56 protein-coding genes, 4 tRNA genes and 4 pseudogenes (2 of these 64 cut by a window edge) are annotated in these 57,545 nt (G+C 38.7%); 31 read left to right on the top strand and 33 right to left on the bottom strand.

Annotation, left to right across the window (positions count from 1 at the left end):
* Positions 1-721 carry the 5' portion of a formate dehydrogenase accessory sulfurtransferase FdhD gene (gene fdhD, locus ACERCF_RS03050; protein WP_373624579.1) on the bottom strand. 92 nt of this gene lie to the left of the window's left edge, so 721 of the gene's 813 nt are visible here — the first part of the coding sequence; the start codon lies at positions 719-721; its stop codon lies off the left edge, out of view.
* Between the two features lie 236 nt (positions 722-957).
* On the opposite strand from fdhD, the gene fdnG reads away from it, so the two are divergent.
* The 4 genes from fdnG to fdhE all read left to right on the top strand — a co-directional run bounded on the left by fdnG (position 958) and on the right by fdhE (position 6,595).
* Positions 958-4,026 (top strand): formate dehydrogenase-N subunit alpha, encoded by a 3,069-nt coding sequence (gene fdnG, locus ACERCF_RS03045; RefSeq protein ID WP_373624578.1) that lies wholly within the window; start codon positions 958-960, stop codon positions 4,024-4,026.
* A gap of 2 nt (positions 4,027-4,028) precedes the next feature.
* A complete protein-coding gene (gene fdxH, locus ACERCF_RS03040; RefSeq protein WP_373624577.1) occupies positions 4,029-4,940 on the top strand; it encodes a formate dehydrogenase subunit beta in 912 nt (303 codons plus the stop codon).
* Positions 4,933-5,613: a formate dehydrogenase subunit gamma gene (locus tag ACERCF_RS03035; RefSeq protein WP_373610694.1), complete on the top strand. Its 681-nt coding sequence runs from the start codon at positions 4,933-4,935 to the stop codon at positions 5,611-5,613. Before fdxH ends, ACERCF_RS03035 begins: the two co-directional genes overlap by 8 nt.
* Before the next feature lie 64 nt (positions 5,614-5,677).
* The gene (fdhE, locus tag ACERCF_RS03030) at positions 5,678-6,595 is read left to right on the top strand and encodes a formate dehydrogenase accessory protein FdhE (protein ID WP_373624576.1); all 918 of its coding nucleotides are present in this window, start codon (positions 5,678-5,680) and stop codon (positions 6,593-6,595) included.
* Between the two features lie 32 nt (positions 6,596-6,627).
* Here fdhE and ACERCF_RS03025 read toward each other — a convergent pair whose 3' ends face one another.
* The 5 genes from ACERCF_RS03025 to rep all read right to left on the bottom strand — a co-directional run bounded on the left by ACERCF_RS03025 (position 6,628) and on the right by rep (position 11,947).
* Positions 6,628-6,921: a hypothetical protein gene (locus tag ACERCF_RS03025; RefSeq protein ID WP_373610692.1), complete on the bottom strand. Its 294-nt coding sequence runs from the start codon at positions 6,919-6,921 to the stop codon at positions 6,628-6,630.
* A gap of 97 nt (positions 6,922-7,018) precedes the next feature.
* The gene (gorA, locus tag ACERCF_RS03020; RefSeq protein ID WP_373610691.1) at positions 7,019-8,389 is read right to left on the bottom strand and encodes a glutathione-disulfide reductase; all 1,371 of its coding nucleotides are present in this window, start codon (positions 8,387-8,389) and stop codon (positions 7,019-7,021) included.
* Between the two features lie 84 nt (positions 8,390-8,473).
* Positions 8,474-8,998, bottom strand: a complete 525-nt coding sequence (locus ACERCF_RS03015) for a TIGR00645 family protein (protein ID WP_373610690.1) — start codon at positions 8,996-8,998, stop codon at positions 8,474-8,476.
* A gap of 106 nt (positions 8,999-9,104) precedes the next feature.
* A complete protein-coding gene (locus ACERCF_RS03010; protein WP_373610689.1) occupies positions 9,105-9,743 on the bottom strand; it encodes a nitroreductase family protein in 639 nt (212 codons plus the stop codon).
* 185 nt (positions 9,744-9,928) lie between these two features.
* Entirely contained in the window at positions 9,929-11,947 is a 2,019-nt protein-coding gene (gene rep / locus ACERCF_RS03005) for a DNA helicase Rep (protein ID WP_373624575.1), read from the bottom strand.
* 250 nt (positions 11,948-12,197) lie between these two features.
* Between rep and potA the strand changes: the two genes are divergently transcribed.
* The 3 genes from potA to potC are packed head-to-tail and all read left to right on the top strand — an operon-like array spanning position 12,198 to position 14,930.
* Positions 12,198-13,313, top strand: coding sequence for a spermidine/putrescine ABC transporter ATP-binding protein PotA (gene potA, locus ACERCF_RS03000; RefSeq protein ID WP_373610686.1), 1,116 nt, complete (start codon positions 12,198-12,200; stop codon positions 13,311-13,313).
* Complete coding sequence (potB, locus tag ACERCF_RS02995) at positions 13,300-14,163, top strand: spermidine/putrescine ABC transporter permease PotB (RefSeq protein WP_373624574.1); 864 nt, start codon at positions 13,300-13,302, stop codon at positions 14,161-14,163. The genes potA and potB overlap by 14 nt, the downstream gene beginning before the upstream one ends.
* Complete coding sequence (gene potC, locus ACERCF_RS02990) at positions 14,163-14,930, top strand: spermidine/putrescine ABC transporter permease PotC (protein WP_373610683.1); 768 nt, start codon at positions 14,163-14,165, stop codon at positions 14,928-14,930. The genes potB and potC overlap by 1 nt, the downstream gene beginning before the upstream one ends.
* A 181-nt stretch (positions 14,931-15,111) precedes the next feature.
* Here the strand turns inward: potC and ACERCF_RS02985 are convergent, their stop codons facing one another.
* Positions 15,112-15,411, bottom strand: coding sequence for a hypothetical protein (locus tag ACERCF_RS02985; protein WP_373610682.1), 300 nt, complete (start codon positions 15,409-15,411; stop codon positions 15,112-15,114).
* Between the two features lie 98 nt (positions 15,412-15,509).
* Complete coding sequence (gene sodC / locus ACERCF_RS02980; RefSeq protein ID WP_373624573.1) at positions 15,510-16,088, bottom strand: superoxide dismutase [Cu-Zn] SodC; 579 nt, start codon at positions 16,086-16,088, stop codon at positions 15,510-15,512.
* A gap of 120 nt (positions 16,089-16,208) precedes the next feature.
* On the opposite strand from sodC, the gene asd reads away from it, so the two are divergent.
* Together asd and ACERCF_RS02970 are read left to right on the top strand one after the other, a co-directional pair.
* Complete coding sequence (gene asd / locus ACERCF_RS02975; protein WP_373624572.1) at positions 16,209-17,324, top strand: aspartate-semialdehyde dehydrogenase; 1,116 nt, start codon at positions 16,209-16,211, stop codon at positions 17,322-17,324.
* Positions 17,325-17,435: 111 nt separating this feature from the next.
* The gene (locus ACERCF_RS02970; RefSeq protein ID WP_373624571.1) at positions 17,436-18,362 is read left to right on the top strand and encodes a LysR family transcriptional regulator; all 927 of its coding nucleotides are present in this window, start codon (positions 17,436-17,438) and stop codon (positions 18,360-18,362) included.
* 72 nt (positions 18,363-18,434) lie between these two features.
* Here ACERCF_RS02970 and ftsX read toward each other — a convergent pair whose 3' ends face one another.
* From ftsX to ftsY, 3 genes are read right to left on the bottom strand one after another with little or no spacing between them, the layout of a single operon-like run.
* A complete protein-coding gene (gene ftsX / locus ACERCF_RS02965; RefSeq protein WP_373624570.1) occupies positions 18,435-19,367 on the bottom strand; it encodes a permease-like cell division protein FtsX in 933 nt (310 codons plus the stop codon).
* A gap of 9 nt (positions 19,368-19,376) precedes the next feature.
* Positions 19,377-20,030 carry a cell division ATP-binding protein FtsE gene (gene ftsE / locus ACERCF_RS02960; protein WP_373624569.1) on the bottom strand — a complete coding sequence of 218 codons (654 nt, stop codon included), beginning with the start codon at positions 20,028-20,030 and terminating at the stop codon, positions 19,377-19,379.
* Positions 20,027-21,592, bottom strand: a complete 1,566-nt coding sequence (gene ftsY / locus ACERCF_RS02955; protein WP_373624568.1) for a signal recognition particle-docking protein FtsY — start codon at positions 21,590-21,592, stop codon at positions 20,027-20,029. Before ftsY ends, ftsE begins: the two co-directional genes overlap by 4 nt.
* A gap of 78 nt (positions 21,593-21,670) precedes the next feature.
* On the opposite strand from ftsY, the gene rsmD reads away from it, so the two are divergent.
* The 7 genes from rsmD (at position 21,671) to aspA (ending at position 27,280) form a co-directional block, all read left to right on the top strand.
* Positions 21,671-22,261, top strand: a complete 591-nt coding sequence (gene rsmD, locus ACERCF_RS02950; protein WP_373624567.1) for a 16S rRNA (guanine(966)-N(2))-methyltransferase RsmD — start codon at positions 21,671-21,673, stop codon at positions 22,259-22,261.
* A gap of 83 nt (positions 22,262-22,344) precedes the next feature.
* Positions 22,345-22,656, top strand: a complete 312-nt coding sequence (locus ACERCF_RS02945; RefSeq protein ID WP_373624566.1) for an HI1450 family dsDNA-mimic protein — start codon at positions 22,345-22,347, stop codon at positions 22,654-22,656.
* A gap of 11 nt (positions 22,657-22,667) precedes the next feature.
* A complete protein-coding gene (gene hpaC, locus ACERCF_RS02940) occupies positions 22,668-23,180 on the top strand; it encodes a 4-hydroxyphenylacetate 3-monooxygenase, reductase component (protein ID WP_373610673.1) in 513 nt (170 codons plus the stop codon).
* A 118-nt stretch (positions 23,181-23,298) separates the two neighbouring features.
* Positions 23,299-24,171, top strand: coding sequence for an SAM-dependent methyltransferase TehB (tehB, locus tag ACERCF_RS02935; RefSeq protein ID WP_373610672.1), 873 nt, complete (start codon positions 23,299-23,301; stop codon positions 24,169-24,171).
* 143 nt (positions 24,172-24,314) lie between these two features.
* Positions 24,315-25,352, top strand: a complete 1,038-nt coding sequence (gene purM / locus ACERCF_RS02930; protein ID WP_373624565.1) for a phosphoribosylformylglycinamidine cyclo-ligase — start codon at positions 24,315-24,317, stop codon at positions 25,350-25,352.
* A gap of 80 nt (positions 25,353-25,432) precedes the next feature.
* Complete coding sequence (locus ACERCF_RS02925; protein WP_373610670.1) at positions 25,433-25,702, top strand: DUF1294 domain-containing protein; 270 nt, start codon at positions 25,433-25,435, stop codon at positions 25,700-25,702.
* A 150-nt stretch (positions 25,703-25,852) separates the two neighbouring features.
* On the top strand, positions 25,853-27,280 hold the full coding sequence (gene aspA / locus ACERCF_RS02920; RefSeq protein ID WP_373624564.1) for an aspartate ammonia-lyase: 1,428 nt from the start codon (positions 25,853-25,855) through the stop codon (positions 27,278-27,280).
* A gap of 72 nt (positions 27,281-27,352) precedes the next feature.
* Here the strand turns inward: aspA and ACERCF_RS02915 are convergent, their stop codons facing one another.
* From ACERCF_RS02915 to ACERCF_RS02905, 3 genes are all read right to left on the bottom strand, one after another.
* A complete protein-coding gene (locus ACERCF_RS02915) occupies positions 27,353-28,147 on the bottom strand; it encodes a peptide ABC transporter ATP-binding protein (protein WP_373610667.1) in 795 nt (264 codons plus the stop codon).
* Positions 28,148-28,252: 105 nt separating this feature from the next.
* Positions 28,253-29,329 (bottom strand): class II fructose-bisphosphate aldolase, encoded by a 1,077-nt coding sequence (gene fbaA, locus ACERCF_RS02910; RefSeq protein ID WP_373624563.1) that lies wholly within the window; start codon positions 29,327-29,329, stop codon positions 28,253-28,255.
* Positions 29,330-29,413: 84 nt separating this feature from the next.
* The gene (locus ACERCF_RS02905) at positions 29,414-30,589 is read right to left on the bottom strand and encodes a phosphoglycerate kinase (RefSeq protein WP_373610665.1); all 1,176 of its coding nucleotides are present in this window, start codon (positions 30,587-30,589) and stop codon (positions 29,414-29,416) included.
* Positions 30,590-30,807: 218 nt separating this feature from the next.
* Here ACERCF_RS02905 and ACERCF_RS02900 point away from each other — a divergent pair.
* Positions 30,808-32,195: pseudogene (locus tag ACERCF_RS02900) on the top strand (SLC13 family permease).
* Positions 32,196-32,288: 93 nt separating this feature from the next.
* Here ACERCF_RS02900 and ACERCF_RS02895 read toward each other — a convergent pair.
* The 5 genes from ACERCF_RS02895 to ACERCF_RS02875 all read right to left on the bottom strand — a co-directional run bounded on the left by ACERCF_RS02895 (position 32,289) and on the right by ACERCF_RS02875 (position 38,990).
* Entirely contained in the window at positions 32,289-33,647 is a 1,359-nt protein-coding gene (locus ACERCF_RS02895; protein WP_373624562.1) for a sodium-dependent transporter, read from the bottom strand.
* A gap of 85 nt (positions 33,648-33,732) precedes the next feature.
* Positions 33,733-34,560, bottom strand: coding sequence for a Dam family site-specific DNA-(adenine-N6)-methyltransferase (locus ACERCF_RS02890; RefSeq protein WP_373624561.1), 828 nt, complete (start codon positions 34,558-34,560; stop codon positions 33,733-33,735).
* Positions 34,561-34,568: 8 nt separating this feature from the next.
* Positions 34,569-35,657 (bottom strand): 3-dehydroquinate synthase, encoded by a 1,089-nt coding sequence (aroB, locus tag ACERCF_RS02885; protein WP_373624560.1) that lies wholly within the window; start codon positions 35,655-35,657, stop codon positions 34,569-34,571.
* 25 nt (positions 35,658-35,682) lie between these two features.
* The gene (aroK, locus tag ACERCF_RS02880) at positions 35,683-36,207 is read right to left on the bottom strand and encodes a shikimate kinase AroK (RefSeq protein ID WP_373610661.1); all 525 of its coding nucleotides are present in this window, start codon (positions 36,205-36,207) and stop codon (positions 35,683-35,685) included.
* 230 nt (positions 36,208-36,437) lie between these two features.
* A complete protein-coding gene (locus ACERCF_RS02875; protein ID WP_373624559.1) occupies positions 36,438-38,990 on the bottom strand; it encodes a penicillin-binding protein 1A in 2,553 nt (850 codons plus the stop codon).
* Between the two features lie 124 nt (positions 38,991-39,114).
* Between ACERCF_RS02875 and ACERCF_RS02870 the strand changes: the two genes are divergently transcribed.
* The 11 genes from ACERCF_RS02870 (at position 39,115) to ruvB (ending at position 46,951) form a co-directional block, all read left to right on the top strand.
* Positions 39,115-39,813, top strand: a complete 699-nt coding sequence (locus ACERCF_RS02870) for a competence protein ComA (protein ID WP_373624558.1) — start codon at positions 39,115-39,117, stop codon at positions 39,811-39,813.
* Positions 39,789-40,310, top strand: coding sequence for a hypothetical protein (locus ACERCF_RS02865; RefSeq protein WP_373624557.1), 522 nt, complete (start codon positions 39,789-39,791; stop codon positions 40,308-40,310). The genes ACERCF_RS02870 and ACERCF_RS02865 overlap by 25 nt, the downstream gene beginning before the upstream one ends.
* Position 40,311: 1 nt before the next feature.
* A complete protein-coding gene (locus ACERCF_RS02860; RefSeq protein WP_373624556.1) occupies positions 40,312-40,845 on the top strand; it encodes a hypothetical protein in 534 nt (177 codons plus the stop codon).
* A 1-nt stretch (position 40,846) separates the two neighbouring features.
* On the top strand, positions 40,847-41,260 hold the full coding sequence (locus tag ACERCF_RS02855) for a hypothetical protein (RefSeq protein WP_373624555.1): 414 nt from the start codon (positions 40,847-40,849) through the stop codon (positions 41,258-41,260).
* 8 nt (positions 41,261-41,268) lie between these two features.
* Positions 41,269-42,570: a type IV pilus secretin PilQ gene (gene pilQ, locus ACERCF_RS02850; RefSeq protein ID WP_373624554.1), complete on the top strand. Its 1,302-nt coding sequence runs from the start codon at positions 41,269-41,271 to the stop codon at positions 42,568-42,570.
* Between the two features lie 86 nt (positions 42,571-42,656).
* The gene (gene nusB / locus ACERCF_RS02845) at positions 42,657-43,070 is read left to right on the top strand and encodes a transcription antitermination factor NusB (RefSeq protein WP_373610654.1); all 414 of its coding nucleotides are present in this window, start codon (positions 42,657-42,659) and stop codon (positions 43,068-43,070) included.
* A gap of 58 nt (positions 43,071-43,128) precedes the next feature.
* A complete protein-coding gene (gene thiL / locus ACERCF_RS02840) occupies positions 43,129-44,109 on the top strand; it encodes a thiamine-phosphate kinase (protein ID WP_373610653.1) in 981 nt (326 codons plus the stop codon).
* 5 nt (positions 44,110-44,114) lie between these two features.
* Positions 44,115-44,588 carry a phosphatidylglycerophosphatase A family protein gene (locus ACERCF_RS02835; RefSeq protein ID WP_373624553.1) on the top strand — a complete coding sequence of 158 codons (474 nt, stop codon included), beginning with the start codon at positions 44,115-44,117 and terminating at the stop codon, positions 44,586-44,588.
* Between the two features lie 7 nt (positions 44,589-44,595).
* On the top strand, positions 44,596-45,222 hold the full coding sequence (locus ACERCF_RS02830; RefSeq protein WP_373624552.1) for a LysE family transporter: 627 nt from the start codon (positions 44,596-44,598) through the stop codon (positions 45,220-45,222).
* Between the two features lie 108 nt (positions 45,223-45,330).
* Complete coding sequence (ruvA, locus tag ACERCF_RS02825; protein ID WP_373624551.1) at positions 45,331-45,936, top strand: Holliday junction branch migration protein RuvA; 606 nt, start codon at positions 45,331-45,333, stop codon at positions 45,934-45,936.
* A gap of 10 nt (positions 45,937-45,946) precedes the next feature.
* Positions 45,947-46,951 (top strand): Holliday junction branch migration DNA helicase RuvB, encoded by a 1,005-nt coding sequence (ruvB, locus tag ACERCF_RS02820; protein ID WP_373624550.1) that lies wholly within the window; start codon positions 45,947-45,949, stop codon positions 46,949-46,951.
* Between the two features lie 71 nt (positions 46,952-47,022).
* Here ruvB and ACERCF_RS02815 read toward each other — a convergent pair whose 3' ends face one another.
* Genes ACERCF_RS02815 through ACERCF_RS02805 form a run of 3 tightly spaced genes read right to left on the bottom strand, consistent with a single transcriptional unit; the run spans position 47,023 to position 49,216 of the window.
* Positions 47,023-47,946: a phosphatidate cytidylyltransferase gene (locus ACERCF_RS02815; protein ID WP_373624549.1), complete on the bottom strand. Its 924-nt coding sequence runs from the start codon at positions 47,944-47,946 to the stop codon at positions 47,023-47,025.
* 3 nt (positions 47,947-47,949) lie between these two features.
* Positions 47,950-48,576 (bottom strand): lysophospholipid acyltransferase family protein, encoded by a 627-nt coding sequence (locus ACERCF_RS02810; RefSeq protein WP_373624548.1) that lies wholly within the window; start codon positions 48,574-48,576, stop codon positions 47,950-47,952.
* Positions 48,557-49,216 (bottom strand): CDP-alcohol phosphatidyltransferase family protein, encoded by a 660-nt coding sequence (locus ACERCF_RS02805; protein ID WP_373610645.1) that lies wholly within the window; start codon positions 49,214-49,216, stop codon positions 48,557-48,559. Before ACERCF_RS02805 ends, ACERCF_RS02810 begins: the two co-directional genes overlap by 20 nt.
* Before the next feature lie 186 nt (positions 49,217-49,402).
* On the opposite strand from ACERCF_RS02805, the pseudogene oppB reads away from it, so the two are divergent.
* The 3 pseudogenes from oppB to ACERCF_RS02790 all read left to right on the top strand — a co-directional run bounded on the left by oppB (position 49,403) and on the right by ACERCF_RS02790 (position 52,842).
* A pseudogene (oppB, locus tag ACERCF_RS02800) lies at positions 49,403-50,326 on the top strand (oligopeptide ABC transporter permease OppB).
* A gap of 12 nt (positions 50,327-50,338) precedes the next feature.
* A pseudogene (gene oppC, locus ACERCF_RS02795) lies at positions 50,339-51,237 on the top strand (oligopeptide ABC transporter permease OppC).
* A 9-nt stretch (positions 51,238-51,246) separates the two neighbouring features.
* A pseudogene (locus ACERCF_RS02790) lies at positions 51,247-52,842 on the top strand (ABC transporter ATP-binding protein).
* Between the two features lie 56 nt (positions 52,843-52,898).
* Here ACERCF_RS02790 and purN read toward each other — a convergent pair.
* From purN to recA, 11 genes are all read right to left on the bottom strand, one after another.
* Positions 52,899-53,537 (bottom strand): phosphoribosylglycinamide formyltransferase, encoded by a 639-nt coding sequence (gene purN / locus ACERCF_RS02785; protein ID WP_373624547.1) that lies wholly within the window; start codon positions 53,535-53,537, stop codon positions 52,899-52,901.
* Positions 53,538-53,625: 88 nt separating this feature from the next.
* Positions 53,626-53,700, bottom strand: a tRNA-Gln gene (locus ACERCF_RS02780).
* A gap of 55 nt (positions 53,701-53,755) precedes the next feature.
* A tRNA-Gln gene (locus tag ACERCF_RS02775) sits at positions 53,756-53,830 on the bottom strand.
* Positions 53,831-53,855: 25 nt separating this feature from the next.
* A tRNA-Leu gene (locus ACERCF_RS02770) sits at positions 53,856-53,940 on the bottom strand.
* A gap of 2 nt (positions 53,941-53,942) precedes the next feature.
* Positions 53,943-54,019: transfer RNA gene (locus ACERCF_RS02765), tRNA-Met, on the bottom strand.
* A gap of 164 nt (positions 54,020-54,183) precedes the next feature.
* Positions 54,184-55,008 (bottom strand): shikimate dehydrogenase, encoded by an 825-nt coding sequence (gene aroE, locus ACERCF_RS02760; protein ID WP_373624546.1) that lies wholly within the window; start codon positions 55,006-55,008, stop codon positions 54,184-54,186.
* A gap of 3 nt (positions 55,009-55,011) precedes the next feature.
* Positions 55,012-55,566: an L-threonylcarbamoyladenylate synthase type 1 TsaC gene (tsaC, locus tag ACERCF_RS02755; protein ID WP_373610641.1), complete on the bottom strand. Its 555-nt coding sequence runs from the start codon at positions 55,564-55,566 to the stop codon at positions 55,012-55,014.
* Positions 55,559-56,095, bottom strand: a complete 537-nt coding sequence (locus ACERCF_RS02750) for a DNA topoisomerase family protein (protein ID WP_373624545.1) — start codon at positions 56,093-56,095, stop codon at positions 55,559-55,561. The genes tsaC and ACERCF_RS02750 overlap by 8 nt, the downstream gene beginning before the upstream one ends.
* A gap of 9 nt (positions 56,096-56,104) precedes the next feature.
* Positions 56,105-56,416, bottom strand: a complete 312-nt coding sequence (gene yqfB, locus ACERCF_RS02745) for a N(4)-acetylcytidine aminohydrolase (protein WP_373610638.1) — start codon at positions 56,414-56,416, stop codon at positions 56,105-56,107.
* Positions 56,409-56,888: a recombination regulator RecX gene (recX, locus tag ACERCF_RS02740; RefSeq protein ID WP_373624544.1), complete on the bottom strand. Its 480-nt coding sequence runs from the start codon at positions 56,886-56,888 to the stop codon at positions 56,409-56,411. Before recX ends, yqfB begins: the two co-directional genes overlap by 8 nt.
* Positions 56,889-56,942: 54 nt before the next feature.
* On the bottom strand, positions 56,943-57,545 hold the 3' portion of the coding sequence (gene recA / locus ACERCF_RS02735) for a recombinase RecA (protein WP_373610636.1). It continues 507 nt past the right edge of the window; only the last 603 of its 1,110 coding nucleotides appear in the window; its start codon lies beyond the right edge, outside the window; it ends in the stop codon at positions 56,943-56,945.

Raw genomic sequence — 57,545 nt, 5'->3', positions numbered from 1 at the left:
TTTTGGCTGCCATTTCAGTTGTCGCAGAAATCGCACAGAGCATTTCAATTCCAATTGCTAAACATTTTTGTACCATTTCAAAACTGGCTCGACTGGTGACAAATACAAAACCGTTTGGAAAGCCTGCTTTCGCATACCAGCCAATCAGTTTATCTAATGCAACGTGCCGCCCTACATCTTCTCGAATGGCTAATAACTCGCCTTCAAAGCTAAAAAAAGCAGCAGCGTGGCTTGCACCTGTTTCTTTCGATAATGTTTGTGCGTTTTCTAACTGCTCTAAACAACGTTCTAAAATAAGCGGATTCACATCTTGCAAGCGGTTATTTTTCTTAACAATTTTGCAACTTTGATTGACTTGTTCCAACTGCTCTACGCCACAAATTCCGCACCCTGTTCTGCCTGCCATTGAACGACGTTTATCTTTTAGCTGCACAAATTGTCGGGTAGAAATCTCAAGCTGAATTTCTACGCCATTTTCTTGTTCAAAAATATCCAATCCGTATAACTCTTGCGGAGAGTTTAAAATCCCTTCCGCTAAGGAAAAACCTAATGCAAAATCCTCTAAATCTGAAGGTGTTGTCATCATCACCGTATGAGAAATACCATTATAAACCAGTGCAACAGGCACTTCTGAAATCAAATTATCTTCACAATTTTGCTGTTTTAGCTCAGTTGTTGAGAATAATAATTTTTTGGCATCTATTTTTGTGATCTTATTCACAATTTTCATCTCTTCTATGCTTAAAAAGTAGTTTATTTTGTTAAAAAGTTGTATCATTATGCTCGAAAAAATTTGGTTTAAATCAAACTTTTTTGAGATTTAACCTTTTTACCAAAAAAAGAGTATATCCATTTTCTTTTATTAGGAGGAAAATGATACACCTCTTCGATCAATTTATTAACTTAATTTTTTGATCATTTTACTTTTATTTACCACATTATGTGTTTGGAGTGATTATGCAGATCTCAAGACGTAAGTTCTTTAAGGTCTGTGCAGGTGGTATGGCGGGAACTTCTGCGGCAATGTTGGGCTTTGCTCCAACAGCAGCATTAGCAGCTCCTCGCGAGTATAAGCTCTTAAGAGCGAAAGAAACTCGCCAAACCTGTACTTACTGTGCTGTAGGCTGCGGAATGCTAATGTATTCTTTAGGCGGACAAGCAATGAATAGTAAAGGGAAACTTTTTCATATTGAAGGGGATCCTGACCATCCTGTTAGCCGTGGTGCATTATGTCCTAAAGGAGCAGGCTCGTTAGACTATGTAAATAGTGATCGCCGTGTACATTATCCTGAGGTGCGAGAGCCTGGCTCAAGCGAATGGAAACGAATTTCTTGGCATGAGGCTATTGAACGTATTTCTCGCCACATTAAAGACGACCGTGATGCTAACTTTATTGAAAAAAATATAGAAGGTACACCAGTTAATCACTGGTTAACCGCTGGCTTCTTAGCAGGTTCTGCCTGTAGTAACGAAACTGGTTTATTAACCCAAAAATGGGTTCGCTCTCTCGGTATGGTATTTACCGATAACCAAGCGAGTATCTGACACGGACCAACGGTAGCAAGTCTTGCTCCATCATTTGGTCGCGGTGCGATGACCAACCACTGGGTTGATATTAAAAACTCTGATCTCGTTATTGTTATGGGCGGTAACGCCGCTGAAGCTCACCCTGTAGGTTTCCGCTGGGCAATTGAAGCGAAAAAACAAAATGGTGCTAAGTTAATGGTGGTAGATCCACGCTTTAACCGAAGTGCTGCGGTGGCTGATATCTATATGCCATTACGTTCAGGTACAGATATTACGTTCCTACTAGGTGCGATAAACTATTTGTTGAAAAACGATAAAATTCAACACGAATATGTTAAACACTATACCAATGCAACTTTCTTAATACACGAAGGCTTTAAATTCGAAGACGGTCTATTTACTGGCTATGATGAAGCTACGCGTACCTATAAAGATAGATCTACTTGGACTTACCAAATGGATGAAGAAGGCAATCCGTTAAGAGATATGAGCCTTCAAGATCCTCGTTGCGTACTGAATATGTTACGTGAACACGTTTCTCGCTATACGCTGGAAATGGTTGAGCGTATTACAGGCACACCACAAAAAGATTTCTTGATTTTCTGTGAAGAAATTGCGAAAACCTCTGCTCCAGATAAAGCCGCAACGTTCCTTTATGCGTTAGGTTGGACACAACATACCGTTGGTTCGCAGAATATCCGTTCTATGGCGATGATCCAACTACTGTGTGGTAACATCGGTGTGTCGGGTGGTGGCGTAAACGCATTACGTGGCCACTCAAACGTGCAAGGTATTACTGATTTAGGTTTATTCCCAGCACGGCTTCCCGCTTACTTACCACTGCCTAGCGAAACCGATGTTTCATTAGAAGCATTCTTAACACGTATTACACCAAAAACAATGGGCGCAGGTCAGGTCAACTATTGGGTAAATGCACCGAAATTCTTCATCAGTATGATGAAATCATTTTATGGCGATAATGCAACCGCTGAAAACGAGTTTGGTTTCCACTATCTGCCGAAGTTACAAAAAGGGGGCATCGACCACTTCCGTTTCATTGAGCAAATGTATGAAGGCAAAATCAATGGTTACTTCTGTCAAGGTATGAACCCTGTTGCTTCTTACCCGAACTCACAGAAAATTATCAAAGCGTTAAGTAATTTGAAATATTTAGTCATTTTTGACCCGCTTATTACTGATACGTCTGAATTCTGGAAAAATCACGGCGAGTTCAATAATGTAAACTCTGCAGAAATCCAAACTGAAGTATTCCGTTTACCAACAACTTGCTTCGCAGAAGAAGATGGTTCTATTGCAAACTCTGGTCGTTGGTTACAATGGCATTGGAAAGCGGCAGATGCTCCACACGAAGCAAAACCAGATATTGATATCTTATCTGAAATTCGTGCCGAATTAATCCACCTTTACCATAAAGAAGGCGGTAAAGCACCAGTTGAGCCAATAGAAGCAATGACTTGGAATTATGCAAATCCGCTAGAACCAAAGGCAGAAGAAATTGCGAAAGAGAATAATGGTTATGCTTTAGCTGATGTGAAAGATGCTGATGGTAATATCCTTGTGAAACAAGGCGAATTATTATCAAGCTTCGGTCAAATGCGTGATGATGGTACAACCTCTGGTGCGTGCTGGATTTATACAGGTCAGTGGACACAAAAAGGTAACCAAATGGCTAACCGTGATAACTCAGACCCATCGGGCTTGGGTAACACCTTAGGTTGGGCATTTGCGTGGCCAGCAAACCGTCGTATTCTTTATAACCGTGCATCAGCGGATTTAAGTGGTAAACCGTGGAACCCAAAACGCCAATTAGTAAAATGGAATGGAAAGAACTGGAACTACATTGATGTTGCTGACTTCGGTACTGCACCTCCAAACTCTCCAACAATGCCATTTACTATGCAACCAGAGGGAGTATCTGGTTTATTCGTGCGTGAGCGTATGATTGATGGCCCATTCCCAGAACATTATGAGCCATTAGAAACACCAATCGGCACCAACCCATTACACCCTAATGTAATTTACAGTCCTGTAGCTCGTATTTTACCAACGGATAAAGCAGATTTAGGTACAAGTGATGAGTTTCCTTATGTAGGTACAACTTACCGCTTAACAGAACATTTCCACTATTGGACAAAAAACGTGCTTCTCAATGTAATCGCTCAGCCAGAGCAATTTGTTGAAATTGGAGATAAATTGGCTGAAGAAAAAGGCATTAAAAACGGAGATAAAGTACGTGTTTGGTCTAAACGTGGTGAAATTAAAGCCGTTGCAGTAGTAACAAAACGTATTCGTTCATTAGTGTCTGATGGTAAGCCAATCCATACTATCGGTATTCCGATTCACTGGGGATTTGCAGCAACTACTGGAGCGAAAAAAGGTTATTTTGCTAATAACCTAACAGTACGCTCGGGCGATCCTAGTTCTAATACGCCAGAATCGAAGTGTATGTTGTTAAACATTGAGAAAATTGGAGGCTAAAAATGGGAGCAGTTCAATCTCAAAACATTAGTAAGATCTCCGCTACCTCTGGTTTAACACCTGCACCACAGGCTCGTTCTCACCAAGTGGAAGTGGCAAAATTAATTGATGTAACGACCTGTATTGGCTGTAAGGCTTGTCAGGTAGGTTGTTCAGAGTGGAATGATATCCGCTCTGATATCGACGCTGCTTGTGTTGGTGTTTACGATAATCCTGCCGATCTGAATGCAAAAGCGTGGACGGTAATGAAATTCAACGAAGTTGAGGAAAATGACCGTTTAGAGTGGTTAATTCGTAAAGATGGTTGTATGCACTGTATGGAGCCGGGCTGCTTGAAAGCCTGCCCTGCTCCGGGTGCAATTATTCAATATGCTAACGGTATTGTCGATTTTCAATCTGATAAATGTATCGGTTGTGGTTACTGTATCGCAGGTTGTCCGTTCAACATTCCACGTATGAACCCAGAAGATAACCGTGTTTATAAATGCACATTATGTGTGGATCGTGTAGCGGTAGGTCAAGAGCCGGCTTGTGTGAAAACTTGCCCAACAGGTGCAATTCGCTTCGGTAGTAAAGAGCAAATGAAGTTCTACGCAGAACAACGTATTGCAGACCTTAAAGCTCGTGGTTATGAAAATGCAGGTCTTTACGATCCTGAAGGTGTGGGTGGTACACACGTTATGTATGTATTACATCACGCAGATAAACCAGAACTTTATTCAGGCTTACCGAAAGATCCGAAGATTGACACCACAGTTACACTATGGAAAGACGTCTTAAAACCGGTTGCAGCCGTTGCATTAGGTGGCTTAGCATTAGCAGAAGTTGCACACTATGTAACCGTTGGTCCAAACGTTGAAGAGGATGTTGAAGATCATCACCACAATATTAGAGAAGGAGATAGACATGAGTAAGCCATTTATCGTTACGAATGATACTAAAATTATTCGTCATAAGCCGTTACCTCGTGTTAGTCACTGGTTCCTCGTTATTTCATTCTTTATGACGATGTTTACTGGTGTGGCATTCTTCTTCCCTGATTTTGCGTGGCTCACTGAGATCTTAGGTACACCACAAATTGCTCGTGCAATACACCCTTTCACTGGGATTATTATGTTTATTGCATTTATTATTATGGTGCTAGTTTATTGGCATCATAATATTCCGGAGAAAAACGATATTCGCTGGGCAAAAGGCATTGTTGAGGTGTTAAAAGGTAATGAACACGCGGTTGCCGATAACGGCAAATACAATCTAGGTCAGAAATTACTATTCTGGACATTGATTCTTGCGATGTTTACCCTCTTAATTACAGGGATTATTATGTGGAGGCAATTTTTCTCTCACTATTTCTCAATTCCGGTATTAAGAATTGCGATTTTACTTCACTCATTTAGTGCATTTATGTTATTTACTGGAATTCTAGTACATATCTATATGGCATTCTGGGTAAAAGGCTCAATTAGAGGTATGGTTGAAGGCTGGGTAACAGTTCGCTGGGCAAAAAAACACCACCCAAAATGGTATCGTGAAGAAATCTTACCTGAAATCGAAAAACACGTTAAGAAAGATAACACTATTCAATAATCACCAAAGTGCGGAGAATTCCGCACTTTTATTTTATAACTATGTTATATAACTTAGGAAAGTTATGAGTATCAAAATTTTACCGCAAGATGAAATTCAACAAGTTGCAAGTTCATTTCAACAACCTGAATTACTTTTTGCTAACCCTAAAAACCTCTACTCTCGCCGTGCAAAACGTTTACGCGAATTAGCTAAAGAAAATCCGTTTGGCGATTATATGGAATTCTCCGCTAATTTAGTGGATATTCAGCTTGAATTATTAACCAGCAGACCAATTGCAAATTATTCGGAAAAAATAACTGCTTGTGTAGAATTAACACAAGGAGATAAACCATTAAACAGTAAAAATTTCCAACGTAGTGATGAATGGCGAGAGCTATTATTCGCTATTATTGAGAAATTCAAGCCTTATGCAAATGATCCTATTCTTCCAACACTAGAATGGTTAGAAAAAGCCTCTGCTTCTGAATTAGAAACGCTAGCGGATAATCTTTTAAATGAGCATTATGAACTTGTAGCAGCCGATAAGGCCGTATTTATTTGGGCAGCTCTTTCACTCTACTGGGTGCAACTAGCTCAGCAGTTACCTCGTAATACCCGTGCTGAAGTTGGACATAAACATTTTTGTCCTGTGTGTAATTCCGCACCTGTTACCAGTGTCATTCATTTTGGTGAAGCACAAGGTTTACGCTACCTACACTGTTCTTTATGCGAAAGCGAGTGGCACGTTGTACGGGCAAAATGTACTAACTGTGATGAAACAGGTAAGCTAGATTACTGGAGCTTAGATTCTGTTGAAGCAGCAGTGAAAGCAGAAAGCTGTGGAGATTGCCACTCTTACTTAAAAGTGCTTTATCAAGATAAAGATTTTAACGTTGAGCCTGTAGCAGACGATTTAGCCAGCCTGTTTTTAGATTCTGAAATGGAGCAAAAAGGCTTATCGAGAAGCGGGGTAAATCCATTCTTATTTCAAGGCGAATAGCTAAAATAAAACGGAGCATAAGCTCCGTTTTGTTATCTAGGTCTCGAAACTTTTTTAGTCTCACACCTATTTTCAATAACATCTCTCTCTGACATAAAAGCATAGCGGCATTGAGATTTATAATATTGAATTTCAGCAGCATCTGGAATCCGTTGAGCACCGACACGCAATTCCTCCATAGAAAAACTACTTTCCGAATTGTCCTCTACCGGCTTTTTTAGTATTCTACGTTCTGAAATCTTAAATGTCGGTTTATTATTTTCCTGCTCTTCCAAGTCACTTATATTAGTTTTACTATTAGGCTGTGCATAAACATTCCCAATCATAAACGAACATAAGGTCACTAAGATAAGAGATGTCCTCATATTTTTCCTAAAAATTATTAGAATAATATTCTCTATCCATCGCCATATTCTATTATATTTATCGCATTGTGACAAATTCTTCTGAACCTGTTGGGTGAATTGCGACTGTATTGTCGAAATCCGCCTTTGTTGCTCCCATTTTGATTGCAACTGCAAATCCTTGAATCATCTCATCAACGCCAAAGCCAATGCCGTGTAACCCGACAATTTTTTCTTCTTTGCCTACACACACCAACTTCATTCGACAAGGTTGGCGATGTTGAGTTACCGCTGTGTACATTGCGGTAAAAGAAGATTTATAGACTTTTACATTCTCTTTGCCATATTGCTCAATAGCTTGTGGCTCAGTTAAGCCAATAGCTCCAATTGGAGGGTGACTAAATACTACCGTTGGCACTAAATTATAGTCTAGATGTTCGTTTGGTTTATTGTTGAATAAACGTTCTGATAATCGGCGACCTGCTGCCACCGCTACGGGCGTTAATTCAATACCACCTTCAATAATATCGCCTACTGCGTAAATATTTGGCACATTGGTATTTTGGAATTTATCCACCTTGATAAAACCGCGTTCGTTTGTTTTAACACCTGTTACCTCTAAGTTAATCACATCGGTTGCAGGTTCACGTCCAATTGCCCAAACTAAGGTTTCAATAGTGGTTTCACGCCCATCTTCTAAAGCTAAAGTAAGTGTTCCATCTTGGTTTTTCGTTACTTTTTGCGGAATTGCTTGAGTGTGCAACTCAATGCCATCTTGCTCTAACACCTCTAACAATGTTTCGACAATAAGTGGATCCTGCTGGCGTAAAGGTGCGTGCTGACGCACAAACAAATGCGTTTTTACGCCTAAACTATTAAATACACCTGCTAATTCAACAGCAATATAGCCAGCCCCTATAATTGCCACTGATTTTGGTAATTCATTTAATGCAAATACACCATCTGACGTAATGCCATATTCTGCCCCTTCTAAATTAGGAATAGTTGGGCGACCACCTGTTGCAATTAAAATATGATCAGCCGTTATATCTTCTTTCAATCCATCTTCATAACTCACTTCAATAGTTTTTGTATCTTTAAAGCGAGCAAAACCATTTAACACATCAACATTATTTTTACTCAGTACGTTATTGTATGAAGTGTGAATACGCTCAATATAGGCTTGTCGACTTTCCACCAATTTTGCATAATCAAAATGTTCAACAGAGACATCAAAGCCATAATCAGAGGCATAACGGTGAATTGCTTCTGCAATTTGAGCACCATAAAACATTACTTTTTTCGGCACGCAACCTACATTAACACAAGTACCACCTAGATGTTTTGCTTCAATAATCGCACATTTTTGCCCATAGCTTGCCGCTCGATTGATAGAAGCAATACCGCCACTACCACCACCAATTGCAATATAATCATAATGTTTTGCCATAATTTCGTCCTATCAATTCGTCTAAATAATAATAAAAGCGATTTTATTATAATCGCTTTTAGCCAAAATGTATGCTGCCTAAGATTAATTTTTAATGTGTTGAGCATTCAAAATTTTATCAATATATGCCAACACTAAAGCAGAAACCACAAAAGTAAGATGAATAATTACCTGCCACATCATTTGCTTCTCATCAAGGTTGGAGGCATTAATGAAAGTTTGCAACAAGTGAATAGATGAAATACTGATAATTGCCATCGACAGTTTGACTTTCAGTACCGTCGCATTAACGTGATCAAGCCATTCAGGCTGATCTGGGTGTCCATCAACTCGCAATCTAGACACAAAGGTTTCATAGCCACCTACAATCACCATCACTAAAAGATTAGCAATCATCACCACATCAATCAAATTCAATACAGCAAGCATTACCATATTTGAATCCATTTGGTTGAGATCAACCACCAAATGATATAGCGACTTCATAAACTTGTACGCATAAATCCCCTGCACCACAATTAAACCTAGATAAATAGGCAACTGTAGCCAGCGGCTGGCAAAAATCATTTTGCCGAAAAAGTTCGATTTTGGATCTAATCCTGTATTCATATCAATCCCACATAATTATAAAAACACAATAATAAAAGCGGTCGAATTCTAGCAATTTTTTGCAAAAAAATTAAGAGATTCGACCGCTTGTTGTGAAGATTATTGACTATTTTTTAAATCCTTTGCCGTTATTCCAAGACACCGTGTATTCTAAGCCTAAACGGCAACTTGGTAATGCCGGATTTGCCGCTCGACCAATGGCTAATAACATTACCGGCAGATAACGAGAGCTATCAATTTCGAGTAAATCCATTACAGCACTACGGTTAAATACACCAATTGCGTGGGTATCGTAGCCTCTGTCTTTAGCAATCAGCATCAGCTGCATAGCAGTTAAACTGCTATCGATTAGCACCTGATCACGAATATCCGCATCTGTTAATTGCTGATGGAGACCGAGTAGAAAATCAAATTTACGATCACGAAACTCTTGGTGCAAACAACCTGTTTCAACCGATTGATCAACAATATCACCTAATAATTTGTCATATTGCAAATCGGCAAGCACCACAACCACAGCAGAGGCTGTTTCACAAGGTGGTCCATTAAAAGCAACATTGCCCGACAGCTCTTTTTTGACTGCCTCATCATCAACCACCACAAATCGCCAAGGCTGCAAATTCGCTTTTGAAGGGGCAAATTGTGCTAAGGTTAGCATCTCTTGCAGCTCTTCACGGTTGATTTTCACGGTAGGATTAAAGGCTTTAATAGTTTTGCGTTGCTCAATAACTGTTTTTAATTCCATCTTATTTCTCCTCTACAAACACTTTTTAGTCTATAACGTCGAAACGCTCAATGTAATAATTGAAAATAGGTATTCCGCCAATTTATTGAGATAAGTCAAAAATTATCACATAAACAAGCGGTCAGATTTTGCTGAAAAATTTGCAAATCACTTGCAAAAAATTTCCAAAATTTAACCGCTTGTTGCTATTTCTTATTCGCTTTTAACATCGCCATTAAGTTCGCTATATTAGCGGACGATTTTGCCTCTTTCTGCTCTTCTGTAAGCCTTGGTTTACTGCTTTCCCACACCAAATCGTCTTGCGGTAATTCCATTAAAAAACGGCTTGGCTCGGGTTTGATGATTTCGCCATATTGGCGGCGTTCCTTACAGAGTGAAAAAGTAAGCGTTTGTTGGGCTCGGGTAATGCCCACATAAGCCAAACGGCGTTCCTCTTCCACATTCTCTTCATCAAGGCTGGTTTGGTGTGGCAAAATGCCCTCCTCCATTCCAATTAAGAAAACGTGTGGAAATTCTAAGCCTTTGGAGGCGTGAAGCGTCATTAGCTGTACTTGGTCGGCTTCATCGTCATCTTCGCCACGCTCTAACATATCTCGCAAGGTTAAGCGGTTTACTACTTGTACCAAACTCATCGGCTCTTCTATTTCATCGCCCTCTAACATTCCTTGCACCCATTCAAACAAGGTCTGCACGTTTCGGCTCTGCATTTCCGCCACTTTTGGATTTGCAGCCATTTCATACAAATAGGCTTCGTATTGAATTTTTGCCAACAAATCTTTTACCGCTTCAATCGGGTCAGACCGCTCTGCTTGGTCGGCAATTTCCACAATCCAACGGGCAAAATCTTGCAAGGCTTGGTAAGGTTTTGGCGTTAAGCGTTGAATCAGCTCAAAATCGAAAATCGCCTCAAATAAGCTGACTTGTTTTTCATTCGCCAGTATTCCCAATTTTTCTAATGTTGCAGCCCCAATTTCCCGTTTTGGCGTGTTTACAATCCGCAAAAATGCCGCATCATCATCTTGGTTTACCACCAAACGCAGATACGCCATCATATCTTTAATTTCCGCTCGGGCAAAAAATGATGTGCCGCCCGAAATTTTGTAGGGAATACGGTTCTGCATGAGCAATTTTTCCAACAAACGGGATTGACTATTACCCCGATATAAAATCGCATAATCTTTATACTTTGTTTTGCAAGAAAAACGGTGTGCAATCAGCTCCCCAACAATTCGCTCCGCCTCGTGTTCTTCATTTTTCGCTTCAATTACATTTAGCTTTTCGCCTTCGCCAAGCTCTGAAAACAGGCGTTTAGTAAACAGATGGTCGTTGTTGTCGATCAAAATATTGGCACAATGCAAAATCCGCTGGCTGGAACGGTAATTCTGCTCCAACTTGATCACTTTTAAATCAAAATCTTCACGCAGCCGCTGCATATTTTCTGGCTTCGCTCCACGCCAAGAGTAGATAGATTGGTCATCATCGCCCACCACCGTAAAGTTTGGCTCGTTGCCGACAATCAGCTTAATTAACTCATATTGGCTGGTATTGGTGTCTTGATATTCATCAACCAACAAATAGCGAATTTTGTTCTGCCAACGTTCTTTTGCCTCTGGAAATTGGCGAAACAGCAATACAGGCAGCATAATCAAATCATCAAAATCCAACGCATTATAGGCTTTAAGTTGATTTTGATAGAGCTGATAAAAATGCGAAAAGACTCGCTCACGCTCATCACGCACACGAGAAATGACCATTTCAGGCGAAAGCAGATCATTCTTCCAATTTGAAATGGTGGAAATCAGGGCCTTCAGTAAATCTTTATCTTCCGTAACATTTTCAGGCAATAAATGTTTGAGTAAGGCGATTTGGTCGTGTTCATCAAACAAGGTCATACCTGATTTAAAGCCCAGCAATTTGTATTCACGCTTTAAAATATCAAAACCGAGTGTGTGGAAGGTAGAAATCGTCAGCCCTTTGCTATTTTCCTTACCAATAGAATGAGCCACCCTCTCCCGCATTTCGCGGGCGGCTTTATTGGTAAAAGTAACCGCCGCAATCTGTTTCGGCGAATAGCCACAATTTGCAATTAAATGAGCAATTTTATTAATAATAACCCGAGTTTTACCCGAACCGGCCCCCGCCAGCACAAGGCAAGCCCCGTTTGTATATTCTACGGCTTGTTGTTGTTGAGAATTGAGTTTCATAAGATAGTTTGAAAAGTAATTGTTGGGAAGTATTTTAACGGAAAGAAAACAAGCGGTCGAATTTCTTAAAAACTTTGCAAAAAATTCTAAAATTTAGACCGCTTGTTAATCCAAGAAAAATCCCCAAAATGTAAATTTTTCCTTTCAATCTTGCCCCTTTAGCTATATCATTATAAGTTGATTTTTTGGGGGCGAGAGCCTGATTTTGTGAGTACTTTTCTTTTTTCAATTTAAGGGAAAAAAACAGTAGATGGAAAAATTAGAACAAAAAGCTATCATCGAGCTTAAAAATGTAACGAAAAGCTACGGTAGTAAAACGATTCTTAAAAATTTGAATTTAACCATTAACGATGGTGAATTTTTAACGATTTTAGGCCCTTCAGGTTGTGGTAAAACAACTGCGTTGCGTTTAATTGCCGGCTTTGAAGATTTAACTGAGGGTTCAATTATTCTTGATGGGCAAGATGTTTCTAATGTTCCGGCAGAACAACGCCCTGTGAATACCGTATTCCAGAGCTATGCGCTTTTCCCACATATGACTATTTTTGAAAATGTAGCATTTGGTTTGCGTATGCAGAAAGTGCCAAATTCAGAAATCGAACCTCGTGTAATGGAAGCATTACGTATGGTGCGTTTAGAAGATAGAGCGCAACAAAAACCTGCTCAGCTTTCTGGTGGTCAGCAACAACGTATTGCGATTGCTCGTGCGGTAGTTAATAAGCCAAAAGTATTGTTATTAGATGAATCTCTATCTGCTCTTGACTATAAATTGCGTAAAGAGATGCAAAATGAGTTAAAAGCGTTGCAACGTCAATTGGGTATTACCTTTATTTTCGTAACACACGATCAGGAAGAAGCATTAACAATGTCTGATCGTATTATTGTAATGAATGGCGGTAAAATTGCTCAAGATGGCACACCTCGTGAAATTTACGAAGAGCCAAGCAACTTATTCGTAGCTCGTTTCATCGGCGAAATCAACGTATTTGATGCAACTGTGATTGAGCGTGTTGATGCAACTAACGTGAAAGCGAATGTAGAAGGTCGCATCTGCAACATTAAAATTGAAGATTTAGACGTTCACCCGAACCAAAAACTAAAAGTATTACTACGCCCTGAAGATATCGTGATTGAAGAGTTAGATGAAAACGAAAGCTCTAAAGCGATTATCGGTCATATTATCGACCGTAACTATAAAGGTATGACGTTAGAGTCTAGCGTAAGATTAGATCATAACGGTATGAACGTATTGGTTAGCGAATTCTTCAACGAAGATGACCCGAACATTGACCACGAAGTAGGGCAAAAAGTGGCTCTTACTTGGTATGAAGGCTGGGAGGTTGTGTTAAACGATGAAGGCGAATAACAAATTCCAAAATGGTGCGGTCGCAACTATTTTCGGTTGGTTATTACTTTTCGTATTAGTGCCGAACGTACTCGTTTTAATTATCAGTTTCTTAACGGAAAATCGTCAAAGCCAATACTTTGTTGATTTTGCGTTTAGCTTAGATGCGTATAAAGCATTATTTAATGACACTTACGCAACCGTATTGTGGAACTCGCTCTATATGGCAGGCGTTGCAACAATTATCTGCTTGGTAATTGGTTACCCTTTTGCGTTTTTTATCGCAAAAATGCCTGCAAAATTGCGCCCGTTTTTACTGTTTTTAGTGGTGTTACCATTCTGGACTAACTCGCTAATTCGTATTTACGGTATTAAAATTTTCTTAGGTGTAAAAGGTTTCTTAAATGAAACTTTATTGGCAATAGGCTTGATCAATGAACCTTTACGTTTATTAAACTCAGAAGCGGCAATTATCATCGGTTTAGTTTACATTCTATTACCATTTATGATTTTGCCACTTTATTCATCAATCGAGAAAATTGATAACCGCTTACTAGAAGCTGCAAAAGACTTAGGGGCAAATGCATTCCAACGTTTCATTAAAGTAACTATTCCACTTACAATGCCGGGCGTTGTGGCGGGTTGTTTATTAGTATTACTACCTGCAATGGGTATGTTCTATGTGGCAGACTTATTAGGCGGCGGTAAAACACCATTGGTAGGTAACATTATTAAGAGCTTATTCTTAAATACTAACCAGTTTGCAGTCGGTTCTGCGGTAAGTATTGCTTTAACTATTTTAATGGCGTTAATGCTTTATGTTTACTATCGTGCAAATAAACTATTAAATAAAAAGGTGGAGCTTGAATAATGAAAAAGATGTTTAGAAACCTTTTTATGTTGGCTGTATTTGCCTACCTATATATTCCAATTATTATTTTAGTGGTAAACTCTTTCAATGCAGACCGTTTCGGCTTGAACTGGAAAGGCTTTACTTGGAACTGGTATGAGCGTTTATTCAGCAATGATACGTTAGTACAAGCAACAATGAACTCATTAACCATTGCGTTCTTCGCTGCTACATTCTCTACTATTTTAGGTGCATTAACTTCAATCGCACTTTATCGTTACCGCTTTCGTGGTAAAAAATTAGTAGGCGGAATGTTATTCGTGGTAATGATGTCGCCAGATATCGTGATGGCGGTATCTATGCTTGTATTATTTATGATCTTAGGTATAAAATTAGGCTTTATTTCGCTATTAATTGCTCACATCACTTTCTGTTTACCTTATGTGGTTATCGCTATTTCATCACGCTTAAGCGATTTTGATGGCAAGATGTTAGAAGCGGCGAAAGATTTAGGTGCAAGTGAAGTCACGATTTTACGCAAAATCATTTTACCACTGGCATTACCTTCAATTATTTCAGGCTGGCTACTAAGCTTTACGATTTCATTAGATGACGTTATCGTCTCTTCATTCGTAACAAGCCCAAGCTACGAAGTATTACCATTGAAAATCTTCTCATTGGTTAAAACAGGTGTAACCCCAGAGGTAAATGCACTAGCAACCATTATGATTATCTTCTCATTAACCCTTGTGGTATTAAGCCAGTTAGTGGTGAGAAAAAAGGCATAAATATAGTTAGTTGATAAGTAAAAAACCTGACTAGCAGCTATTTGCAGTCAGGTTTTTTATTTGCTTAATTATAATTTGTAAATTTTTTAGCTATTCAAGTTTATGAATAGCTTATCTATAAAGCAGCTTGAGAATGATTTTTTAATCAGAAAACAGATAGACGTTTTGATGAGTTTTTATTTCATTGCTTATCAATGATATGTAATGAACACTCAAAAATCTTTGTGCCTTGCCCTAAAAGCGGTGTACCAGCAATAACTGTTAATTTGTGACAACCGACTGGCAAACGATTAAATTGAATACGATTACGTTTCACCTTTCCTGAATCACGTTCACCATTTTCAAGTTCTAATTCCCATACTGTTTGTACTCTTGCCTTTTTGTTAGCAAAAAATAGGGGAATATAAACCGGCGAACTCTTAGAAAAAGTTGCTTGTTCTGGAAGTATTTTATGGGGTTCTTTTTTTGCTTTTATAGACATATATTTCTCCTTAATAGGAGGCAATTATATGGTAATGGCTAGAAATAAAAAAGTGTTGGAATGATATTTAAACCAACACTTTTTAACTAGAGCAAATTTTATTTAATTACACCACACGCCATTCGAGGACCACCACCAAGAGGAGCCGGGTGGTCTGAGTGGTTATCGCCGCCTTCGTGGATCATTAATGAACGACCTTTAATTTCATCTAATTTTTTCAAGCGAGGGGCTAATACTGGATTAGTTGATGTACCATCGTGTAAAACGGTTAATGCAGGTAAATCGCCTAAATGAGCATCATCAGACCACGGGAAGCCGTGATGTGGGGCTTTATTAGGGTTCCAGTGTCCTCCTGCGGCTAAGCCTGCTGTGAGCTTGCCACCTTTTTCTTTTGCATCACAGCTTGGGTTTTCGTGAATATGGAAGCCGTGTAAGCCTTCTGTTAAATCTTTTAGATTTGGAGTAAATACTAAGCCGTATTTAGATTCAGTAATTTCTACTGTACCAATATCTTTATTGCCTTTTTCTACATCAAGAAGTTGAATCGGCACGGTAATTTTTCCAGTTCGGCTGCTGTTACCGAAAAGCTGAATAAAGAACCTAATGTAATTGCTAATGCTGTTTTCATTTTCATAAGACTGCCCTTTTTCATAGATAAGCCGTAATTGGCAATTCATTTTAACCATAGCAGTCAAATTTTGTCAAAGTTCTACAAACAAATAAAAAACATTGATTTTTCAATGAAAATCCTGTATTTATTTAAATTTTAAAACAATAACTTTTTAGGAGCAAGCACAATGCAAAATGTAGGTTTTATCGGTTGGCGTGGAATGGTGGGTTCAGTATTAATGGATCGTATGGTAGAAGAAAATAACTTCGCTAACATCAATCCTATTTTCTTTACTACTTCACAAGCTGGTCAAAAAGCCCCAGTATTTGGTGGAAAAGATGCTGGTGAATTAAAAGATGCCTTTGATATCGAAGAATTAAAAAAATTAGACATCATCGTAACCTGTCAAGGTGGCGATTATACCAACGAAGTTTATCCAAAATTAAAAGAAAGCGGCTGGAACGGTTACTGGATTGATGCTGCTTCTGCACTTCGTATGAAAGATGATGCAATCATCGTATTAGACCCAGTAAACCAACACGTTATTTCTGAAGGCTTGAAAAACGGTATTAAAACTTTCGTAGGTGGTAACTGTACGGTAAGTTTAATGCTAATGGCAATCGGTGGCTTATTTGAAAAAGATTTAGTGGAATGGGTTTCTGTTGCTACTTACCAAGCTGCTTCTGGTGCTGGTGCAAAAAATATGCGTGAATTACTTTCACAAATGGGTGAATTAGAAGATAGCGTAAAAGCAGAATTAGCAAATCCTGCTTCTTCAATTTTAGACATTGAACGTAAAGTAACCGCAAAAATGCGTGCGGACGATTTCCCAACTGAGAACTTCGGTGCGGCATTAGGTGGTAGCTTAATTCCTTGGATTGATAAATTATTACCTGAAACAGGACAAACCAAAGAAGAGTGGAAAGGCTATGCGGAAACCAACAAAATCTTAGGTTTAAGCGAAAATCCAATTTCTGTTGATGGTTTATGCGTGCGTATTGGCGCATTACGTTGCCACAGCCAAGCATTCACAATTAAGCTGAAGAAAGATATTCCATTAGCAGAAATTGAGCAAATCATTGCAGCTCACAATGAATGGGTGAAAGTGATTCCAAACGACAAAGAAACCACATTGCGTGAATTAACACCTGCGAAAGTAACCGGCACATTAAGCGTACCAGTTGGGCGTTTACGCAAATTAGCAATGGGTGGTGAATATTTAGCAGCATTCACGGTGGGCGACCAATTATTATGGGGTGCAGCAGAGCCTGTTCGCCGTATTTTAGTTCAATTAACTAAATAACCCTAATAACCAGTCTCTACAAGCGGTCAGAATTTGTAAATTTTTTGCAAAATTTGACCGCTTGTTTGTTATAATTCTTTTCATCTTTTTTCACTTTTAGATGAATAAATTATGAAGCCCATTTTCCTAGAAATCCGTCATTTAAGAACATTAGTTGCGTTAAAAGAAAGCGGCAGCGTTTCTTTAGCAGCAAAACGTGTGCATTTAACCCAATCAGCCCTTTCCCATCAAATCAAACTCTTAGAAGAGCAGTACGCTCTTACACTATTCGAACGTAAAAGCTCGCCCATTCGCTTCACCCAAGCAGGAGAACGCTTAATTAAACTTGCCTATGATATTTTGCCACAAGTGATCGAGGCTGAGCTTGATTTGGCTCGGGTAAAACAAGGTGAAGTGGGCGAAGTGCGGGTTGCGGTGGAATGCCATACTTGTTTTGACTGGTTAATGCCTGCAATGGATACTTTCCGCCAGCATTGGCCATTAGTGGAATTGGATATTGTATCGGGCTTCCATACGGATACAGTGGGCTTATTATTAAGCCATAGGGCAGATTTGGCGATTGTGTCGGAAGTTGAAGATAATTCAAGCATTATTTGTAAACCGCTATTTTCTTATGAAATGGTGGGGATTTGCTCGAAAGATCACCCTCTTGCAACAAAAGAAGTGTGGGAAGCGGAAGATTTTAAAGATGAAACCCTCATTACCTACCCTGTGCCTGATGATATGCTCGATTTACTGCGTAAAGTGCTAAATCCTGCGGGCATTAAAGTTACTCGTCGCAATAGCGAATTAACCATTGCCATTATTCAGCTTGTGGCAAGCCGTCGAGGGGTGGCAGCTCTGCCTTATTGGGCGGTTAAACCTTATTTGGACAGAGGCTATGTGGTAGCTCGCAAAATCACTCAGCAAGGTTTATATAGCAACCTTTATGGGGCAATTCGTGAATCAGATGCTGCCCTTGCCTACCTAGATGATTTCCACGACACCATCAAAGATCAAAGTTTTGCAACGCTGCCGGGCTTAATGGTATTGGAATAGAAACAACAAGCGGTCTATTTTGTTCATTATTTTGCAAATTGAACAACATAGACCGCTTTTATTTAAAAGAAATTATCGACTGCCAATTCTGAAAATATTTCGCATTGTCGCTATTTTTGCCGATAACCAACCTATAAACACACAAAGCACAATTAAGAAAAAGGCCTCGCTAAAATTTAAGCTCTTTAGTTCAAATTGAACCGTGAACATATCGGTTACATACTTCACAATGCCTGTAAAATAGCTAATCGTTACTGCACTAAACAGTACAGCTAACAGGCTGCCGAAAAAGCCGTAAATCATTCCTGTGTAAAGGAACGGACGAGCAATAAAGTGATCGGTTGCGCCTAGAATTTGTTGCACTTCAATCGCTGCTTTGCTATTTGCCACATCGGTACGAACGCTATTACCAATCACTAAAAAGACCGCTAATAACATCAATAATGTACACACAATTGCAATACGTGCAATAAGCCAAGTTAAAGCGGTTAATTTTTCCAACCAGCCGTTATCTAAGCGAACTTCCTGTACGCCTTTGATTTGTTGTAAACCGTTGCGTAACTCAACCATTGCATCACCACTATTGAAATTTGCTTTTGGTTTTAAGGTAACTACCGCCGGCAGTGGATTTTCATCTAAAATATCTAACGCTTCTCCAAAGCCTGTCCAAGAGCGAAATTCCTCTAAACTCTGCTGACGAGAAATATAATTAAAGGAATCAATTTTATCTGATTCATAAGCACGAATACGATCAACCACCGTATTGACATCGTGTTCCGCTAAGTTTTTGTGCAGATAAACCGTAAGTTGTGGTTCTGGATAAAACTGTGTTGCCGCTGTGTGCGTATTTTTCCACAGTAAATAACTTACCGTTGGAATAGTGAGTGAAACCGCAATCACTAATATGGTTAAAAATGTACCTAGTTTGCGTTTCATTAAATCTTGCCAGACCGCTCGTAAAGAGTAGCTGGTTTGAGCACCTAATTTGTTAAATGAACGAATCATAATCTTCCCTTAAAATTTAAGATGCCCTTGTTCCAACACCAAACACGGTTTTGGACATTTTGAGATGATATTGGTATCGTGTGTCGCAATAAGCACCGTAGTGCCAGCCTGATTAAACTCTTCAAATAAACGGAAAATTTCAAACGAGAGCTTTTCATCTAAATTCCCCGTTGGTTCATCTGCTAACAACAAAATTGGGCGATGAACAATGGCTCTGGCAATATCAACACGTTGCTGTTCGCCGCCTGAAAGATGCAATGGTAGATAATTGGCTTTATCCGCAAGCCCTACTCGCTCAAGCGCAATAAGCGCTTCACGCTCTACAATCGCTTGGTTCATACCTAAAATAATGAGCGGGAGGGCAACATTATCTAAAATGGTTCTATCGGTTAATAAACGATAATCTTGGTGTACCATTCCGATTTGACGGCGTAAAAACGGCAATTCGTGATGAGAAAGACGAGTAATATCGTGTCCGTTAAACAAAATTTGCCCACCATTGGCACGCTCAATGCCCATAATTAATTTTAACAGCGTACTTTTACCTGCACCGGAATGCCCTGTAATATACGCCATTCCACCTGCTGGCAAGTGGAAATCAATGCCTTGTAAAGCAGGTTTACCGCCTTTGTAAACCTTATTCACATTAGTAAATTTAATCATTGTTGTTCGTCCTCGTGGCTAAATAAGGCTTCGATAAATTCTTCTGCGTTAAACGGACGTAAATCTTCAATCTTCTCGCCCACCCCGATAAATCGGATAGGAATATTGAATTGATCCGCAATCGCAAAAATCACACCGCCTTTTGCCGTACCGTCTAATTTGGTTAATGTAATGCCCGTTAAGCCCACCGCTTCATTAAATAATTTTGCTTGGCTAATTGCATTCTGCCCCGTGCCTGCATCCAGGGTAAGCATAATTTCGTGCGGTGCGGTTTCGTCATATTTTTTCATCACACGCACGATTTTTTTCAACTCGTCCATCAAGTTGTTTTTGTTTTGTAATCTGCCTGCAGTGTCTGCAATTAGCACATCAATCCCTTTTGCCGCTGCAGATTGCATTGCATCAAAAATCACAGAGGCAGAATCTGAACCCGTGCTTTGTGCCACCACAGGAATGTTATTTCGCTCGCCCCAAACTTGAAGTTGCTCTACTGCTGCTGCACGGAAAGTGTCGCCTGCAGCTAACATCACCGATTTCCCTTCATTTTGGAATTTACGAGCAAGTTTACCAATAGTTGTGGTTTTGCCCACACCATTAACGCCCACCATTAAAATCACATACGGTTTTTTCTCTTCAAGCACTAAAGGCTGAGCCACAGGTTTTAACACTTCGCCCAACTCAATTTTTAATTGCTGGTAAAGCAACTCAGCATCTTTTAACTGCTTTTTCGTGGCGTGCTGCGTTAAATTATTGATGATTTTTTGTGTGGTCGGCATACCTAAATCCGCCACAAGTAGCTGTTCTTCTAGCTCCTCAAATAATTCATCATCAATTTTCTTGCCACTGAAGAAATTGCGGAAACCCGAACCAATGTTTTGCTTGGTTTTAATTAGGCCTTGAATTAAACGGTTAAAGAAACCTCCTTGACTAGGCTTTTCTTGATATTCGTCTTGAATTGTCGGCTCTTCAACAATCTCTTGAGCATCTAAAGGCTCTGGTTCGGTAATGATTGGCTCTACAACATCTTCAACTAAAACCGCCTGAGGTAAATCTTCGCTTACAGCAACTTCCTGAGCTACCGCTTCTTCCACTTGAGCTTCTTCTACTTGATAAGTCACTTGCTCTTGTTCGTTAAGATCTAGCTGCTCAGTTGCAATATTTTGCAGATTTTCGACCGCTTGTTCGCCTTTTTCTTCCTCAAATGTCTGTTCAATTTTGTCTTCAACATCATCAAAGAACTCTTTTACCTCTTCAACTTTTTCTTCAACAAACTCTTTGAACTCTTCGACTTTTTCCTCGAATTTATCCTCAATTTCCTCAAACTTCTGTTCAATTTGATCTTCTTTTTCCTCAAAATAGTCTTCTAGCTGATCTGCCTTTTCTTCGATTCTATCTTCCAGATCATCTAATTTCTCAGAAAACGATTTCTCGGTTTCTGGTTTAATAATCACAGGCTCTTCGGGTTGAATAACCTCTTGTTCTTGCTGAATATCTTCCTGTTTTGTTTCTTCTTTCTTACCAAATCCAAGCCAAGACCAAAAACCTTTTTTCTTCTCTGACATATTTTTCTCTCATTTATACTGAAAATAGACTAAACTTACATAGTTTATCAAAAAATCCTTTATTTTCCTTTAGTGAGTATGAAAAAAAATCGAAATTCTCCGCAATCTAACCAACAAATGGGCGAAGTACGTATTATTGCTGGGCTTTGGCGAGGTAGAAAATTACCCGTATTGAATGCAGAAGGGCTACGCCCCACCACAGATCGAGTGAAAGAAACGCTGTTTAACTGGTTAATGCACGATATTGCTCACGCACGCTGTTTAGATTGCTTTGCAGGCAGTGGCTCTCTGGGGTTTGAGGCACTTTCTCGCCAAGCACAAGCGGTCGTTTTTTTGGAAAAATTTGCAAATGCCGCTAATTTGTTGAAGAAAAATCTGCAAACCTTAAAAACAGAAAATGGCTCTGTTGTTCAAACCGATACGTTACAATATCTATCAAATAAAAATAGCGGTGAGCCATTTGATATTGTGTTTATCGATCCCCCTTTTCATCAAAATCTTGTGCCACAAGTACTAACATTGCTAGTTGAAAATAACTGGTTGGCAGAAAATGCGATTTTGTATGTGGAAACGGAAAAAAATCACGCCCCATTAAATTTGCCTGAAGGCTGGCAACTTTTAAAAGAGAAAACGGCGGGAATGGTAGTAAGCCGTTTAATTCAAGCGTAATATTTTTGTTTTTTATAACTAAAAAGCATAAAATAAAACTTATCTATCTAACACTTTTATGGTAGGACTATTAGAATCAACATATGAAAAAATTAACTCCTGATGAAGCAATAGATATTGCATACGATATTTTCTTAGAAATGGCTGGCGAGAATTTAGACCCTGCCGATATTTTACTGTTTAATCTCCAGTTTGAAGAGTGTGGTGCGGTCGAAATGGTCGAAACCAGTGAAGATTGGGATCAAGAAATCGGCACGCTGATCGACCCAGAAGCCTTTGCGGAGGTTTGGGTTGGCTTAGTAAATGAGAAAGATGAAATGGACGATGTATTCGCCCGTTTCTTAATTTCACACGAAAAAGAAAATCGTGAATATCACGTTGTTTGGAAAGAATAATAAGGAAAAATATGTCGAACATCGATACATCTCAACCTATTAACGCCTCACTAAAATTTCGTGAAGCAATGGCACATTTATCATCAGCGGTAAGCATCGTTACCTCTAACGGAGCAGCTGGCAAAGTTGGGCTTACTGTTTCTTCAGTAAGCTCAGTAACCGATGCTCCCCCAACGGTGCTTTTTTGCGTGAATAAAAACAGCCACGTTCACGATATTATCAAGCACAACGGCAAAGTCTGTATTAATGTGCTAAGCCACGAGCAAGAAGACATCGCCAAACATTTCGCTGCTATTCTTGAAAGCACAATGGAAGAGCGTTTTAGCTGGGATATTTGGGATAATGGCTTTGACGATCAGCCTGTGTTACGCAGTGCCATTTCGGCTTTACAAGGCAATATTGTGGATACTCACGCTGTGGGTACACATACTATTTTTGTGGTGGAAGTTAACCATATTGATGTCGAGCCGAACCACAGTTTAATTTATTTTGCTCGTCAATTTAGAAGTGTAAACATTGACTAACAAAATATATTTCACATAAATTTGATCAAATCCGACTTTTTTAGTCGGATTTTTTGTTTTCAGGCATTTAAACAGTGATAAAATTTTCCCACTCGTTTTTTCACAGAAGGACAGAACAATGGAAAATTTAATCTGCTATAAACAAATGCCAGTGTGGACAAAAGACACCTTGCCACAAATGTTCCAAGAAAAGCACAATACTAAAGTGGGCACTTGGGCGAAACTCACCATTTTAAAAGGCTCGCTAAAATATTACGAATTAACCGAAGATGGCGAAGTGATTAAAGAAGATATTTTCGATGTAAACCGCCAACGCCCAATGGTTGAGCCTCAACTATGGCACAAAGTTGAAGCGTTATCTGATGATCTTGAATGCCAACTTGCCTTTTATTGCAAACCAGAAGATTACTTTGCGAAAAAATACAACCTCACTACAACCCACTCTGAAGTGTTAAATGCGGTTAATTATGTAAAAGGTGGCAAAGCCTTAGATTTAGGCTGCGGACGAGGCCGTAATTCTCTTTACCTAAATTTATTAGGCTTTGATGTAACCGCTGTTGATCAGAATCAGGAAAGCATCGATTTCCTCAACTATATGATCGAAAAAGAACAAGCTCAGAATATTACGGCAGATATTTATGATATTAACGAGGCAACCATCGCCAATCAAAATGGCGAATATGATCTGATTATTTCAACGGTGGTAATGATGTTCTTAAACCGTGAACGCATTCCAGCAATTGTTGAAAATATGCAGAAAAACACCAAAGTGGGTGGCTATAATTTGATTGTGTGTGCAATGAGTACCGATGATTACCCTTGCCCAATGCCATTCTCCTTTACCTTTGCGGAAGGCGAGCTGGCAAATTATTACAAAGATTGGGAACTGGTAAAATATAACGAAGATTTAGGGCATCTCCACAAAACCGATGAGCACGGCAACCGTATTCAGCTTCGTTTTGCAACGATGTTAGCGAAGAGAATGGCTTAACGATGAACTTATAGGGACAAATTGTGATTTGCTCCTACATTCTCTCGTAGAATAATTAGATTTCTTTCAAAATTTACATTTCGCAAACGTTTGCTTATGCTATAATACCCTCGTTTTTTCATTCATTTACTGTTGAGGTTAAAGTGAGCAACACACAACTTAGTTACAAAGATGCCGGCGTTGATATCCACGCAGGAAACGAATTAGTCGAACGAATCAAAGCTGATGTTAAACGTACTCGTCGCCCTGAGGTAATGGGCGGTTTAGGCGGTTTTGGGGCATTATGTGCATTACCAAGCAAATATAAAGAGCCTATTTTAGTATCAGGTACTGATGGTGTGGGTACAAAACTACGTTTAGCCATTGATCTCAACAAACACGATACCATTGGGCAAGATTTAGTCGCAATGTGTGTGAATGATTTAGTCGTACAGGGTGCAGAACCCCTTTTCTTCTTAGACTACTACGCAACAGGCAAATTAGATGTTGATGTTGCGGCAAATGTGGTAAAAGGCATTGCTGATGGCTGTGAAATGTCGGGTTGTGCATTAGTAGGTGGTGAAACCGCTGAAATGCCGGGAATGTACCACGAAGGCGATTACGATTTAGCAGGCTTCTGCGTAGGTATTGTTGAAAAAGCAGGCATTATTGATGGTTCAGCCGTTCAAACAGGAGATGTATTAATTGCTCTCGCTTCAAGTGGCCCACACTCAAACGGCTATTCGTTAATTCGTAAAGTGTTAGAAGTGAGCAATACCAATCCAGCAACGGAATTATTAGAAGATAAACCACTTAGCGAACATTTACTCGCTCCAACCAAAATTTATGTGAAATCGGTGTTAAAATTAGTGGAAGAAGTGAATGTTCACGCTATCGCTCACTTAACAGGAGGCGGTTTCTGGGAAAATATTCCTCGTGTATTGCCAGAATCTGCTAAAGCAGTTATTGATGAATCAAGCTGGCAATGGCCTGCAGTGTTTAAATGGTTACAAGAAAAAGGTAACATCAGCCGTTATGAAATGTACCGTACCTTTAACTGTGGTGTAGGAATGGTCATTGCTCTGCCTATGGCTGACGTTGAAAATGCGTTAAGCGTGCTAAAAGAAGCTGGCGAAAAGGCGTGGGTTATCGGTAAAATTGAAGAGCTAGGCACTGGCTCTGAGCAAGTTGAAATCAACTAATTTGCAAAATAAATCACTTTTTTAACCGCTTGTAGTAAGATCGTTGTTACAAGCGGTTAATTTTTTACAAAGGATTGCAAATGAAACTATTTTGGTTCACCTATTTCGCACTAATGAATATAAGTGCCTTTTACTTAATGTATAGCGATAAACAGAAATCAATCAAAAAAGAATGGCGAGTACCAGAAGTTACACTACTCTCTTTCTGCTTTTTAGGTGGTGCTATTGGCACTTATTTAGCAATGAAATATTTCCGCCATAAAACTAAGCATTGGTATTTTCACATTGCAGTTATCTTCTCCACTTTCACTTGGTTAATTGGCTTGCCCTATTTTTATTTAGCGTTGTAATCACTTTAATTTATCATTAGTTTTTCTAATCCGAAAGCACAATTTATATCCTAGTCCGCTATTTAGAAATTTGATGTAGATCACGTTTTTCATCCCTTAAAATAGGTATTATTTAGCAAAATTTAATTCTATCTACTAAAGGAGATAAAAATGTCAAATGTACGTATTGAACACGATTTACTAGGCGAAAGAGAAGTGCCGAATGAGGCTTATTGGGGAATTCATACATTAAGAGCGATTGAGAATTTTAATATTTCAAATGTAACTATTTCTGACGTACCTGAATTTGTGCGTGGTATGGTAATGGTTAAAAAAGCTACTGCATTAGCAAATGGCGAACTCGGTGCAATTCCGAAAAAAGTAGCAAATGCGATTGTTCAAGCCTGTGATGAAGTATTAGTAAAAGGCAGATGTTTAGACCAATTCCCATCTGATGTTTATCAAGGTGGTGCTGGCACATCGGTAAATATGAACACCAATGAAGTGATTGCCAATCTAGCCCTTGAAATTTTAGGGGAAGAAAAAGGCAAATACGACATCGTCAATCCGATGGATCACGTGAATGCTAGCCAATCAACGAACGATGCCTACCCAACGGGCTTCCGTATTGCAGTGTATAACAGCATTATCAAATTAATTGATAAAATTACTTACCTAAAAACCGCTTTTGAAAATAAAGGAAAAGAATTTGCTGATGTATTAAAAATGGGTCGTACCCAATTACAAGATGCGGTTCCGATGACACTTGGCCAAGAATTCCAAGCCTTTGCCGTGTTATTAGATGAAGAAGTTCGTAACCTAAAACGCACAGCAGAGTTACTACTTGAAGTGAACTTAGGGGCGACTGCAATCGGTACAGGCTTAAATACCCCTGAAGGCTATTCACAACTTGCGGTGAAATATCTGGCTGAAGTTACCCAACTTCCTTGTGTTCTCTCAGAAAACTTAATTGAAGCCACCTCAGACTGCGGTGCTTATGTAATGGTACACGGAGCATTAAAACGCACAGCGGTAAAACTCTCTAAAGTATGTAACGACTTACGCTTGCTCTCATCAGGCCCGCGTGCTGGTTTAAATGAAATCAACTTGCCAGAACTTCAAGCAGGTTCTTCTATTATGCCGGCAAAAGTAAACCCTGTTGTGCCAGAAGTAGTAAACCAAGTTTGCTTTAAAGTGTTCGGTAACGACACCACCGTAACATTCGCTGCAGAAGCAGGTCAATTACAATTAAACGTAATGGAACCTGTTATCGGGCAAGCAATATTTGAGTCTATCGACATTCTTGCCAACGCTTGTGTGAACTTGCGTGATAAATGTATTGATGGCATTACAGCTAACCGTGAAATCTGCCAAAACTATGTGTTTAGCTCAATCGGTATTGTAACCTATCTCAACCCATTTATCGGACACCACAATGGAGACATCGTAGGTAAAATCTGTGCAACCACAGGCAGAAGCGTGCGTGAAGTGGTTCTAGAGCGTGGCTTACTCACAGAAGAACAATTAGATGATATTCTTTCTGTTGAGAACCTAATGAACCCAACTTATAAAGCAAAACGCTTTACAGAGGATGAATAAAATCTTCCTGTAAGAAATAGGGCTGGCAGTTAATCATTCTGCCTGTCCTATTATTTTTAATTTAATTTTTATTTAGCTAAGCCAAGCATTTTCCGTCAGCGGTTTTCCAAAGTGACTTTCAATCAATCTTTTAGTTATTTGATGTTCTGGATTAAGTAACACCTCTCTTGTTTTTCCGTATTCTACTACTTCACCGTTTTGCATTACCATTATTTTATCTGCAATATGTTTAATTAGCCCAATATTTTGTCCAACGTAAATGTAAGCAATTCCTTGTTTTTGTTGCACGTTGAGCATTAAATTAAGCAGTTGCGTTTTAACGGAGAAATCAAGTGAGTTTATTGTGTCATCAGCAATAATAATTTCGGGTTCTAAAATTAAGGCTCTGGCAAAGGCAACTCGTTGTTTTTGTCCGCTTGAGGCTTCAGAAATGGGAATCAGGGCATGTTCAGGGTACATTCCCACTAATTTTAAGGTATTAAAAATACGCTCGTTTCGTTCCTGTTCGCTTAAATCAGTTGCTAATCGCAAAGGAGCATCTAATATCTGCCCGATATTGTAGTTTGGATCAAAGGCATCATTTGGATCTTGAAACATCATTCGAATACGTTTGGCACGGTATTTGTAATCGCCAAAATGCAACGGTGTACCTCTAAAAATAATTTCCCCAGAGGTTGGCTCTACCATACCAGTAATCATTTTGGCTAAAGTAGATTTACCTGCTCCATTTTCGCCGATAATTGCCAATGTTTCTTTCTTATTGAGGGTAAAATAAACCTCTTTAACCGCATAGAAATCTTGCTTATGAAACAATCCTGTTCGCTCAATAAAACGCTTGCTGAGGTTGTGTGCTTCAAGTAATGCCATAATATTTATAAGTTGGGAATAAAGTAATAGTTTACCGCAAAAAATAAATAAAAAAAGACCGCTTGTTTACTCACAAGCGGTCAAATTTGCTAAAAACTTTGCAAATTATAATACGTTCACGCAGTTTAAGTCTTCGAAAGATTGCTCTAAGCGTTTAGACATAGACTCTTCCATTTTGCGTAACCAAACACGTGGATCGTAGTATTTTTTGTTTGGTGCATCAGGACCTTTCGGATTACCTAATTGACCTTGTAAGTATGCTTCATTGGCTTTATAGAATTGAAGAATGCCGTCCCAAGCTGCCCATTGGGTGTCGGTGTCGATGTTCATTTTGATTGCACCGTAGCTGATTGCTTCACGGATCTCTTCACGGCTTGAACCTGAACCACCGTGGAATACGAAGTCTAATGATTTCTCCGGTAAACCACGCTCAGTAGAAACGAATTTTTGTGATTCGCCTAAGATTGATGGTTTTAATTTTACATTACCCGGTTTGTAAACACCGTGTACGTTACCGAATGCCGCCGCAATAGTGAAACGTTTGCTGATTGGGCTTAATTGGTCGTAAACGTATAATACTTCAGACGGTTGAGTGTAAAGTTTAGATTCATCAACATCTGAGTTATCCACGCCATCTTCTTCACCGCCCGTTACGCCGATTTCAATTTCAAGCGTCATACCGATTTTATCCATACGAGCTAAGTATTCACGGCAGATTTCCATATTTTCTTCGATTGGCTCTTCTGATAAATCGATCATATGTGAAGAGAATAATGGGCGACCTGTTTCTGCAAAGTGCTTTTCACCTGCTTCGAGTAAGCCGTCAATCCACGGAAGTAAATTTTTTGCTGCGTGGTCAGTGTGAAGAATAACTGGCACACCGTATTCTTCTGCTAATTGATGAACGTGTTTTGCACCTGCAATCGCACCTAATACATCTGTACGAGCGCCTGATGCAGGTTTCAAACCTTTACCTGCATAGAATTGTGCACCACCGTTAGAGAATTGAACGATAACAGGTGATTTCACACGAGCTGCTGTTTCTAATACTGCGTTTACAGAGTCTGAACCTACACAGTTTACCGCTGGGATTGCGAAATTGTTTTCTTTAGCGTAAGCGAATACTTTTTGTACGTCGTCGCCTGTAACAACACCTGGTTTTACGATGTTTAATAATGACATTTTGCTTTTCCTTATAATAAATAAAATCTATATTTTGATAGAGCAAGCCTGGACGCTTACGCCATCAGTTCAATAAATCAAATATTAACCGTTAGCACGTTTCTCTAAAATTTCAACGGCTGGTAATACTTTGCCTTCTACAAATTCTAAGAATGCACCGCCACCAGTTGAAATGTATGAGATTTTATCTTTAATGCCGAATAAATCGATAGCCGCTAAAGTATCGCCACCACCTGCGATAGAGAATGCACCGTTTGCTGTTGCTTCTGCAATCGCATTTGAAATTACTTCAGTTCCTTTACGGAAGTTCGGGAATTCAAACACACCAACTGGGCCGTTCCAAAGAATGGTTTTTGCTGATTTGATGATATTTGCTAATTCTTCAGCTGATTTATCGCCAATATCAAAAATAGACTCATCTGCTTGAACCTCGTTTACCGATTTTTCGGTTGCCGGTGCAGTTTCAGAGAATTCTGTACCTACACGTACATCAACAGGAACTGGAATATTGGTTGCTTGTGCTAAACGTTTTGCTTCAGGAATTAAATCTTCTTCATATAATGATTTACCAACTGCGTGACCTTCTGCTGCGATAAAGGTATTTGCGATACCGCCACCAACAATTAATTGGTCGGCAATTTTTGAAAGGGAATCAAGAACGGTTAATTTTGTTGAAACTTTTGAACCACCTACAATCGCTAACATTGGACGTTGTGGTTCTTTTAATGCTTTGCCTAATGCATCTAATTCAGCCGCTAATAATGGGCCAGCACAAGCAACAGGTGCATATTCTGCTACGCCGTAAGTTGAACCTTCAGCGCGGTGTGCTGTACCGAATGCGTCCATTACGAAAACATCACAAAGTGCTGCATATTTTTTCGCAAGCTCAGGATCGTTTTTCTTCTCACCTTTATTGATACGCACATTTTCAAGTACAACTACTTCATTTTCGTTTACTTCAACGCCATCTAAGTAATCACGCACTAAACGTACTGGAACACCTAAGTCTGAAGCATTTAAGTAATCAACCACAGGCTGTAATGAGTTTGCCTCTTCAAATACGCCTTCAGTCGGGCGACCTAAGTGAGAAGTTACCATTACCTTAGCCCCTTTTTGTAAAGCTAATTTTAATGTAGGAATGGTTGCCACAATACGAGCATCAGATGTTACTTTACCATCTTTTACCGGCACATTAAGGTCAGCACGAATAAATAAACGTTTACCCGCTAAATCAAGGTCAGTCATTTTAATAACAGACATAGTTTGTTCCTCTTTATGATTTGAATTTAAAAAGTGATAATGACTTGATTATATCAGCTTCTAATCATTTTGGGCTAACCTAGATCAAATAAATTGATAATTTTTATACGTTTCCTGAAAATATTTTCCTTTACAATTTTTTAATCTTTTTAACAAAAATTTTTGGTATAGTGCTAATACCTTCGATTTAATATAACAAAAAGTAATTAGGAGTTTATATGACTAGCACAGCTAAAAATCCTTTAAGAGGGTTAATAATACTTGCAGTTGATATTGTAATTTTCTTTCTATTACTGCAATTTCTCCCGTTCAATGAACAAGAAAATAGGGACTTAGCCCTGCTTGTCTTCATCGGCATTCTTTGGCTGACCGAAGCCTTTAATATTACCGTAACTGCCTTGATGGTGCCGATATTTGCGATTGGGCTTAACGTGCTATCAACCAAAGCCGCTTTTGCTCCATTCTCAGAGCCAATTATTTTTATGTTCTTCGGGGGCTTTGTGATTGCAGCGGTGTTAAATATCCAAAAATCGATCTTTGGATTGCTAATCACGTTATCCGCTTAGCCAAAGGTAATTTAAAACGCACCGTCATTTACCTATTCGCTGTAACCGCCCTACTCTCCCTCTTTATTAATAATACTGCCGTAGCCGCAATGATGTTACCACTCACTCTTGGTATTCTGCACAAAGTTGACCTTAAAACTAACCGCAATCTTTATGTTTTTGTGCTATTAGGTATTGCTTTTAGTTCTAGTATCGGCGGTATTGGCACATTAGTTGGCTCTGCACCAAATGCGTTATTGGCTTCTCAAATTAAAATCTCATTTTCTGAATGGCTTCCATACGGTATGCCTGTTGCAATTTTGCTAATGATTGCAATGGTTATCAGCTTACTCGTTATGCTAAAGCCAAACTTTAACGTGCCGTTTAATATTGAAATTGAAGATTCAAAACTCAATGGAAAACAGCTTGCGACTCTCATCATTTTTATCGTTACTGCGATTTTATTGGCTTTTAGTAGCTATATTGAGCCTTTTATTCGCAATGGCTTAGCATTAAAAGAATCCATTAAAAATTTTGATGCTGTCATTGCGATGATCGCAGTTGTGGCTCTTTGTATCTGTAATACTGCAACTTGGTCTGAAATTCAAGAACGTACCGAATGGGGAGTGCTAATGCTATTTGGTGGTGGGTTAGTGCTAAGTATTGTGTTACGTGAGACAGGTGCAAGTAAAATTTTGGCAGATACTATTGTAAATTACATCGGTACAAAGCATTGGCTGATTATGACCTTAGTAATGACAGGCTTTATTGTATTTTTAACTGAGTTTACATCAAATACGGCAAGTTCAGCCTTGATGCTACCCATCTTTATTACGGTTGCAAATTCGCTCGGTTTACCACCAATTTCATTAGCAGCAATCATTGCTTGTGGTGCTTCTTGTGCCTTTATGTTGCCTATTGCAACCCCTCCAAATGCAATTGTATTTGCAACAGGTTACATCAAACAAAGTGAGATGGTTAAAGTCGGTCTTATCCTCAATATTTTCTGTATAACCATTATTGGTTGCTTGTCTTATTTCTTCTGGATGACCTGGCATTAATTGCAAAGAAATTAATTTTTTTGACCGCTTATAAATGTAAAAAAGCTGTTTGAATACACTTTCAAACAGCTTTATTTATACACGTCACTCTATCTATAGCGAATTAAAGAAAATCACTAAAATAATGATAGGAATCACAAAACGAACATAATTAAACCAAATAGCAGTCAATGTTTTACCTGCTCTAAGCTCTTCTTTTGCTTCATCTTTTAATACAAATCCAACAAAAATTGCACTACCCAATGCAGTTAAGATAAATAGGATATTGCCACTAATATAATCGAAAGCATCAAAAATGCTTTTACCCATAATTTGCACATCTTTTAGCACATTATCACTTAATGCAGATGGGATATTCCCTAATACAAAAATGGTTGCTAAGGTAATAAAAATCGCTTTCTTGCGACTGATATTTGCTTTTTCTTGAAGTGAGGTAATAATCACTTCATAAATGGTTAATGAAGTGGTTAAAGCCGCGACAACCAATAAAGTAAAGAAAATAATCGCAAAAATCGTACCGCCCCACATATTTGAGAACACAATCGGTAAACTTTGGAAGACTAATGTTGGCCCAGAGTTTGGAGCAACACCAAAGCTGAATAGCGATGGAAATATCATAAAACCGGCAAGCACCGCAATAATCGTATTCATTACACCTGTAATGATTGCTGTTTTAACAAGGTTTTCATTTTTATCTAAATAGCTTGAAAGCGTAATCAGCACACCAAAACCCAGACTTAATGCAAAAAACACCTGACCTAATACAAACACAAACAGTTTTGGCGTGATTTTAGAGAAATCAGGCATCAAATAAAATTTAATCCCTTCAACTGCCCCCGGTAAAGTTACATTGCGGATGACCATTACCAGTAAAAACACAAATAGAATCGGCATCAGGTATTTAACCGAACGCTCAATACCATCAACAATTCCCTTCACTAAAATAAAATAATTTACCAGCACAAAAATGGCGGTATAAGTAATAATGGTCGCAGGGCTATTAAAAATACCTTGTTGGAAGAACTGATAAGTAGTTTCTACCGTAACAGGCGTTGAGAGATTAAGGCTCCCTGTAATCAAGCTACCAATATAATTAAGTACCCAGCCACCAAGCACCATATAATATGCCAGAATGCCGAATGCCCCGAGTAGCCCCATATAGCCTAGAACTTTCCACGCAGGCAAGATTTTTTTACCATTTGCCGAACCACCAAAAGCATCAATTACATTCAATCGCATTCTTCTGCCAATCACATTTTCGACTAAAATCATTGGAATGCCGATCACAATCATTGCAATACAGAATAGAAATACATAAGCACCACCGCCGTTTTCACCAACTAAATAGGGAAAACGCCACGTTGCTCCGAATCCTACTGTTGCTCCTGCAACAGTCATGATATATGCCAATCTGCTAGACCACGATTGACGCTCTTCATTTTGATTTGCCATTTGATACTCCACAGGCATAAAAATAAAAAATAACGCTTAAATGCTAAACACAAGCGGTCATATTTTGAGAAAAATTTACAAATAATTAGGAAAATAACGCAAACAACTCGCCAACTTTAATTCTAGAACCTGCCTTCTGCCCGATTGAACGTTGTACTTGCAATTCAGTGATTTGAGCGGATTGATAAATTAGCCGAGTAAAATCAGTGTCGTGATTTGAAATTAATACCGGAATTCCCTGCTCTTTCATTTCTTGAGCGAGATTTGCCAAGCGAGCTTGCTGGAACAAACTAAAGCCACCACCTGCATATTGCGTAAAATTAGTCTCTTGCAATAAAGGGGCGTAAGGCGGATCGCAATAGATAACGCAATCCATTGGGCTGCTTTTTACCAACTCAAACACTTGTTCAAAATCGGCACAAATAAAAGTCACTTTTTGAGCTTTTTCTGCAAAAAACCGTAGTTCATTTTCAGGAAAATAGTGAGTTTTATAACGCCCGAATGGTACATTATACCCTTTTTTTTGGTTATAACGACATAGCCCGTTATAACCAAAACGATTTAAATAGAGGAAAATAACCGAACGGCGAAAGGTATCTTTTGAGCGATTAAATTCCGCACGGCGTGCTTTATAAAAGGCTTCAGTATTCGCTTTAGGGTGTAGAAAAAGCAATTTTGTTTGAGCAATATAATGCTCAACATCTGCTTTTACCACATTGAAAAGATTGATTAAATCAGGGTTAATATCGGCAAGAATATAGTGTTCAAAGTCAGTATTCAGAAATACCGAACCCGCACCAACAAAAGGCTCAACTAAGCAAGCCTTTTTTGGCAAATGGGTTTGGATATCTGGAATAAGGCGATATTTTCCGCCCGCCCATTTTAAAAAGGCTCGATGTTTAGAATGACTCATTTAAATCTTTAACGTTGGGTGAAACGTTCGATAGCTGCCAGTACTTGTTCTTCGGTTGCTTTTGCTGAAACATAAGCTTGACCAAGTGATTTCAGTAAAATCAAACGCAATTGTCCACCAAGCACTTTTTTATCTCGCCACATATAAGGCAGGTATTCTAAAGGCTCCATACCATCTGGCGAAATAGTCGGTAGATTGGCTCTTGCCAGTAATTTTTCTAAACGAGCCACATCTTCCACATTTAAATCGCCCAAAATGTGCGATAAAGCAGCAGCTTCAAGCATACCAACAGAAACGGCTTCGCCGTGCAACCATACGCCATAGCCCATACGAGCTTCAATGGCGTGTCCAAAAGTATGCCCAAGATTTAATAATGCTCTATCGCCTTTTTCTGTTTCATCACGAGCAACCACATCTGCTTTGAGCTGACAACAGCGTTGGATACAGTACTCAATTTCAGCTTGTTTTAAGCTCACTAAATCATCAATATGATTTTCTAGCCATTCAAAGAAAGGTAGATCAAAAATCGCACCATATTTGATCACTTCTGCTAAGCCAGCGCTTACCTCACGCTTTGGTAAAGTTTTCAGCGTATCAGTATCCACAATCACCGAAATAGGCTGATAGAAAGCCCCAATCATATTTTTGCCTAGCGGGTGGTTTACCGCTGTTTTACCACCAACGGAAGAGTCCACCTGTGCTAATAGTGTGGTTGGGATTTGGATAAAACGGATACCACGTTGGTAAGAAGCAGCGGCATAACCTGCCACATCGCCAATTACCCCCCCCCCTAATGCAATTAAGGTACTATCACGGTTATGATTTTTTTCTAATAAGGCAGTAAAAATCAGATTTAATGAATCCAAATTTTTATGCTCTTCGCCATCGGGAATTAATACCGAATCTACTTGGCAACCTAATTCAGTTAAAGCGCGAGTAACAGTATCAATGTAATGAAAAGCAACGGTTGGATTAGAAACAATCATCACTTTATCGCCTGCTTTTAACGGCGAATAACTCTCAGCTTGAGAAAGTAGCCCCTCTCCAATAATAATCGGATAGCGGCGTTCTTTTAATTCTACATTTACCTGTAACATCTCTCGCTCCTTGTTAAATTAGTTTTTATGCGACTAAATTATCCATCATATCGATGATTTGATTTGCCACTACTTTTGCACTTTGTTCATCCGTGTGGATAGTAATATCTGCAATTTCTTCATAAAGCGGATTACGAATTTTTGCAAGTTCTTCCAATGTTTTACGAGGATCTTCGGTTTGCAATAAAGGGCGTTTTTTATCACGCTGAGTACGCTCAAATTGCTTATCAACGGTTGTTTCTAAGTAAATTACAATACCACGAGCTGATAATACATTACGGTTATCTTTTGATAAAATAGAACCGCCTCCCGTTGAAAGCACAATACCGTGATTTTGCGTTAATTCGTTAATAATACGCTCTTCTCGCTTACGGAAACCAGCTTCACCTTCAACATCAAAGATCCAATCAATATCCGCACCTGCTCTTTCTTCAATCACGCTGTCAGAATCTAAAAATTCCATACCTAATGTTTGAGCAAGTTGGCGACCAATAGTGCTTTTTCCAGCTCCCATCGGTCCAATTAAAAAGATATTACGTTTTTCAGCCATTATTTGTTCTTCTATTATTAAAATTTGTAAACATCTGATTTGTGAAATTAAAAGAAAAAATGACCGCTTGTTATACAAGCGGTCTGATTTCTTATAAAAATTGCAATAAAATCCGTTTATTGACTAAAAGTATATAAATAACTCACAAATCGCCCAAAATAAAATTGGTCGTTATTATCGCAAAAAACACCCCCATTTTTCAACTTTTAAGAGCATATTCCTCGCAATTTTTAGAATAACTCACCACTTTGTAACATACCAGGCGATGGAAGCCCTAATCGAGCTGGAGCAGATTGTGCTGGAGGCTTTTCAGTATAACCTCTTTCAACCACATAGCGTTTTGTTGGTTCTGTACCTTTGATGAAGAATTCTTTACGTCCATCACCCAAGAAGCCACTATTTGGATCAATTTTTACTTCAACGATATTTTTAGGTACAACCTGTTTTTCAACTTTCTTATCTGCTAAGGCAACTTTCATATAATTTATCCAAGCAGGTAAGGCAGTACTTGAGCCCGTTGCACCTTTACCTAGCTCTTTTTTATTATCATCAAAAGCAACATAAACAACCGTTGCAATATCTGCACCAAAACCTGCATACCAAGTTGCTTTAGATTTATTGGTTGTACCCGTTTTACCACCTATATCATCACGTTTAATAGTATTGAGCATTCTATAACTCGTGCCTCTCCAACCATATTCAGGTTCACCAGTTACCGCTGTTGCTAATGCACTACGCATTAAAAATGCTAATTCATTACTAATCACGTGAGGAGCATAACGTAATCCCTTAATATGATGAGAAGATTCTGCCATCAGGCTAGGGGCGTTTTTCTCGCTATTTCCTGCTTGTAATTCTGGCTCAGATTCTGCAATATCCTCTACTGCATCTTCCTCAGAATTATTCTGAGTAAGCAGAGCTGGCACAACCTGACTTTCATCGTGAATTTTTACTGAGTCAAAATATTTCGGCTCAGGATAGATAACAGGGTTATCACATACCGAACAAGCTACTACAGGATTTGCTTGATAGAGTTCGTAACCATGAGCATCAATGATGCGATCAATAATATAAGGTTCAATTAAGTAACCTCCATTATTAAACACTGCATAAGCACGAGCCATTTCTAATGGTGTAAAAGAAGCCGCACCTAAAGCTAAGGCTTCTGTTGCCACATACTGATTACGGTTAAAGCCAAAACGCTGTAAATAATCGGCTGTGTAGTCAATACCTGCCATTTGTAATACACGGATTGCTACCATATTTCGAGATTTACCTAAAGCAACTCTTGCTCGCGTTGGGCCACCATAAACCCCATCAGCATTTTTCGGTCTCCACTCTTTTTGTCCGGACTTTTTAATCACAATTTGAGCGTCACTGATGGTCGTTGAGAGGCTCAAACCTTTATTCATTGCAGCTGCATAAATAAATGGCTTAATTGCTGACCCTACTTGCACTAAAGATTGTGTTGCACGGTTAAAACGACTCTGTTCAAAACTAAATCCACCAACAATCGCTTCAATCGCCCCATTCTCACTATTAATTGATACTAAAGCAGAATTCACTTGAGGAATTTGCCCTAAAGCCCATTCTTTAGCTTTATTTTGTCTAACCCAAATCTGTTCACCCACTTTTAAGCCTTTAGAAGCAAAATTAGTATTAGCACGCTTTAACGTTGCGGAATCGCCATTTGCCAATAAAAGCGTATATTTCGATTTATCTGCTTGCATTACAACCGCAGGAGTGAAAGGATCAGATTTCGGCAATTTACTTAAATGATCGATAATTTTCTCATCGTCCCAAGCTGCATTTCCTGTCCATAATTGCTCAGCGCCTCGCCAACCACGTCTGCGATCATAATCAATTAAATTCTCCCGCAGAGCATCTTGTGCGGCTTTCTGATCGTGTGAAAGCACGGTGGCATAAACTTTCAAACCCTTGTTATAGGCAATATTTTCACCATAGCGCTTAACGATTTCTTGACGAACCATTTCCGTTACATAATCCGCACGGAACTCTAAAGCAGCACCATAATAATTAGCCACCACAGGCTCTGCTTTCGCTTTTTCATACTCTTCTTGGGTAATATCTTTGGTTTCAAGCATACGCCCTAGCACCACATTACGGCGATCTTCTGCTCGTTTTACCGAATAAAGAGGGTTCATTGTTGAGGGAGCTTTTGGAAGCCCTGCAATGATCGCAATTTCCGAAAGGGTTAAATCTTTCAATGCCTTATTGAAATAGGTTTTAGCCGCTGCCACTACACCGTGTGAGCGGTATCCCAAATAAATTTTATTTAAGTACAGCTCTAAAATTTCATTTTTTGTTAGAACTTGTTCAATTTCTAACGCAAGAATGGCTTCTTTCGCTTTACGCTCAAAGGTTTTTTCAGGAGTAAGGAAGAAATTTTTCGCTAACTGCTGCGTAATAGTACTTGCCCCTTGTGTATCACCTTGGCTGGTACGCCACAGTGCACGCATAATCCCTTTAGGGTCAATCCCTTTATGCTCATAAAAGCGAGCATCTTCCGTTGCCAAAATTGCTTTTATCAGCATTGGAGGAACATCTTCAAGTTTAACGGGGATACGTCGTTCCTCACCTACCTCCCCAATGAGTTTTCCATCTAAGGTAAAAATCTGCATTGGCTGTTGTAGTTCAACATTTTTAAGTGTTGCGACATCAGGCAAGTCAGACTTGATATGCATATAAAGTAAACCACCAATTACTCCACCCAAAATTACAAGTGAAAGTAAAGCACTAAATATTATTTTTGCGATCCGCATCGAAAAAATCTCTTTTGGTTAATGACGAAATATAAATTTAAAGCGAATATTAGGTTGCTAAGTATAAGCCAAAATGCTGATTTAGCCTAACTAAATTGCGACAAATTTTACTTATTGACCCGATATGAAATTACTTAAGCTATCAAACAAAGAACCTTTAAAGCCTATCATTTTAGGCTTAAGTGAAGATGAACAATATTACTGTTTAGTCAAAAATGAGGCTCAAAAATTCCATACTTTTTGGCATAAAAAGAGTGAGGGAGAGACAGCTATTCAGCAAATCATTGAAAAAGAGACAGAAAATAAACATTTTGCCCTTGTTTGTCCTATTCCTTACCAATACATCTGGCGGAAAACGGTTTTTATCTCTAAAAAACTGGATGACATTCAATTACATAGGCAAATTATTCAAATTTTAAAAAATGAGCAACCACTTGCTATTGAATGTATCAATTTTGATTATCAGCGATTGCCGAGTAGCAATAACAATCTCGATAAAATAATAATTTACGCATTAAATAGACGTTATGCGGAAAGTCTAGCTCAATTTAATAGCATATTAGATTGCGAATTGCATTGTTATATTCGAGCTATTTTTTATTTAAATCCTCAACTTGATAACAATTCCCCTTGCTTTTATTTTAAGCAAAAAATCATTCAGTTTACCGAAAATGAATTGATATTTCCTCAAGTTGAACCTAAGGATTGCATTTCTTTATCTGATATTCCTATTACTAATATAGATATACCATCTGATAACGCAAAGCAACTTTATTGTCTCGCACTTGGAGCAAGTTTATGGAATGGCAAGGCATTGATTTAAGTGGAAATAGAAAAATTAAATGGATATTTACTCGCTATAGCAGCATTAAAAATATCGCTTATACATTTTTGTTAATGTGTTTTTTTGGAATATCTTTACTCTTTTATATCGATAATAAACAGAGTGAACTTGAAGCTCTTACACAACAATTAGAAAAACTACAAACAGATACATTTGATTTTGGAAACAAAATTTCACTTCTGCAAAATGGAAATACTATTACCTTACCTTTTGTAGAAAATAAGAAAATCGCACAACTATTTAAAATGATACAGCATACCCCCTTAAAAAATGGCGGAATAGATGTAATACAGTTATACCAAGAGAAAGATCTTTATTTAAGAATAAGTGGCACATTAAGTCTCGAAGACGATTTCAAGAAATTAGAGCAGTATTTATATCAACAAGAGTTTATTGAAACAAAAACAGAACAAGTAAATGTTAATCATAAAAATGAAATCTCTTTCACATTCACAATAAAGCATAAAGGAAGCTAAGATGATTTTTATTCAAAACAAACTAGAAAATTTATATCTAAACCCAAGAAATCATATATTTAAAGCGGTAAATATTATTAAATTCAAACAAAAAACCATACAGTTCTCGCTGTTTTTTATCCTAATTATTTTACCTGTACTTTATATTGGCAACACTCATTTAGACATTAATCGTCTGTTAGAGAGTATAGAAAATCAAAATACACATCTTGCTGTTCAGAAAAACGTATATCACAGCTTATTTGATAAGGCTAAATCTCAGAGCTCAGAAAATAATTTAACCAGTGTTAATACTGCAATACAAAAAATAGCTCAAAAGCATCACCTTAATATTGATAATCTAAGCTGGAATTTAGAACAGGGTAAAAGCATTGAACTAAAAATAACCGCTAATAGCCATTCATTGTTTAACTTTATTAATGATCTTAACCAAATTGACTATTTAAAATATCACTTTCTTACTTTAACTAAATCTACTGAAGATAGAAAAGTAGAACTAACAACCACATTAGTCGTTTTAACAAATAAGGAATAATATGCGTAACTATTTTTTCTTCTTTTTATTCATTAGCATTAATGCTCTGGCTACTGACCCCTTTTTTGGCGAGCAACTTACAGTAAGCAATGAACAGAATAGTGTTGAAGCTCTGCCTGAAATTGCAAATATTTCGAAAAATTTAACCGCTTGTAAAACGTCTGAAAGTCTGAATTCACTTAATTTACCAACGGAATTTAAGAAGTTAAAACTGATTGGCTTAGTTAAAATTAATCAACATTCTACCGCCTTGTTCATTGATGAAAAAGAACAACTATTTGACTTTAAAGAAAACCAGATAATTAAAAATCAAGATATTGAGATAAAAAACATTACTTTGAAATCACTGACTTATATTAATTGGAAACTTACGAAAGATTGTAACTTTCCGTATGAAATCACGATAAAACTATAGAGGTTAATATGTATAGAATTTTGCTTTATGTATTACTTAGCTCCTCATTCGCATTGGCTGATACGATTTCTCTTTCAGTAAAAAATGCACCGACCTCACTTCTGCTGACTTATTTATCTGAAGAAGCGGAAAGAAATATCGTTTTAGAAGATGATATTCAAACAAAATCTACGTTAAGGTTAGAAAATAAGTCTATTGAAGAGATATTTAAAACGATCAGCAAAGTAAATAAATTATCTTTTAGCCAAGAAGCGGACATTGTTTATATCAGCAAAAAAGAAGAAAAACAGGCGGACTTAAATTTAATTCACCATTTGCAAAATAATATACAAAATCCACCGCTTGTAACCACACCAAAGCTGATAACGAAAACCATAAAGCTCAATTATGCGAAAGCCTCAGAAGTAATTGAATCTTTAACGAAAGGCAGTGGTACGTTTTTATCTGAAAATGGCTATATCCATTTTGACGAGCGAAGTAATAGCTTAATTATTAAAGATAGTGCGAAATCACTGCAAAATATTGAGCGATTAATCAAACAACTCGACCACCCCACCGAACAAATTGCGATTGAAGCTCGCATTGTTACGATCAGTAGCGAACATTTGCAAGAATTAGGTGTGCGTTGGGGAATGTTCTCTAGAGGAGCTGATCACTATAAATTTGGTGGGAGGCTTGAAGGCAATGGATTAAGTAGTGTAGCCAATAATCTCAATGTGAATTTCCCTGTTGCGAATGGTGCTTCAGCGGTTTTACAAGTCGCTTCCATTAATAGCCGTGTGTTAGATTTAGAACTCAGTGCATTAGAGCAAGAAAACAGCGTGGAAATCATTGCCAGCCCTCGTCTTTTAACCACTAATAAAAAGCCGGCGAGCATTAAGCAAGGCACAGAAATTCCTTATGTGATGTATAACACTAAATCGGAAGCAACCGATGTGGAATTTAAAGAAGCAGTGCTAGGCTTGGAGGTTGTGCCTCATCTTTCTACTCAAAATCAAATTTTATTGGATTTAATTATTACTCAAAATTCACCTAATTCTCAATCAGGCAGCAGTGGCTTAATTACCATTGATAAACAAGAACTCAACACACAAGTGTTTGCTAAACATGGAGAAACTATCGTACTAGGTGGCATTTTCCAACATTTAACCCAAAAAGGGGAAGATAAAGTGCCGGTTTTAGGTTCAATTCCGTTTATTAAAGGCTTATTTAGCCAAACGAGAGATAAAATCAGCAAGCGGGAACTCGTTATTTTTGTTACGCCTTACATTCTTCAATCAAACGAAAAAGTAAGGGGTACGAAAAAATAAAAATAGCGAAGATAAACGCAAGCAAAAATAGGGGAAGTGTGATAGAATCAGCCGTCATTTTTTTGTGTTATAGAATTAGAGGTTTTATGAAAGTTTCCCCACGTCGCCGTGCAAGAGAGTGTGCGGTTCAAGCCATTTATTCTTGGTATATTTCCAAAAATACGGTTGAAGAAGTGGAATTAGCATTTATTGCCGATCAAGATATGAAAGGTGTGGATATGCCTTATTTCCGCACACTATTCCGTGGTGTTGTAGATAATGTTGAAGCCATTGATGAAGCATTACGCCCATTTTTAGATCGTAAAGAAGATGATATCGATCCTATCGAGCGTTCTATTCTTCGCCTATCAGGCTATGAGCTAAAATTCCAAGATGATGTACCTTTCCGTGTTGTGATCAACGAAGGCATTGAAGTTGCTAAAGTATTTGGCTCTGACGACAGCCACAAATACATTAACGGTATTTTAGATAAACTAGCACCGGCACTCGGTAAGAAATAAAATCTTCCCCAATTTTGTATGAAATTGGGGATTTTAACGTAATGGGAAAGGGAATTTTATGGGTGAATTTGATATTATCGACCGCTACTTCAATGCCTCTCAGCGTCCTCCTCGGAAAGATGTATTATTAGCCATTGGTGATGACTGTGCGGTAACCTCGCTAAAGCCCAATCAACAACTTGCTATTACCACAGATACGTTAGTTTGTGGCACTCACTTTCTACCCTCTATTTCGCCTGCTGACTTAGCATATAAAAGTGTTGCAGTTAATTTAAGCGATCTCGCCTCAATGGGAGCAGAGCCTGCTTGGATCTCGTTAGCTTTAACCTTACCTGAAATCGATCACAATTGGCTAGCTGAATTTAGCGAACATTTCTTTGATATTTTAGATCACTATAATGTTGATCTTATTGGCGGCGACACTACTAAAGGGCATTTATCCTTAACCCTTACCGCACAAGGTATTGTGCCACAAGATAAAGGGCTATTTCGCCATAATGCAAAAGTAGGCGATTGGATCTACGTTTCCGGCACGCTTGGCGATAGTGCAGCCGGTTTGCAATTATTGCTTAACCAACAAACCGATAATATAAGTTGGAATAAAGATGAAAGCTATCTTATTCAACGCCATTTACGCCCAACCCCCCGTGTACTGCTTGGCTTAACTATTGCTTCTATTGCGAATGCAGCAATTGATATTTCAGACGGTTTACTCTCTGATTTAGGGCATATTTTAAAACGTAGTCACTGTGGTGCTGCTGTAAATCTTGATGATTTACCGCTTTCAGAGCCACTACTAAATTGCTATTCAAAAGAAGAGGCTGAACATTTTGCATTAAGTGGTGGGGAAGATTACGAGCTTTGTTTTACCGTTCATAACGATAATAAGCAAAAACTTGAGAAAGCCCTCACTAACATTGGTGTAAACTATACTTGCATCGGGCAAATTCGTTCCGCCAAAGAAGGTTTAATCTTATTACGCAATAATGAAGTCGTAACTTTGCCCACTAAAAGTGGCTTTGATCATTTCAAAAAATAATAACAATGAAACCAATTAATCTTAAAAATCCTATCCACTTTCTCGGTTTTGGCTTTGGTTCTGGTTTATTAAAACCAGGCCCCGGCACTTGGGGAAGTCTGGCTGGGGTAATCCTTTCTGTTTTGCTATGGAACATTACCCAATCCGGTATTTTCTTTGTCATTCTTAGCATAATTGGCTTTATTGCTGGCTGCTACATTTGCACGAAAACCAGCCAAGATCTCAATGTTCACGATGATGGCAGAATAGTCTGGGACGAAATTGTTGCTATCTTTTTAATGTTCGCTTATCTGCCTGAATATAATTTATTAGGTTATGTGTTCGCTTTTATCAGTTTCCGCATTTTTGATATTCTCAAACCTTTTCCTATCCGCTATTTTGACAAAAAATTAGAAAGCGGTTTGGGCATTATGTTTGACGATATTCTTGCTGCCATCTTTGCTCTACTCTCACTACATATTTTGTATTATTTTATTTAAGGATCTTATGCTCACAATTTTACTGATTCATCTAGCAGGGCTCGCCAGCCCCGGGCCTGATTTCTTTTATGTAGTTAGACAATCGGCAAGTCATTCCATCAAAAGTGGCACTCTTGCTGCAACAGGTATTTCCATAGGTATTATTTTTTGGGCTGCTTTTGCTATTTTCGGATTAACGTTGCTAAGTAAAGGTATGGGCGATACGTTTCAATATGTCATTATGATGATTGGGGGAAGCTATCTTACCTACATCGGCTCCAAAATGGTTAGGGTAAAAGAGAATATTACCTTTAAGGAAGATAAATCATTACTTACCCCACTACATACATTCACAGAAATCAAAAAAGGTCTATTAATTAACATCTTTAATGCTAAAGCTGGGGTTTATTTCACCAGCGTAATTTCCGCATATTTAGGTAATATTACTCAAACATCGCAAATGTTTGAGCTACTATTTTTATTTGTCATCAGTACATTTGCCTATTTCTGCTTGGTGGCTCTACTCTTTTCTCGTAAGCCTATCAGACAATTTTACGCAAAGCATAGCCGCTATATTGATAACATTTCAGGCGTGATTTTTATGCTGTTTGGCTTAATGTTGATTTATGAAGGCATTACTCATCTCATCAGCTAACAAGCGGTCGTTTTTAGTAAAAAATTTGCAAATCAGGTAGAGAATACATAGTGTTATTTTATACAGTTTCTGCTATGCTACTGCCAATTTTAACTTTAGGATAGAACAATGATAGGACGATTACACGGCAAAATTATTGAAAAGCAGCCGCCGGAAATTTTACTAGATGTACAAGGTATAGGCTATGAATTACTTCTCCCAATGACTAGCTTCTATAGTTTGCCACAAGTGGGTGATGAAACCACTATTTTCACCCATTTAGTGGTGCGAGAAGATGCTCACTTGCTCTTTGGTTTTGCCCAAAAACAAGATAGAACCTTATTTCGTGAATTGATTAAAACCAATGGTGTAGGCCCTAAACTAGCCCTTGCCATTCTTTCTGCAATGTCGGTTTCACAATTTGCTACAGCTATTGAAAATGAAGAACTAGCAAAACTGACTAAAATTCCGGGCATTGGTAGAAAAACCGCAGAGCGTTTACTTGTTGAGCTAAAAGGTAAATTTAAAGGGATTGCTCAAACTGATTTCTTTGTGGAAGTCTCACACGATCAAATTGTTGCAAGCACTACACCAGATCCTGCAAATGAAGCTCTTGATGCCTTAATTGCGTTAGGTTATAAACCAGCTGATGCAGAAAAAATGATCAAGAAAATCAATAAGGCTGGGGCAACGAGTGAGCAGCTCATTCGTGAGGCGTTAAAAAATTCGTTATAAACAATAAATTATGATTGAAGCAGATAGAATTATCAGTGCCTCGCCAAAGCGTGAGGAAGAAGTTATCGACCGTGCAATCCGCCCTAAATTGCTTGCCGATTATGTTGGGCAGCCCTCTGTACGTGATCAGATGGAGATCTTCATCAAAGCCGCCAAATTGCGTAATGAGGCTCTCGATCACTTACTGATTTTTGGACCGCCCGGTCTAGGTAAAACCACCCTCGCCAACATTGTAGCAAATGAAATGGGTGTGAATATCCGCACTACTTCCGGGCCTGTATTAGAAAAAGCAGGCGATCTAGCCGCAATGCTGACTAATCTTGAGCCTTACGATGTGCTTTTCATTGATGAAATTCACCGACTCTCTCCCGCTATTGAGGAGGTACTTTACCCTGCAATGGAAGATTATCAGCTCGATATTATGATTGGCGAAGGCCCTGCTGCGCGCTCCATTAAGCTTGATTTACCGCCTTTTACCTTAGTAGGCGCAACCACTCGAGCAGGATCGCTAACCTCTCCATTACGAGATCGCTTCGGCATTGTTCAACGATTAGAATTTTATTCGGTGGATGATCTCACTTTAATTGTGAAACGTAGTGCAGATTGCCTTAATCTGAATTTATCTGCAGATGGTGCTTATGAAGTAGCTCGCCGTTCTCGTGGCACGCCTCGTATTGCTAATCGCCTACTCCGCCGTGTGCGAGATTATGCTGATGTTCGCAATAACGGCATTATTACCTCAGAGATTGCTAAACAGGCATTGGCAATGCTTGATGTGGATTCGGAAGGATTTGATTTTATGGACATCAAACTCCTACAAGCGATTGTAGAACGTTTTGACGGCGGTCCTGTGGGTTTAGATAACCTTGCAGCAGCAATTGGCGAAGAACGAGATACGATTGAAGATGTGCTAGAGCCTTACCTTATTCAACAAGGCTTCCTACAACGTACCCCAAGAGGTAGAATTGCAACCAATAGAACCTATGCCCATTTAGGCATTACTAAAATTGGCTAACTAACAAGCGGTTGTTTTTGTTTAAAAATTTGCAAAATTTTAGATAAAAACAACCGCTTGTTAAATACGCTTTATGCCCAATAATATCGGACAATATGGAAGAACACAGGGGCTGAGAAACAAATTGAATCAACTCTATCTAACATTCCGCCGTGTCCTTTAATCATTCTGCCCCAATCTTTTACGCCGTAATCTCGTTTAATGGCAGACATTACCAATCCACCAAAAAAGCCCATTAAACAAATTACAAAGCCGATAACCCCTGCCTGTAGCGTTGAAAATGGCGTAATAGGAGCAAGCAGCATCGCAATTAAGGTTGCACTTAAAATGCCGCCAACCGTACCAGCTACCGTTTTAGATGGCGATAGGCTTGGCATAATTTTACGTTTACCCACCAATTTGCCCCAAATATATTGCAATACATCACTTAATTGAACAATCGCAATTAAGAAAATCAGCAGTTGGATATTTTGACTTTTCGCTAAGCCTTGTACATTTAAAGTAAGCAATGCAGGAACGTGGGAAAGGCAGAAAATACTGATCATCGCCGCCCATTGAATTTTGGCTGAACGTCCTAAAAAATGCTCGGTTTTGCCTGTTAAACTGCCTACAATAGGTAACAATAAAAAGCCATAAACAGGAATAAAAATAGAGAACATTCCATACCACTCCGTCCACACAAAATAGTATTGTAGCGGTAGGAGTAGATAGAAACAGACCACTAAAGCGTAATAATCGTGCCTGTCTTGATAAACCAGCGTCATAAACTCTCGCAATGCCGCAAAGGAAATAAGGAAAAACAGCAAAATTGTGCCGTTTTGCCCGAATGCAAAGGCAAATAACAACACAAAAAGCATTATCCACCACGCATAAATACGGGCATTTAAATTCTCAATGGTATTCGTATTGCCTTTACGTTTTTTAAGCACAAAGCCAATCAATGATGCTAAAACTAAAATCCCGAAAAAAGAGAGAAAAATGGTACTAATTGTCATTATTTACTCCTTATGCGTTGGAGAAAGTGCAAGCAACGCTTGGCGAGAACGTTCAATAAAATCGGCTTTTTCTTCGCCTTCTTGCAACGAAATTGCTTCGCCAAAACGAACTTGGCACATTAACGGAATAGGTAAGATTGCCCCTTTTGGTAGAACCTGTTTCATATTATCAATCCAGACCGGTACAAATTGAATATTCGGCAGGGTTTGAGCTAAATGATAAATGCCGCTTTTAAAAGGTTGTAGCACTTCTTCGCTCAAATTGCGAGTCCCTTCGGGGAAAATAATCAAATTCTCTCCTGTTGAAAGTCGGTTTGCCATATTTTCAATCGCCAGTTGCGGATTATCGCTGTTACGCTCTACCAGTAATACATTGAACACAGAATTCGCAATAAAGCGGCGAATAGCTCCTTTCTGCCAATAATCTGCCCCGGCAACAGGACGAGTTTTTAGGCGTAAATGTTGCGGTAGTGAAATCCAGACTAAAATAAAATCGCCGTGGCTATGATGGTTTGCATAATACACCTTCGGCACGCTATTTTCAGTTAATTGCTGGGGGCGAATGCCTGTAATAAAAGAGGTAAAAAAGCAGATAATATGGTCGATGAATTTAGCGAGTAATGTTTTCATCCTGTTTCTCCAAATAATTGAGTTCGGCAGAAATCGCCATTGTACGAACATAGCAAGTATAAGCTGTGCCAAGCGTAATAATAATTAAGGTGGCGGAAAGTGTATAAGTGGTTAAATTGAAATAAATTTCTACCGCTGCAAGCAAACAGCCTATCGTTATTGCAGCCATTCTTTGCTGTTTTGCCATTGGGCCTTGAAAACGTTGTGGTAACCCTAAACTACCGCCGAAAATACGAATATAGGCAGTTAAAGCCGCCAACAATGCTGCCAGCCAACCTAACCAAAAGAAAGGTGTGGCATAGCCTAATGCAATTAAAAATAAACTGTCTGCTACTCTGTCTGGAAATTCATTAAAAATAGCTCCATTTGCGGTTTTCTTACCGCCTTCTACCGCAACCATTCCATCAAATAAATTACAGAGAAGACGCATTTGCACCATCACCGCACAAAAAATAAGAGACCAGATAGATTGGCTAAAAAATAGTGCAACCGCTCCAAGTAAGGCAAACAGCATACTGAAACAGGAAATTTGATTAGGTGTTGGGAAATCTTTACGGGCAAGCCAAGAAGCAAATTTTGCAAGGCATTTATTATTGCGAGACGCTAAAGGTCTGCGGTTTTCACTCTGTATTTCAGGCATTCTATATTCCTTCTAATAAATAACAAGCGGTCAAATTCTAACAGAAATTTGCAAAAATCAGCTAAAAAATAACCGCTTAAGAATAATGAATTATTATAAAAATAGCCATAACTAGTCAATATCTTTACAAAGCCGTTAATTTACGCTATTAATTTCCTACCAATATAACTAAAAAGTGTGGCACTTATGCTGAAGTTTATTTTTAAACGTCTTCTTGAGGCGATTCCAACCTTATTTATCTTGATTACCTTTTCTTTTTTCCTAATGCGACTTGCTCCCGGCAGCCCATTTACCAGTGAAAAAGCCTATCCGCCCGAAGTAATGGCGAATATTGAGGCGAAATACCATCTGAACGAGCCTCTCTACAAGTAATATTTCATTTATATGGAAAATCTGTCGAAAGGCGATTTCGGCCCGTCATTTAAATATAAAGATCAAACCGTCAATACCTTAATTGCCTCTGCATTCCCTGTTTCAATCAAACTGGGCATTACTGCTTTTATTTTTGCGGTCATTATTGGCTTAACGGCAGGAACGGTTGCGGCTCTTAAGCAAAATAGTAGGTAGGATTATTTAGTAATGGGCTTTTCAATGACGGGGATCATTATGCCGAGCTTTGTATTCGCTCCGCTGTTGGTTCTCGTTTTTGCTATTTATCTCAAATGGTTGCCTGCCAGTGGCTGGAACGGCGGTCAGCTCTATTATATGGTATTGCCTGTTCTCTCTTTAACCATCAGTTATGTTGCAGGTATTGCCCGTATCACTCGTGGCTCAATGATTGAAGTATTGCACTCAAACTTCATTCGCACTGCCAAAGCAAAAGGTTTACCGATGAGCAAAATTATTTTTAAACACGCCTTACGCCCTGCTATGTTACCCGTGATTACCTATTTAGGCCCTGCTTTTGTGGGAGTTATTACCGGCTCAATAGTCATTGAAAGCGTGTTTGGCTTACCCGGCATCGGGCAGCTATTCGTCAATGGTGCGTTGAACCGTGATTACTCTTTAGTGCTAAGTCTTACCATTTTAGTTGGCACACTTACTATTTTATTTAATGCGATTGTCGATATTTTATATGCGGTAATCGACCCGAAAATTCGTTATTCATAATGAGGCGCGGAAATGCAAAATTCTGATAAAAAACAACCGCTTGTTGATGTTACCTCAACGATTCAGGGCAGAAGTTTATGGCAAGATGCCCGCCGCCGTTTTTTCTGCAATAAAGCGGCTGTGGCAAGCCTGATTATTCTGTGTTGTATTATCCTTTTTATTATCTTTGCCCCAATGCTAATGCTATTTAGCTATGAAGATACCGATTGGAATATGATGGGTATTCCGCCTGATTTTGAATCTCAACACTATTTCGGTACGGATTCCTCAGGGCGTGATTTGCTTGTGCGTGTGGCGATGGGTGGACGTATTTCCTTAATGGTAGGTATTGCAGGTGCGTTGATTGCCGTGCTTATCGGCACGATCTACGGGGCGATTTCAGGCTATTTCGGCGGCAAAGTGGATATGGTAATGATGCTTTTTTAGAAATTTTAAGCTCATTCCCATTTATGTTCTTCGTTATTTTACTAGTTACTTTCTTCGGGCAAAATATTTTCCTGATTTTCGTGGCAATCGGTATGGTGGCTTGGCTTAACCTTGCGCGTATTGTGCGTGGACAAACGCTTTCACTAAAAAATAAAGAGTTTGTAGAAGCAGCGATTGTATGCGGTGTTTCTCGCCGTCAAATCATCTGGCGACACATTGTGCCAAACGTTTTAGGTTTAGTGGTAGTTTATGCCTCCCTTGAAGTGCCTTCTCTGATTTTGTTTGAATCTTTCCTCAGTTTCTTAGGGCTTGGAACACAAGAGCCGATGAGTAGCTGGGGAGCATTATTAAGCGATGGTGCGGCACAGATGGAAACATCACCTTGGTTGCTCGCTTTCCCTGCATTTTTCTTATGTTTAACGCTTTTTTGCTTTAACTTTATTGGTGATGGCTTGCGTGATGCACTCGATCCAAAAGATAAATAGAGGTTTAAGATGAAATTATTAGAAGTAAATAATCTCGATATTTATTTAAAAACGGACGAAGAATTAGTTCACGCAGTTCGTAATGTCTCTTTCTCTATTGAGAAAGGACAAACTGTTGCTATTGTTGGGGAATCGGGTTCGGGGAAATCCGTTACCTCAATGGCAATTATGCAATTACTGCCAAAAAACATTGTTAAATTTGGTGAAAATTCAAAAATTGTGTTTGAAGAGCAAAATCTGTTGAGCTTGTCTGAAACAGAAATGCAGGCAATTCGAGGCGATCGCATTGGTATGATTTTCCAATAGCCGATGACCTCGCTCAACCCTTATATGCCAATTGGTAAACAAGTGGCGGAGGCAATTCAAACGCATAATCCACAAATTACCAATGCTCAAGCTGAAAAATTGGTATTGGAAACTTTACAGAAAGTCAAAATTCCAGATGCCGATAAAAAGATGGGTTATTATCCGCACGAATTCTCAGGTGGTCAGTTACAAAGAATTATGATTGCAATGGCAATTATCAATAAACCTGATCTATTAATTGCTGATGAACCAACAACAGCGTTAGATGTAACCACTCAGGCAGAAATTCTCGACTTAATGCACGATTTACAGTGTGATATGGGAATGGCAATTATCTTAATTTCTCACGATTTACGCTTGGTGCATAAATATAGCGATGCCGTTTGTGTAATGCAAAATGGGGAAATTATTGAACGTGGCGAAACAGAAAAAGTATTTAGCAATCCGCAGCACCCTTATACTATCGAGCTATTAACGCCTATTCCAAATAACTTAAAAGGCGAGTTGCCGCTCAATGCCCCAACCTTGATTAAGGCAGATAATATCGAAGTGGATTATATTTTAAAACATTCGCTTTTCGGTAAGCCTAAAAAAGTATTTAATGCGGTAAAAACCATCTCTCTAAGTTTGAAAAAAGGTGAAACATTGGGAATTGTAGGCGAATCTGGCTCAGGCAAATCAACGCTTGGGCGTGCGATTATGCAGATTTTGGACTATCGTGGCAACATTACTTTTGCTGACCAAGCTATTACCAAGCTCAGCAAATCTGAGCAGAAAGCATTAAAAAGAGATATGCAAATGGTGTTCCAAGATCCATTTAACTCGCTTTCACCACGCTTAACAGTGGGCGAAATTATCGCAGAAGGTTTAACCGTACATTATCCTCAAATGAGCAAAGCCGAACGCCGTGAAAAAGTGATGAAAATCTTGGAAGAGGTAAACCTTAACCCTGCAATGATCAATCGCTATCCGCACGAGTTCTCAGGCGGACAACGCCAACGCATTGCCATTGCAAGAGCTATCATTTTAGAGCCTAAATTTGTACTTTTAGATGAACCGACTTCAGCACTTGACCGCTCAACGCAAATTACCGTAATCGAATTGCTCAATCGCTTACAGAAAAAATATGGTTTAAGCTATATGTTCATTAGCCACGACCTTGCAGTAATCAGAGCATTAAGCGACCGTGTGATTGTAATGAGTCAAGGTGAGGTAGTTGAAAGCGGAGATGTAAATCAAATCTTTGAAAATCCACAACAAGAGTACACCAAGCGGTTAATTTTAGCCTCTAATTTGTAAATTACTCCATATAACAAAAGAAGCTGCAGTTGCAGCTTCTTTTTATAGTAATGTAATTACTCCTCCGCATAGCCTATATTACCTAATTCTTTTCCATCTAAATACGCTTTTCCATTTTTAGCAACCAAACGCCCTGAACAGAACCACTCAACAACAAGTGGATAATATTGATGTTCTTGTTCAACAACACGAGCCATAATATCTTCAACTTCATCATTAGGGTAAATAGGTACTTTTGCTTGTAGTACAATAGCCCCTGCATCAACTTCTTCATTTACAAAATGAATTGTTGTTCCGTGCTCAGACTCTCCTGCTTCTATCGCTCTTTGGTAAGCATTTAATCCCGGATATTTTGGTAATAATGAAGGGTGAATATTTAAAATTTTTCCCTCAAAGCGTTGAGTAAACTCAGGTGTTAAAATCTTCATATAGCCAGCAAGTACGATTAATTCAGCCCCTAATTGCTCTATTTTCTCTGCAATAGCTAAATCCATAGCTAAATTACTGTCATAATCTTTACGAGAAAACACAAAAGTTGGAATGCCTTCTTTTTTAGCTCGAACTAAACCATACGCATCAGCCTTATTGCTAATTACACCACACATTTGGCCGCTTGCATTAACTGATTTTTGGCTATTAATTATTGCTTGGAGATTAGAACCATTTCCTGAAATTAACACAACAAATTTTTTCATTTTGATTACTTACTGATAATTCATAATGACTTATATTATGCCCTGAATTAACTATGTAGTACAGAAATTAAAATATAAGAGGAAAATATGGCTGGGGTACTAGGATTCGAACCTAGGAATGCCGAGATCAAAACCCGGTGCCTTACCGCTTGGCGATACCCCAAAAGAAAAAAACTAACTTACGTTAGCTTAAGTAGATTTGATGATTTGAAATTAGATGGCTGGGGTACTAGGATTCGAACCTAGGGATGCCGAGATCAAAACCCGGTGCCTTACCGCTTGGCGATACCCCAACACTAATTTTTGTTAATCGATAAATGGTGCGGGACGAGGGACTTGAACCCACACACCTCGCGGCGCCAGAACCTAAATCTGGTGCGTCTACCAATTTCGCCAGTCCCGCAATGGTGGCTACAGCGAGATTCGAACTTGCGACCCCAACATTATGAGTGTTGTGCTCTAACCAGCTGAGCTATGTAGCCATTTGCGTTCACCATATCGGTTAACGGAGTGCATTATGCTGATTTTAAGGCTTTCCGTCAAATACTTTTTTAAAAAAATCTGTTTTTTTAGTTTGATTGTATAGACATTCGACATTTTGGCGGAAATCTACCGTTTTTTGTTTATGAAATAATAGTTAGTTTCTCTATGTGGCGGATTGCATTTCTTGTTTTAATTGTGCAAGAACAGCTTCAATATCAGGGAATTTATCTTCCCATAAAGCAAAAGCAAAAGCGGCTTGCCCAACTAACATTCCTAACCCGTCTTGATATTCGGTAGAACCACAGCTTCTCGCATAATTGATAAATGGCGTTTGCATATTAATGGCATACTGCATATCGTAAATTTTGGTTGAAACTATTAACGATGGTGGCAATTCCAAGTATTTACCTTGTAAACCCAACGATGTAGCATTGATAATTAAATCGAACTGACGTTCAGCAATTTCTTCTAAACAAGCAGTCTGAATTTTGCCAAATTTTGCGAATTTTTCCGCTAAAATGACCGCTTTATCTGCAGTGCGGTTATAAATCGTGATATCTAGCCCAGCCTGAAGCAACGGAAGTAATACCCCTTTAGTTGCCCCACCTGCACCTAAAATTAAGGTTTTCTGCCCTGTTTTCAACCAACCAAGCCTTTCTAAATCAGCCGCTAAGCCTTTGCCATCTGTATTATCAGCATATAAACGACCATCATCTAATCGTTTTAAAGTGTTACAAGCCTCTGCTAATAAGCAACTTTCGCTATATTCATCAGCAATCGCAAATGCTCGTTCTTTAAAAGGAGCGGTAATATTACCTCCCTTTGCCCCTGAGTTGAAAAACTCAGCTAATTGTTGCTCAAAGGTAATCTCATCGCCTAGTTTTGCGATATATTCAATCTCTCGTTGAGTCTGCAAGCCAAAAAGTTGATGAATGCGAGGCGATTTACTTTGTTTAATTGGATTACCCCAAACAGCGTATTGGTTCATTTTCTATCCTTGTCTAAAAATCTGTTGGCTGAAAATATCTCGAATTTCAGAGGGATTTTCTCTACCTAGTGTTTCTGCATTTAATACAGGGAAATCTTCCCCAAATTGAGCTTGTACTTCTTGTGCATTTCGGCACGGTGGCTTGTCTGTTAAATTGGCACTGGTTGATGTGAGAGCAAAGCCTGTTGCCTTGCAGAGTTCAGCGACTGAAGGTACATTACATAAACGTACGGCAATAGAATCAAATTTACCTGTGAGGTAACTCGGCACGCTCTTTTTTACGGGGACGATCCAAGTAATAGCTTGCTCACCAATTTGATTGAGTTGCTGCCAAGCCTGCTCTGTCATTCGGCTTTCATCAATATAAGGCTGTAGATACTTTAAATCAGAAGCCAGTAAAATTAAGCCTTTCTCTTCTGGGCGTTGTTTTAAGGCGAGTAATTTCCTGACTGCTTTTTCACTTTGTGGGTTGCAGCCTAAGCCAAAAACCGCTTCGGTTGGGTAAGCGACTACTTCTTCTTGTTTTAATTGATTAACGATGTCTAAAAAATTATTCATTTAGTGTTACTTCTGTTTTATGTTGGCAGCTTTTGTTAGCACATATCCTATATTCTTTGCCTTTCGCTTTTTTGATAGTAGCAAGTTCACAGCCACATTTTTCACATTGTTGCTTAATCGGTCTAGTTGCTAGGGTAAATTTACAATCCGGGAAGCCTGTACAACCATAAAATGTTTTGCCTGAACGCCCTTTTCTAGCAACCAGTTTATGTTGTTTGCATTCGGGGCAATCAAATTCTTCTTCCACTTCCGCTTCTTCGTGAACAATGAAATGGCATTCAGGATAATTACTGCAACCAATAAAAATGCCATAGCTGCCTTGTTTTAATTGGAGATGATGCCCACATTCAGTGCAGCATTCTTCTAATTCTTTAATAATATGATTTTCTTGATGTAATGGCTTGATGTAATCACACTCAGGGTAAGCGGAACAGCCCAAAAACAAACCTTTCTTGCCTTGTTTAAGTTGCAAGGGAGAATGGCATTGTGGGCATAATTCAACTTGTTTGGTGGATTTAAAAAGTGCCATAGCATTACATTAAATCAGTTTAAAATGAATGACAAAAAAGGAGTCGTTATTCGAATAAATCTCTCGAATAACTTCTTTTAATTCCGTTAAGCTCATATTCTCTTGTTGAGCATGCTGCTCGCTCAATTCATCATATTGAATTGGCGTTACAGAAAGCACTTTGATGTTAGCAAAAAAGCGGTCTGTTTCGTTGGTAAAAACCGCTAATTCTTGGTTTGGTTGAAAGTAAGATTCTGATTTATCTCGAATAGTAATGGTTTTTTTACCACTTACAATATCTGCTTCAAATCGGCTAAAAAAGGTTATTTTTTCTCTATTCATACTCATCACTGCTATAATCTAAATCCATTAAATGACTAAAATGATCGTTGTAAAAACCACGACTGACCATAAACCGCCACATTTTTTGTTTGGCTTTAATGTCCCATTCAAGCGGTCTTTTTTTCTCAAAAATTTGCTCGGCTAATTCAAACCAAGCTATCTCTGCATTTTCAAGCTCTTGGTTAATTAGCCAATCTTTAACTCCTTTGAGTTTTAATTCTTGCTTTAATCGGCGAGGGCCTATGCCTTGCATTGAACGGTAGCGAATAAAAGTGGTACAAAATCGTTCATCACTTTGCCAGTTATTGGCTTGAGCTTTTTCTATCGCCTCATCGATTTCATCAGGATCGTACTCTTTTTGTTTGAGTTTTTGGCGAAGTTCTTGCTCGCTGTAATCCCTTTTTGAGAGTAAATATAGCAGATAATTAACCGCTGTGTATTTATTTGTTTTGGTTGTCGAAATAGTTGTCATAAATATAAAAAATGCGATTCTCACATTGAGCGAAAATCGCATAAATTGAATTAGTTATAGTTCTTCTTCATTAAATTCTTCGCTGTTGTCATCATTTGAACTTTTAGAATTTTTAGTAGAAACTAAATTTGGGTTAGCGATGAGCAAATCTCTTACATCTTTCTCGATTTTCTCCGCAATTTCAGGGTGTTCTTTTAACCATTTAATTGCATTGTTTTTACCCTGACCAATTTTCTCGCCTTCATAAGAGAACCAAGCTCCTGCTTTCTTAATAAAGCCATTTGCTTCGGCAAGAATAAGTAATTCATTGGTATGAGCAATACCTTCTCCGTACATAATATCAAAATTAACTTCACGGAATGGCGGTGCAACTTTGTTTTTAACTACTTTCACTTTGGTTTCACTGCCGATAACTTGGTCGCCGTCTTTCACTACGCCAGAGCGACGAATATCTAAACGCACAGAAGCATAGAATTTTAATGCATTACCGCCCGTAGTGGTTTCAGGGTTACCAAACATTACACCAATCTTCATACGGATTTGGTTAATGAAGATGACTAAGCAGTTTGTTGCTTTGATATTTGCGGTTAATTTACGCAATGCCTGAGACATTAATCGAGCTTGTAAACCCATATGGGAATCACCCATATCGCCTTC

This window comes from Mannheimia kashgarensis (assembly GCF_041807705.1).
Classification (GTDB): domain Bacteria; phylum Pseudomonadota; class Gammaproteobacteria; order Enterobacterales; family Pasteurellaceae; genus Mannheimia.
The sequence above is the reverse complement of the archived record's forward strand: the minus strand, read 5'-3'. Positions and strand labels throughout refer to the sequence as shown.

Excerpts from the sequence above, each read along its gene's own strand:
- fdxH (WP_373624577.1), top strand. The coding sequence starts at position 4,029 with ATGGGAGCAGTTCAATCTCAAAACATTAGTAAGATCTCCGCTACCTCT.
- ACERCF_RS03035 (WP_373610694.1), top strand. The coding sequence starts at position 4,933 with ATGAGTAAGCCATTTATCGTTACGAATGATACTAAAATTATTCGTCAT.
- fdhE (WP_373624576.1), top strand. The coding sequence starts at position 5,678 with ATGAGTATCAAAATTTTACCGCAAGATGAAATTCAACAAGTTGCAAGT.
- ACERCF_RS03025 (WP_373610692.1), bottom strand. The coding sequence starts at position 6,921 with ATGATTGGGAATGTTTATGCACAGCCTAATAGTAAAACTAATATAAGT.
- gorA (WP_373610691.1), bottom strand. The coding sequence starts at position 8,389 with ATGGCAAAACATTATGATTATATTGCAATTGGTGGTGGTAGTGGCGGT.
- ACERCF_RS03015 (WP_373610690.1), bottom strand. The coding sequence starts at position 8,998 with ATGAATACAGGATTAGATCCAAAATCGAACTTTTTCGGCAAAATGATT.
- ACERCF_RS03010 (WP_373610689.1), bottom strand. The coding sequence starts at position 9,743 with ATGGAATTAAAAACAGTTATTGAGCAACGCAAAACTATTAAAGCCTTT.
- rep (WP_373624575.1), bottom strand. The coding sequence starts at position 11,947 with ATGAAACTCAATTCTCAACAACAACAAGCCGTAGAATATACAAACGGG.
- potA (WP_373610686.1), top strand. The coding sequence starts at position 12,198 with ATGGAAAAATTAGAACAAAAAGCTATCATCGAGCTTAAAAATGTAACG.
- potB (WP_373624574.1), top strand. The coding sequence starts at position 13,300 with ATGAAGGCGAATAACAAATTCCAAAATGGTGCGGTCGCAACTATTTTC.
- potC (WP_373610683.1), top strand. The coding sequence starts at position 14,163 with ATGAAAAAGATGTTTAGAAACCTTTTTATGTTGGCTGTATTTGCCTAC.
- ACERCF_RS02985 (WP_373610682.1), bottom strand. The coding sequence starts at position 15,411 with ATGTCTATAAAAGCAAAAAAAGAACCCCATAAAATACTTCCAGAACAA.
- sodC (WP_373624573.1), bottom strand. The coding sequence starts at position 16,088 with ATGAATTGCCAATTACGGCTTATCTATGAAAAAGGGCAGTCTTATGAA.
- asd (WP_373624572.1), top strand. The coding sequence starts at position 16,209 with ATGCAAAATGTAGGTTTTATCGGTTGGCGTGGAATGGTGGGTTCAGTA.
- ACERCF_RS02970 (WP_373624571.1), top strand. The coding sequence starts at position 17,436 with ATGAAGCCCATTTTCCTAGAAATCCGTCATTTAAGAACATTAGTTGCG.
- ftsX (WP_373624570.1), bottom strand. The coding sequence starts at position 19,367 with ATGATTCGTTCATTTAACAAATTAGGTGCTCAAACCAGCTACTCTTTA.
- ftsE (WP_373624569.1), bottom strand. The coding sequence starts at position 20,030 with ATGATTAAATTTACTAATGTGAATAAGGTTTACAAAGGCGGTAAACCT.
- ftsY (WP_373624568.1), bottom strand. The coding sequence starts at position 21,592 with ATGTCAGAGAAGAAAAAAGGTTTTTGGTCTTGGCTTGGATTTGGTAAG.
- rsmD (WP_373624567.1), top strand. The coding sequence starts at position 21,671 with ATGAAAAAAAATCGAAATTCTCCGCAATCTAACCAACAAATGGGCGAA.
- ACERCF_RS02945 (WP_373624566.1), top strand. The coding sequence starts at position 22,345 with ATGAAAAAATTAACTCCTGATGAAGCAATAGATATTGCATACGATATT.
- hpaC (WP_373610673.1), top strand. The coding sequence starts at position 22,668 with ATGTCGAACATCGATACATCTCAACCTATTAACGCCTCACTAAAATTT.
- tehB (WP_373610672.1), top strand. The coding sequence starts at position 23,299 with ATGGAAAATTTAATCTGCTATAAACAAATGCCAGTGTGGACAAAAGAC.
- ACERCF_RS02925 (WP_373610670.1), top strand. The coding sequence starts at position 25,433 with ATGAAACTATTTTGGTTCACCTATTTCGCACTAATGAATATAAGTGCC.
- aspA (WP_373624564.1), top strand. The coding sequence starts at position 25,853 with ATGTCAAATGTACGTATTGAACACGATTTACTAGGCGAAAGAGAAGTG.
- ACERCF_RS02915 (WP_373610667.1), bottom strand. The coding sequence starts at position 28,147 with ATGGCATTACTTGAAGCACACAACCTCAGCAAGCGTTTTATTGAGCGA.
- fbaA (WP_373624563.1), bottom strand. The coding sequence starts at position 29,329 with ATGTCATTATTAAACATCGTAAAACCAGGTGTTGTTACAGGCGACGAC.
- ACERCF_RS02905 (WP_373610665.1), bottom strand. The coding sequence starts at position 30,589 with ATGTCTGTTATTAAAATGACTGACCTTGATTTAGCGGGTAAACGTTTA.
- ACERCF_RS02895 (WP_373624562.1), bottom strand. The coding sequence starts at position 33,647 with ATGGCAAATCAAAATGAAGAGCGTCAATCGTGGTCTAGCAGATTGGCA.
- ACERCF_RS02890 (WP_373624561.1), bottom strand. The coding sequence starts at position 34,560 with ATGAGTCATTCTAAACATCGAGCCTTTTTAAAATGGGCGGGCGGAAAA.
- aroB (WP_373624560.1), bottom strand. The coding sequence starts at position 35,657 with ATGTTACAGGTAAATGTAGAATTAAAAGAACGCCGCTATCCGATTATT.
- aroK (WP_373610661.1), bottom strand. The coding sequence starts at position 36,207 with ATGGCTGAAAAACGTAATATCTTTTTAATTGGACCGATGGGAGCTGGA.
- ACERCF_RS02875 (WP_373624559.1), bottom strand. The coding sequence starts at position 38,990 with ATGCGGATCGCAAAAATAATATTTAGTGCTTTACTTTCACTTGTAATT.
- ACERCF_RS02870 (WP_373624558.1), top strand. The coding sequence starts at position 39,115 with ATGAAATTACTTAAGCTATCAAACAAAGAACCTTTAAAGCCTATCATT.
- ACERCF_RS02865 (WP_373624557.1), top strand. The coding sequence starts at position 39,789 with ATGGAATGGCAAGGCATTGATTTAAGTGGAAATAGAAAAATTAAATGG.
- ACERCF_RS02860 (WP_373624556.1), top strand. The coding sequence starts at position 40,312 with ATGATTTTTATTCAAAACAAACTAGAAAATTTATATCTAAACCCAAGA.
- ACERCF_RS02855 (WP_373624555.1), top strand. The coding sequence starts at position 40,847 with ATGCGTAACTATTTTTTCTTCTTTTTATTCATTAGCATTAATGCTCTG.
- pilQ (WP_373624554.1), top strand. The coding sequence starts at position 41,269 with ATGTATAGAATTTTGCTTTATGTATTACTTAGCTCCTCATTCGCATTG.
- nusB (WP_373610654.1), top strand. The coding sequence starts at position 42,657 with ATGAAAGTTTCCCCACGTCGCCGTGCAAGAGAGTGTGCGGTTCAAGCC.
- thiL (WP_373610653.1), top strand. The coding sequence starts at position 43,129 with ATGGGTGAATTTGATATTATCGACCGCTACTTCAATGCCTCTCAGCGT.
- ACERCF_RS02835 (WP_373624553.1), top strand. The coding sequence starts at position 44,115 with ATGAAACCAATTAATCTTAAAAATCCTATCCACTTTCTCGGTTTTGGC.
- ACERCF_RS02830 (WP_373624552.1), top strand. The coding sequence starts at position 44,596 with ATGCTCACAATTTTACTGATTCATCTAGCAGGGCTCGCCAGCCCCGGG.
- ruvA (WP_373624551.1), top strand. The coding sequence starts at position 45,331 with ATGATAGGACGATTACACGGCAAAATTATTGAAAAGCAGCCGCCGGAA.
- ruvB (WP_373624550.1), top strand. The coding sequence starts at position 45,947 with ATGATTGAAGCAGATAGAATTATCAGTGCCTCGCCAAAGCGTGAGGAA.
- ACERCF_RS02815 (WP_373624549.1), bottom strand. The coding sequence starts at position 47,946 with ATGACAATTAGTACCATTTTTCTCTCTTTTTTCGGGATTTTAGTTTTA.
- ACERCF_RS02810 (WP_373624548.1), bottom strand. The coding sequence starts at position 48,576 with ATGAAAACATTACTCGCTAAATTCATCGACCATATTATCTGCTTTTTT.
- ACERCF_RS02805 (WP_373610645.1), bottom strand. The coding sequence starts at position 49,216 with ATGCCTGAAATACAGAGTGAAAACCGCAGACCTTTAGCGTCTCGCAAT.
- purN (WP_373624547.1), bottom strand. The coding sequence starts at position 53,537 with ATGAAAAAATTTGTTGTGTTAATTTCAGGAAATGGTTCTAATCTCCAA.
- aroE (WP_373624546.1), bottom strand. The coding sequence starts at position 55,008 with ATGAACCAATACGCTGTTTGGGGTAATCCAATTAAACAAAGTAAATCG.
- tsaC (WP_373610641.1), bottom strand. The coding sequence starts at position 55,566 with ATGAATAATTTTTTAGACATCGTTAATCAATTAAAACAAGAAGAAGTA.
- ACERCF_RS02750 (WP_373624545.1), bottom strand. The coding sequence starts at position 56,095 with ATGGCACTTTTTAAATCCACCAAACAAGTTGAATTATGCCCACAATGC.
- yqfB (WP_373610638.1), bottom strand. The coding sequence starts at position 56,416 with ATGAATAGAGAAAAAATAACCTTTTTTAGCCGATTTGAAGCAGATATT.
- recX (WP_373624544.1), bottom strand. The coding sequence starts at position 56,888 with ATGACAACTATTTCGACAACCAAAACAAATAAATACACAGCGGTTAAT.